Raw genomic sequence first — 50,415 nt, forward strand, 5'->3', positions numbered from 1 at the left:
TCCTGGACCAGGACGTCGAGCCTTTCACTTGCCTGATCGAAGGTATCTCAGGAACTCGGCACCAATACCGAGAATCAATGCACCAAGGCTCAAGAGTAAGCTGAAATTCCAATAAGGCTCGAACGCCATCCATTCGCGCTCCTTAGCCAACCGCAAGACCAGCCATATCAAAACAGCAAGCACTGCGCCAGCGACAATGAACCCTGATCTGGAACGCCCTTTCGCATTCGGCATTAATGCTTCGGCATATTCCTCCGGCTCGCCAAACTCCTCAACTAGCTGATCGTAGTCAGTACCGTGGGCCTTTAAATCCAGGATCGCGCCTTGAATTATCTCCTCAGAAGCTCCGTAGGAGCGCAATGCCGCTTTCAAACGAGTTCCATAGTCGAGCATATCTAACTCCTTTTGTTGATCATCGACAAACTTCGCGAAATATCTTGCCAGGCCTGTTCGGCGGCTAGAAGTTCATCCCGGCCTTCACCAGTGAGCCTCAGCATTTTCTTAGCTGGACCGTGCGATGTTGTATCCCAATAATGTTCAAGGGCTCCCTGCTCTTCAAAACGTCGAAGAAGCGGATACAGAACCCCGCCTTTCACATCACCAAAGCCATGCTCTCTCAAACGCACTATCAACTCGTAACCATGAATGTCTTCCTCGGCAATCACAGCTAGCGCCGCGTACTGAAGTGCGCTGCGCGCAAAATCGTTCCTCCACTGTCTGACGCTCATATCTATGATGATATCCGAAACTACGTATAAAATCTATCTAAATAATCATAGGGCTGCGGGAGCCTGCCCCGAAACAACTAAGCGAGTCCCACTATGCGCTGTGATCGGATAGATCTGCCATAATTCCATTGCTGGTCGGCATTCATTCCATAAGCTCAAGACAGCCGTGGGACGAAGCTCTAGCCGCTGATGATGGGGAATCTGTCACCCGCTGCCCTACCCGCCCGGGCCAATTCAATTTGCTTGTATCCCACAGGCTTACACTCCTTCGGGGCATACAATGCCAAGCGAATAACGATGCATCCTTCGTAGATAAAGCATCGGAGTGCTACCTGCATTAGGCCAGGGAACGCAACGGAAGACGGACAGAGCTGAATTTTCGGCAGTCCCACATACTAGTCAGCGGCTACTAGCTATAACTTGCACGAGGGCGTACTTCCAGCCTTAGCTTCGGCTTCGCCAATCGGGTACCGCTTCGTTGAGCGCCTCTAGTTTCCATAGCTCGAGCCGGTTCTCGGTACGTCGTTGATGCTGGTTATGAAGCCATACTCCCAGAGCATGCTCTTCTTCTGTGGCGTAGGACCTGTATCCGGGCATGCGCTGTTCAGCATCTACGAAAGCAATGAAGAGTGAGAGGTTCTTTTTCCACTGCATTTCACGTTCTCGCACCCGTGCGCTGACGTTCCAGTTTGGGAGAGATTCAAGCAGTACGATTTTTGCTTGTAGCAGGTCATTTCGCTCGAAGAGACGACGCTGCTCAGCGACCCACTCAGCCAGCGACCGCTCGGCAGGATCCCCGGTACTGCGCGGGAGACGCCCAAGCACTGCATAGAAGTATTGTGCTTCTTTCACTCGCCTTCGCCAATTTGTTGTGATGCGATGCGGCCCTCGAGCTTCTAGCGCTGCCGTGTGTTTGGTGAAGAAGTCAGGGTCGTTTTTTTGGCGGTTTTTCAGGTGCAGGTGCACGGTGGCGATGGTTTGTTTGCATAGGTCGGCGATTTCGCGCGCGGTAAGGCCCGCGGTAAACATCATGTCCCATTCCGGGTGCCTCGAGACGTCCCAACCGACCATGAACACAAAGCTACTGCACAACAGCCGCCTACTTGAAGAGCCGTACGGCGTTTGGCCCTGCAGCAGCTCGAAGACCGCCAGCTCGGGCGAGCTACGTACGCACCGGTCGAGGCTTCTCCTGCTCCATTCTCCCGAGATCCGACAGTCCTAGCTAGCAGTGTCTTCGAGTACCTGCCCTTTGCCCCTTATGACAAGCCTCCGCTTTTGTTCGGCTACCGCGAGTACACCTTCGTTAAGCATCCATCGGCCAGCACGATCGCCTGCCATAGCAGAGTCTTGGGCGCCGGTTTTCTGGTTGTCCGGTGTTTTGTGGCCGAATTGTGTCTTGTCCCCACCTCTAAACTGGGTTCAAAGGCACTGCTGACACGATAAATTAAGACAGGTTGGCAACAACACCGAGCCGCAGGGGCACGGTGTGAGCATGTTGTTGTGGTGTGAGTGAATGAGCGGTAAGTGAAGCTAGGGCGCGATGAAGTTCAAGCGTGGCTGGATGAGGTTTCTCCAGGCACCAGTTCCGTGCGCTTTGCTGCCCTCGCAGACCTGCCTCGGTTGCGGGTCAAGCAGCAGCTCGCTCGAGGCAACGTCGCCCCGGCAACAATCGCTGCCATCTCCCGCGGCCTGGGCCTGGATCCGCTCACCCAGCTCAGCCGCTTCGCTGTCTTCGCTGACCTTGTTCCTTCCTCCCCTGCCACCGGCGAGATGCCAGGTTTCATTTCATCGCCAGGGTTGTTCCGTGCCAGTGCTGGACGTTTGGAAAACCAGCCAGTGACCGAAACCCAACTCGGGCCTGAGAGCTATGATTTGGCGGCGTTGTATTGGTTCAACCTCGCCAACGACGGGGCGTTGCGTGCCAGGATTGCTGATGAGCTGGGAGTGAATCAGCCAACGCTATGGAAGATGCTGCGCACCAGGTTGCGTGAAGATGTGGCACTGGCGGTGTGTGAGCATGCTGGGTGGCCGGGCGTGTCGGCTTTAGTGATCTCTGAAGTGCTCACGGGGAAAGAAGCTGGTTGGGTTGAAAATTGCCGTGCGACTTGGGCTAATTCTGTTCCGGTCGGCCATTTGCTCAGTTGCACTGAGCAACGTTTGCAGCAGGTGGGCAAGCAGGAACGCGACCGGGAGAGCTTCGACCGTCATTTAGGATGAATGATGTGGCGGTTTCGAGCTGGGTGTCTGCAATCCTTGCCACCAGTTTCCTCGCAGCCCTCATCGCCCGCCTTCCTCGCCTGATCCAAGGGATCGGGAATCTCTGGTTGTGGCTCACCCATTTAGGCATGGCCCTCGTCTTGTCTTTGGCTGTTGATCCGGTCTATGAGTTCGTTGATTCCCTGGCGGGATCCCATAATTTTGCGAACCTCGTATCCCATATTGGTATTGCGCTGGTGTTCTTCTGTGGCGGCATACAGATTTCCCATGGCATCAACCGTCCCGAGATCGCCAGCAAGATCCTGAAACTCTCCACTGTCGCGTTGCCGGCTTCTGCCGCCCTGATGGGTGTCCTGTTCGTGTTCAGTGGGAGTTCCTATTCTGACGTTGGGTTGAATGCGTTCAGGGATAACCCGCTGGTGGTCTTATATAAGCTCGCGCTCTATATCTACCCGGCAATTGTTTCCTCGTTCCTGGTGGCCCCGCTGATGAGGGCAGCTACCGAGTCGGTATCCAGGATTCCGTACTACTCCAAGAAGCTCATGGGCTTCGGCTTCGGCCTGGTCATCGCCGCCCCGCTGGGGCATCTGGCCGAGTTGGCGAACCGGCAACTGGGCTGGATTACGGACTTGTTCATCTATCCTGCGATTTTCAGTGTCCTGGTAGGCATGACGTTGGGGCTGGTGGATGCGGTGCTGTGCCGGAGGCAGCAGCGGCGGGACTTTATCCAGGCATCGTGACTCCTTGCTGCTCGAGCAGCTCCATCGGGTTCGTGATCTGCCCGTCTTTCCATACTTCGAAGTGCAGATGGAATCCGGTGGAGTTGCCGTTGGTACCCACCTGGGCGATCTGCTCCCCTGCTTCAACTTCATCGCCGACGTGCGCGATCAGATCATCCGGGAACATGTGAACATACAAGGTCGTGATCTGGGCGCCGTCGTGCATGCCGTGGTCGATTTCGATCTGGCAGGGCGACCGGCCCACAACGAGGTCATCGCAGCTGGCGCGGATGACTTGCCCGGCGGCCGCCGCGTAAATCGGGGTGTCCTCAGGGGCGGCAAAGTCTTCGCCGGCGTGCGGGTAGGGGCCGCGGGATTCGCCGTAGTTGTGCCAGATCTTCGTCAACGTCTCCAAGGGGAAGACCCAGTCCGAGTCATTGTCCGCGGGAGTGTTTTTACTTTTCGGGTTGCGGCTCTCAGCCCCGTCATCACACGAGACATAGGCTTCATCTTGGTCGGCATCAGTGACTTCTGCGCCTTGCAACGCCGCATAGATCAGCTCTGCATCATCCCTGCGTTGCGCGTAGTTATCAGGCAGGCCGGAGGCTTGGACGGCTTCGGCGGCTTGCTCGTAGGGCAGCTCGTCCCACCCGTCAATGTTCTGGAGGCGGTCGAAGAAGGTCGCGGACGCGGTGGCGGGGTTCATGATCTGTCCGACAGTGCCCCAGTCGGCGCTGGGCCGTTGCTGGAAGGTGCCCATGGCATCCCAAGCGTGCCCGACGCCTTCATGCGGTTCATCCAAGGAAGCCACGGCCACCTCTTTGGCTTGTTCCCATTCGTTTTCGGTCATGATGCGGGTACCTTCCGGGTACTCCCAGCTCCCGTCGTTGGCCAGGATGGTCAGGCTGCTTTCCTGAATGGAGGTCATCAGTCCGATGATGGCCGCACGTTGGGGCAGGCCTGCGGTGCTAGCTTCGTTGATGATAATCGCGGCGTTCGCCAGTTGCTTCCCGGTGTAGTCGCCGACTGGGGTGGTTGGCAGGTGGGTGACGTCGATGCTTTCCCCGATGCTGCTGTTCGGGTCGCAGTCCATAGCCCGGGGATCCGCAGCGTCCCGGGGTCCGAGAATGGTCAGAGAGAGGAAAATGCCGCCGAAGAAGATCATCAGGGTGATGGCGAGGATTTTGATGAGTCTGAAGCGTCGCATCATTTGGTGCTGGTGATCTTTTCGACGACCCATTCACCATCAGCCCGGCTCAGCAGGAAGTCCAGGGAGCCGGTGTTGGTATTCACGGTGACGGTGGCGATTGCCGCAGACCGTCCTTTGACGGGCGTCTCGGTGCTGGTGACTTTGGTGGCGGTGATGTTCAGGTTCGAGACGTTCTGGAAGGTGCGTTGCGCGTCGTCCGAAAGGTAGGGCCGCAGCCCGGTAAACCATTGGGACTGTTCCAGGTCGGGGCGGGCGTAGGCTGTCGCGGCGTTGGTGGCCACGTCACTGGCTTCTTGGGCGATCCGGGGGCTCCATTCTTCGATGGCTGATTGTTCCGGGGAGGCGTGGATGTCGTGCATGATCCCGTTCTCCTCCCCCGGCGTGCCTTCTGGTTCGGTCGGTGTGCAACCCGCCAGCAGCGCACTGGCTAAGGCCAGAACGAGCCCTGTCGTGGCGGCACGGCGGCGAGAGTGTTCCCTAGTGTGGCGCGTGGTGCGGTGCATTCCCTGGTTCATGGCAACCCCCTTGAGTATTTTTTTATATTGAAGCTTATATTTTCAATACTAATTGATACTATGGGTTTGATGAACGAAAGGGGACCTGCATGAGCGGGGATTGGCCAGGCGAAGAACGCCGCCGCATGAAAACAGACCTTCTGGTGAAACCAACACCCACCGAACAGGGCACCAGCAAAGCAACCACCCAACAACCAGCCAGCGACGGACCAGCCCCTGGCTCGAGCACTGCCAGCCCAAGCGCTGCGGGACAAGATCCTGCTGACGCTCCTGGGAATCCGGATTCCGCACAGGCATCCCCGGCATCCGGGACGACTCAGGGATCAGGAACACTACTGGATTCAGGGACACCGCTCGTCTCAGGAACACCGCTGGTCTCAGGATCGCTCAGCAGTGCGATCACCGGCTCCGACGCCCTGGAAACACCGTTGCCAGCCGAAGAAGGATGGCAGAAGAAGATCCGGACTTGGACTGGCGGGCTGATCGCCCCGAAACCAGGACCCCAAGAACTGACACGCCGGGCCACGCTCGCCTCAATCCGCCGGGTCTACCCGCGGCCGGTCACCGTGACCATCGCCCAACCTGCCGGTGGAGCAGGGAAAACTTCTCTCACCGTCGCACTGGCCTCCACCATCGGCAACACCTCGGATCACAACGTGCTGGCCATGGACAACAACGAAACCATGGGCACCCTCGGGGTCCGCACCCGTTCCAACGGGTCGAACATGACCATCATCGACCTGCTCGATGCCCTCGAGCAGCTCAAAAGCGAACGGACCCGCAGCGGCGATGTCCAGTACTACACCCGCCCACAAGGAGACAACCGCTTCAGCGTACTGGCCTCCGATGAGGATCCAGACCGGATGCAAATGCTCACCCGCCCCACCTTCAACGAACTGCTCGAAGTCGTCCAGCGCTTCTGGAACATCGTCGTACTGGACACCGGCAACAACACCCGCGCCGAAAACTGGCTCGCCGGCATCGACGCCACCGACCAGCTCGTCTTCCCCGTCGAGCTCAACGACAAATCCGTCGTCTCTGTCCTGCGCACCGTCGAACAATTGCAGGCAATGTCCCAAGTCACCGGAAACCAGCACTATGCCAGCCTGTGTGAGCATGCGGTCCTGGTCATCACCCCAGGATCCCACCGTCGGGCCGTGGCCGCGGAGCGCCGCAAAGAACTGCGCCAGATGCTCGAACAAGCCCTCGGCGAGACCGCAACATTCCTAGCCATCCCCTATGAACCGGCCCTGGACACGAACGGGCTGATCGACTGGCAGCTAGCCACTGACGAGTCAGTGCGCGCCTTCGAGAAAGTCGCCGCTGCCGTCAGCGCCGGACTCTTCCGCTCAGCCTCTAACGACACGACCCCCCGAAACACCAAGGAGAACTAACCCGTGTTCGCACCAGTACACACCGCGCCCAGCATCGTCGCGGAACAAAAAGAATCCACGACCGTGAAAAACCCGTTCGAGGGCGTCTCCCCCGACATCTCGCCTTTGGGCGATGGATTCGACAGCGCACTGGGCATCATCCTCGGCGTCATCTGGGGCGTCGTGCTGATCTATGTGGCCGTGAAGCTGCTGACCAGTCTTGGCAAGTTCGCCGGTGCGAAAAAGCAAGGCCACTACGAAGAGCTCGGTGAGCATACCGATGAGATGAAACGCCGTGGCATTGCCCTGGTCGCGGTTGCCGCGTTCGGTGTCATCATCGGTGCGGTCCTGAAATTGGCGGGGATGCTCTAATGACCAGCCGTCGGAGAATTATTGTCCTCATCGTCGCTGTGGTGGCCATAGCCCTCGTCGTGGTAGCCAGCGTCCTCATGTCCCAAGATCAGGATCAACCCGATTCTTCGGCGGCCACCACCCCCACCACACCAGCCAAAGCCAGCGAGTACGGGTTCCCAATCTCCAGCATCCGCCTCGCTGAAGGCGGAACCAAGACCGCACCCGACGGCAAAACCCCTATCGGATACACGGCTTCGTGTGAAGACGCCGTCCGCGCTGCAGTGAACTATGTGGCGGCCGATTCCTACTCCCCTGAAAACTGGAAGAACCAGAAGGCAACGCTTCAGCAGATCACCACTTCGGGCGAGTACAACACGAAGTACATCAACGCCACAGCCTCACTGGTCTCCGATAATTCAGCTTCAGCAGAAAGCAGCCTGATCTCTCCGGCGATCTACAAGGTCGAGAACTGCGAACCAGGAAAATCAGCAAACATCGCCGTGGCACTCGAGATCGACGATCCAGGGCTCGAGCTGGATGGGAAAACTATCGGCCCCTCGATCGAATACCGCACTCAGAACCAAGCTTTGGTGTGGGAAGGCAATGATTGGAAGCTCGATCTCTCGCCGACGCCCGTCCGTGCAGAATCTCAATTGATCATTGCTGACGGCGAGAAAGCTCCAGAATCGCCGAACGATCTGCTGAACCAAATTTTCGTGGACTCCCAAGGCAATCCGCTAAGCCGTGATGGTTGGATGGAGCTTGCACGATGAGGCGGTTGCTCACCGCCATCTTCGCTGCCTTGCTCACCCTAGGTCTAGCAGTCCCGGCCCAAGCCACCGGAACAGATGAAAATGTCTCAGAAGTTCTGAGCCAAGACCAGGCCAAGAGGTACGAGAACTTATCGGATGACGATAAGAACACCTTGCTGCATGATATCATCACGGAGATCGGCGCCGATGAATGCAGCAATTTCACGTACTACCGCAAGATGGAATCTTTCCTCAACTTCGATGCCCGCAACTGCGAAGAACAGACACGCGATGCGTTGCACGCCATGTATCCGGACCCTGACGCGCTGATCATCAAGCAGGAACCAGCCATGGATTTGTGCGAGGCCCTGAGTTCCACGGGTGCGGGACAGCAAAGCGTTACTTTCTGCATCAGGAAACAAGCGAATGATTTCCTTATGGGGTGGGCTTCAGGCACTCTGAGAAATTGGATGGGCCAAAGCGAGATCGGCCGATCGGTTCTGAACGCCATGGATGCCATCGGCAACACCATCGACTTCGTTGCCGACCCCAAAAGCGGACTCGAAGAAGTCGCCAACAGCAGCAAAATAGAGTCCATCGCACTCACCTCAAAAGTCCTCGAAGAGCTCACCTCCACCACCGAATTCGACGCCTCCAGCCCAGAGTTCAAAGACCGTTGGGCGCTCTACGCAGGCATCGGCGTCGTCGGGCTCTCCATCATGCTGCTCACCTTATTCAAGCACCACAGCAACGGAGAGATCAGCGACGACGACTTCAGCAACTCCCTGCTCTACTACCTCCCGGTCAGCCTCTTCCTGGTGATCTACGGTCCGTGGGCCATGAACGAAATACAGCAGCGCATCGCCCCACTGACCTCCGGGGCCACTAACTGGTCCGCGGAAATGATCAGTAATTTCATCACCGTGATCTCCCGCTTCGCTTCCTTGGAATCCAGCAGCTGGTTCGGCCCGCTGGCGGCGATCATCTTCTTCGGGATGCTGTTCATCGGCTCGATCGCCCTGATGATTTACTTCCTGCTCATCCCGATCTTCCAGCAGCTCATGGGACTGGCCATCGCCGCCCTGATCGGCATGCTCATCTCGCCGAAAACCCGCCGCTACGTACTGAAGATCGCTTCTACCCTCGCCACCCTGCTGATCCTCAAGCCCGTGGTCTTCCTCGTCATGGGCGCCGTCTTCGGGGTCCTGGCCTCGCAGACCGCGTTCAAGGAAGGCACCGACGATGTGCTGGTCAATGTGGGCAACCTCGGAGCGACCGCATTCATCATGCTGCTGATCGTTCTTTCCCCCGCAGCGATCTTCCGGTGGATGCCCATCATCCAAAGCCGTGAAGCGAACTTCGGCGGGATCTCCCCTGAAATTTCTGCTGGTGTCGGCGCTGCGGCAGGTGGCATGGCCGGCTCACTCGCCGGTGCCGGCGCAGGAGCCGTGCGTCGCGCGATCTCCTCACGCCGCGGCAATGCTTCCAGCACACCTTCGCCTGCCCCCCGGGCCGGTAACGGTACATCGGGCGGCGGTACTGCAGCAGGTGCTGGAGCAGCAAGTACCGGTGCTGCCAGCCAGGGATCTTCAGCTGCGCGTGGCGGTGAGGATGGTTCAGCCCCACCTTCAGGGGCCGGCGCGTCCGGCGGCCCGGATGCTGGCCAGCCGCAGGGTTCTTCTGGTGGCCAGTCGTCGCCTGGCAGCCCTGGGCAGGGTACTCCGACCGAGGTCATGGAACGGCCAACCAGCCCCCGAACAGGCAGCACAGGAAATGCCAGTGGTTCCAGCGGCGCGGGTGCTCCAAGGACAACGGGTTCCTCAGGCCGCAATCCTGAAGGTGGCTCTGCTGGAGAACCGACCTTCGACAGTGCCGGTATTGGCACTTCTGGCCAGGCTGCTGGTGCTTCCGGCCGGCAAACCCAGCCCGCAGGCCCTAACTCTCCAACCAATGCCACCTCTAGCAAGGCGTATCGGCCGTTGCACACCGGCAAGGTCGGGATGCTCGCCAACGCCCGCTACGCCATGTCCAACGCGGCAGCCCAAGCCCGCATCGCCCAACAGGACTCCGACCCCGATACCTGGGATTCGTTTAAGGACTGATCAACCCTCATGACTCGTCACGTTGCCCTCGGCGGTGAGTTCAAGTCCCGCGGACTGCTCTCAGGCCGTTCCCTGCCCGAAAAGCTCCTCCTCTTCATTGGTCTCGCGCTCTCCGCGTTCCTGGTCATGTTGGGATCGTTCAGCTTCTTCTTCCTCGTCGCGGCGCTCTTCGTGGCCGTGGCCAGCATCCTGACTACGATGCCCACCGCCATCAATGAAGGCCGCAGCCTGGCAGCCATTTATGCCGAACGGGCCTACCGGATCTGGCAGAAAACCACCGGCACCGATGTCTTCGATCCCGTCCACGAACAGATCGCCGCAGAGCGCCTGAGAACCTACCAGCACGCCACCCAAAATAAGCAGAGAACACAGAACAAACAGAAAACTTCGAACCAGCCGAAAACTGCCCGCCCCAAAGGGTTCGCAGTGCGCAGGGCCCAACGCCGCAAAGCCACCGACCAGCCGGCCCCGTTGATGATCGGGAAGATGAGCGCCACCGAAGTCCCCTTCAACACCCGCGAACGCCTCACCGTGTTCAGGCATGCGAACACCAGCCCGGTATTCTATACCGCGATCTTCGAAGTGCGCGGCAGCACCGGCGGTGTCGTGGAAGAAGACATCGAAGACATCCCGTTCATCGGATTCGGCAAAGTCCTCGCCCGGGCAGCGCGGCGCACCAGCGCCATCTCCCACATCCAAAGCTTCACCCGCTCCGTCCCCTTGGACATCACCGACCACATTTCCTGGCTCTCTGACTACGTCCACCCCCAAGCCCATGACCACCTGGTCCGCTCCTACCAAGAGCTATGCCTGGATGTGGAGCAGAAGGCCGAACAGCACCGCTCCTACTGGGTGCTGCGCTTCGACAACCTCGCCGCACTGCAGCGCGCCATCACCGCCCAAACCCCTGGCCCGCGGGCGGTGCATGACGCGATCGTCAGCGAAGCCCACGCCCTGATGTCCCAAGCAGTCACCCATAAAGCGATCCGCAGTTTCCGGCCGGTGAACTCCAACATGGCCGCAGCACTCCTCTCCCACCTACAAGACCCGTACGAGGTCAGCATCGACGACCCAGACCAAAACCTCAGTTCGGTCTGGCAGCGTCTGGACGCCACAAAAACGTCCAAAGCAGTACTGGTGAACAACCATGCCTACACACGAGTGGCTTACATTCCCCGCCATGGGTTCATGGCCGGCTCCGCCCTTCCCGTCCAATCCATGCGGCAGCTGGTCAACGGGATCGTGCCCGCAGTGATCCATTCGGTGTCGTGGGTCAACGAAGTTGTCGATGCCCGCACCGCCCGTGCCCAAGCGGTCTCTGATCGCACCAGTGACAAGGCCAAGCGCAAATCCGATGCAGAGAAAGGCAAAGTCAGCGACGGCACCGAACACGTCATGTCCAGCTCCTCGGACCAGCGCGGCGCCGACCTCATGCCCGGCAGCGGGCATCACGGAGTGAAATGGGGTGCGTACCTGAGCTTCACTGTGCAGTCCGAAGAAGAACTGCTGGCTGTGTCCACACAGATTGAATCGGTGGCCACTGATTGCGGGATCGAGCGGCTGATCTGGCTCGATGACCGCCACCATATGGCGTTGGCTGCCGTGATGCCGCTAGGACGAGGGATCCGTTAATCATGAAATATTTCAAGAAAACCAGCACCACCACCAACCCCGCAGACGCCAGCACATCTGGGAAGACCGCATCCGGTCCCACCTCCCCTGCCAGCACAGTCGCCGGCCAAGGAGACACGAAGAAACATTCGAGGAAGGACCGGAGGGCCGCTAAGCAAGCCAGGAAACTAGCTCGAACACAAACGAGCAAACTAGCAAGCAATCAAAATGGCTACACCCAGGCACCCGCGGACATGTTCCGCCCGGACGTGTCCTGGGACGCTGGCCGCCGTTCCCGCACCGGATCCGCCTACGGCCTCTACGACCCGGCACCTGAAGGCGGAATCAGCACCACCCGGCAAACAGAGATCAGCAACCTCGCCGTCCCCTGGTCTCCCACCTCCTACAAAGGCCTACTCTTCGGCTTGGACCTGGAATCAGGGTGGGGTGTCATGCACGACCCGATCTTCGCCTACCCGAACACCGTGAACAACGCCAACGTCATTCTCATCGGCGACCTCGGCTCCGCCAAAAGCTCCGGCGGCAAAACCTGGGGCTGCCTGCGCCCGCTGATCTTGAACCGCAACGTCATCGTCGTCGACAAGAAACCCTCGGACTCCAACCCGGAAGAAGGCGAATACGCAGCCCTGTCCCGATTCTTCGGGCGCGAGCCGATCACCTTCAAAATCGGTGGAGGCGGCGCCTGCCTGAACATCTTCGACCCGGCCATCTCCCCTGAAGTCGAAGACACCCGAACCAACGGCTCCGAAGCCCCACCAAGCCAAGCTCAGCTATTGCGCGCGGTTGCCACCGAAGTCCTCGGCCGGCCTGTCTCCTCCCGCGAAGGCAAAGCCATGCGCACTGCCCACCACCGCGTGCTGAAAGAAACCCGCGCTGCTGGCCGTACCCCCACCATCGGCTTGGTCATCGCCCGCATGCTCGACCCCTCCCCGATTGACTGCGAGGAACTGCAGATCGAACGGACAGTCTTGCGCGAATGGGGGTACGATCTGGCATTCGAACTGGAACGGTTCGTCGATGAAGACCTCTCCGGCCTAATCGACGGCGAAACCTCAGAAAACGTCGTGTTGGCTGACGGGTTGACCGTCTTCGATGTCTCCCAGTTGCCAGAGACCGGGCCGGCGTTGGCGATCATCATGACCGTGATCAACACGTGGATGACCAACCGGCTCTTCCGGGCCAAGAACCGGCGCCAAACCCACTTCATCGTCGAAGAAGCCTGGCACGTCGTCCAAACCTCCGTCGCCAAAGTCATCCGCCGCAACCAGAAAGTCTCCCGCGCCATCGGCCTGTCGAACTGGTTCATGTTCCACCACGTCTCAGACATCCCGCCCGGCACCGAAGCTGAGGCGATCATCAAGGAATGCGACACCGTTTTGGTGTATCAGCAGAAGAAAGCCCCGGATGCGCGGGCTGCAGTGGAAATGTTCGACCTGCCCGCTTCCAGTTATGGCACGATCCTGAACTTGGCGACTGGCACGTGCCTGATGAAGATCGGCAACGAAGCTCCGTTCGAGGTCGAGCACCTGCGCAGCGACGTGGAGAAAATCCTCACCGACACCGACAAGGCCCTCACCGCCCAGAAAATGAACGAGGTGATCACCGATGAGCTCGAACCCCACGCAGCGTAACCGCGAAATCCCCGCCTGGCTGATCATCGCCGCCCTCGCCGGGCTGGCCTTGGTGGCGTTGAACTGGGGCGAACGACTCACCCCCACCGGCACCGGGATCTCGTGGAACCCCATGGAACTGGTCCAAGCCGCCATCGACAAGAACCTCGCCTGGCCGACCGCGTCCTGGTTCATCCTCGGCGGCTTCGCAGCCCTACTGATCGTGGCATATGTGCTGTTCACCGAAATCTGGGGAAGCTCGCGGGACGAGGCTGAGAAATTCACCCCACAAGGGGCCGCGATTACGTCAATGATGGGCTTCACCTCCGCCTGGCGCAAAGCCCGCCAAATCTATGGGGCGCAGGTCACGAAGAAGACCGCCGAAGCATTCATCGCCCTGGCCGTCTATGCCAATGCGTCGAAGAAAACCCCGCTGTATATCCAACTGGAAGACAGCATGTGGGTCTACGCCCCAGCCCGCGGCGGCAAAACCTCCAGCATCGTCATCCCCATGATCCTCAACGCCCCAGGCCCCGTCCTAGCCACCTCCACGAAACCCGATGTGGTCGCCTGGACCGCCATTGCCCGGGAAAAACAAGGGCACGTATTTGTGTGCGACTGGGAAAACATCACCGGCTGGCCGACCAGGGTGAACTGGACACCCATCTACGGGTGCGAAGACGAAGACGAAGCCCTCGAGCGCGGCAAAGCCTGGGCGAACGCCGCCCCGATGGAAGGCACCAAAAACGGGTCATGGTTCAGCGCCAAAGCCGGCACCGTCCTCGGCCGGCTCCTGCACGCCGCCGCACTGGAAGACTGCACCATGGATGACCTGCTCATGTGGATCTTCGACTCCCACAACCCCGAACCCATCACCATCCTCGAAGACCACCACAAATCCAGGGCCTTCATCCAACCCCTGCGTGAGCGCACCGAATCACGGGCCGGCGAAACCGAAGACTCCATCAAAGCCACCCTCCTCTCCCTAGCCGAACCCTTGGTCACCGAGAAAGTGCTCTCGCAATTCCGATTCCGCAAGGAGGAAGCCTTCGACATCAACACGTTCCTTGAAGGGCCGAACACCCTGCACATCGTGGTTGACGGGGAAAAATCCCCGCTGGGGACTTTGAGCACGATGTTCGCTGACCAGGTCTATCGGGCAGCTCGCCGCAAATCCAGCCAGTTCGCCTCCGGCCGGCTCTGGCCTGTCTTCCGCATGGTCCTGGACGAAGCACCAAACGTTGCCGCATTCAGCAACATGAGCGAACTGATCACTGATACCGGCGGACGGGGCATCCAAGTGATCGGCATCAGCCAATCCTTCATCCAGAACGAAGCACGCTGGGGCAAGGAAGAAGCGAAAACCATCGAATCCAACGCGAGCTTGAAGCTGATATTCCCCGGCATCAACAGCGAAGACCTGAAGACCTACGCCAACGACATGGGCGTCCGAAATAAGGCACGCATCAGCCATTCTTCTAGCAAGAGTGGAGGCTCGAGGACCACTAGTTCCGAGGAGAAAGCGATCGTGCGCGCTGAAGAGCTCAAGCATCTGCGCTTCGGGCAGGCCACCGCGGTGTATCGGAATCTGCCGCCGCATGTGGTGCATACCGAGATGGTGTGGCAGCGCAAAGACCACCAGGAGCTGAATGAGATGAAGGAGCAGACGTTGCGCAGGTGCGGCAAGATCTTCCACGAACCCACCCAAACCCTGGCAGGTAGCGATCCGGCAGAAACCCTTGGCGGTGCGCGATGAGCGATACGCAACCCACCGATGATGTCCTCGAGCTGATCGTTCCGCTGGTTGAGCCGCTGATCGAACGGCAAGAAAAAGTCGAGCAAGGCCTCGCCGCACAAGAAACAGTTCTTGTGGAACTCACGAACCAGCTGGAACGACTCACCAACATAAGACCCGAACAAGAGGTAGCACCTTGGAACCTCTATACGGCCAACCCGAAGCAAATCTCGGAGCTGCTCACTGAGATCAACCAGTGGCTGCCCTGGATGAACGCAACCTACGGAGCCGGGCAAAGCACGAACATGATCCCCACCTGCTGGTTCCTCCACCCGAACGTCGTCGCGCACGTGGTCGGGTTATATACGTCGTGGACGGCGGCGAACTACGGGTCCGAGACTCCGAATAGTGATCTGGTGTATTGGAACCTGCGCTGCCTGCCCGACGTCCTGGATATCGTGAACGCGCCAGCAGATAAGGGAGGGATGGCCGGCTGCCGACGTGAGCACCGCACACCTGAGCGAATGGATCCAGTCCCCGAAGCTCTCCAGGATGACTTCGCACAGTGGCTCGCCGAAGCGTATCCCCTGGAAAAGCCAGATGATTCAAAGGAACCCGACCTAGAACCTGGCCCCGTCGGGGAGCCACAGCAGTAAAACGATCATCCCAGAAGTTAGGGGCGAGACCCTGCTAGGAAGCTGGAACCCTGCGGGATAGCATCCGCAGGGTTTTGCTTTCATGAATTCCCGGTTGGTCGTTTTCTGAGGATCTGCACGACTTCGGCGGTAGCACCGACCCAGCTGCCGACCGCCGGGCTAATTCCGTGTAGCAGCCGGGTGGAGGTTCTGAAGTATGATTTCGCGTCGGTATTCAACAGTGGTTCGTGATGAGCAATGCGGTTTCGCAAGGCGTGCGCCCTCTGAAGGTAGTACTGAACCACGTAGACGTTGCTCAGGCCTGGGAAGGCTTTGGACAGGGCTTCAGACCAAAGTCGTCTAGCGGCCAGCTCTTTCGTCCGTTCCTGCTGGCTGAGCTGGGACAGCGGAGTGTGTCGATGCTTGGGGTTGGGCAATAAATGCAGCCAAAAACCAAAGGTGGTGTGTGCGATGATGTCATCGTGCGTGATGTGGGCTCCATGCCTGGGGTGGGCTGGGTCTCTTTCGTTGCTTCCGTCAATAGCCCGCCGCAAGGCACCCTCGTAGGTTGACAAGATTTTGCCCTTGCGCGTTCTCGTATTGACGAGTTTGAACAACAGCGGCGCCGGGTGCTTGAGCCACTCTTCGGAATTGCCGCCGTTGCGTTGACGAGCATCGTTAGAGTTCGGCTGCCCGAGGGTGAGAGGTTGGGCCGAATTCCAGATACGAAGTTGCAGATCCATCGCATGGCGGAGGACAACTTCAACGTGTCCCAGAACTCGTGAAAGTTCCGCCGCGAGCTTTGAGTTCCACGTGTAGGTAGCTAAAGCTAATTTGCGGTCGTCCTGGCAGCAATCCAAGTAGGTTTGAAACCGAGCGCCGGCCAGGAAGCTACCAAAATCCGCTAGTTGATTCGTTGGGGTCACCAAAGTAGAATATTAGACAGAAGCTGGACCGCCTAACTTGTATAAGTTGGGATTGTGATCCGTGCATATATCATTGGGAAGTCCTCGTACCGCCAAGCGGTATGGGGCTTCTTTTTATCTACAGACGCTTCATGGCCAAGTACGGCCCGCTTTGATCACATTAGACGGGGGTCCCTGAACTTTGCCCGCAGTCCGTAGCCAGGTTTGCTCGCAAGCAACCATATTCACGTACTAGGAGAGAATTCTTAGGTAGCCGAGAAAGGACGCTCGACGACCGCTAGAAAAGTTTTCCTAGCAGTCATCAAGCGTCCTAGATCCTGCGAATTATTTATTCGCAGAGTTCTTCCAATAGATAACAGTGCCGATGACAGCAAACCCTAAAGGTGCAATCCAAGCCTGAACCGAGAACCACGCCTGCATTGAAGAAAGATCATGTGAAATCGTCAGACCAGTAATGATTCGAGCAACTAGCAGAACCCATACAAAGGTCAGGACAGTTTTTAGCGCTCTACTTGAGCGAGCAGAATTTTCCATTTCAACTCCTTTATAGTTTGCCGCGGCAACTCCATGCGCCCCATCCCAGCGCCACGCCAATCCCCACAGGACCGCCCAAAGACTTTACGACAGCAGGGCCTAGGAACTTAGCAACTGCTTTTGCCGCAATTCCCCAGTTCCAAGAGCTGATTCCGAGTTTTATAGCTGAAATGATGCCCGGAGATCCACCTAGAGCGGGGATGCCCAAACCGTTCAAAATTACGCACTTTGCGAATTCTGTCGATCCGTAGGGCTGGAGTGTTTTCCCAGGAGTACGGCGCTCAATCTCGTTAGTTGCTTGCTCAGATTCTTTCTCAGCCATCAGGTTTAACGAGTCGCTCAACATACGTAACTCAGCTGTCCTGTCCTGAACCCCATCCTCAGCAAGATTCTTTGTGTTCACAAAGAACTGACCCGAAGAATCCATCTGGATATAGCGCGTGAACAGAGTCTCCACGTCTTTTTCCAGCTGTTCCATTTCCTTCTGGCTAATTTCACCTGACGAGTCAACAGCTACAGAAGCAGCAATAGTTCCAGTGCTTTGCTGAGAGGCAGCGAACGCACCGGACGGAACTCCTGCAAGCAAGGCACCGACCAGAGTTGCGGAGCACAACATAACCGTACTTTTCTTGAACATCGGGTACTCCTCATTGAGTGTAACAGTGATGATAATCGGCTGAAGCTTCCTACAACCGATGCTTTCTGCGAGAGTTCGAGAAAAGATCAATTGAGCGGACGACTATTTTTCTCTTACTAACCGATAAATTACACGGTAGTGAAGACGAATCTGCTTGTAAATCATACTTTAGTAGGAGGGGAAGCTTCCGTTTTAATTCCGAACGGTTCAGCGCGTGCGACTTTCTTGTGACGTCGCTAGGTACGTTTCTAACACTTGCGTTTGCCTGCTCGTGGTCGCGGAGTTTTCTTTTGAGGACGCTACTCTGGTGGGTCTTGTGCTGCGGGTGTGTGTTGCATAGATGCATTTGCCCTGACAGACAGGGCTCTAGGGCCATTGACAACGAACTCAGATTTTGGTGTGCCTATCGAGCATACGAAGAACCCTAAGGGACCACCATTGCGTCAATCGAGCGTTTCCATGAATCCCATTTCTGGGGTGAGAGGGGGGAAGTCTCCATGCAGGAGTGGTATCGCTCGCCCCTGTCAGGGACTTTTAAACTTTTCTCCTTCAGCATTTCTTATCCGTCTCCATTCAGGGCATCACATGGGTCGGTAGATCGTCAGAAAACAATCAAAACGGGGCCAGACGTCTCTTACGCGAACAGGTGGGCGCTGAAAAGACTGCAAAAGCAATGAAAGCAACTGAGCTGACAATCAGTGCTGATGGGAAGTCCTCGTATCGCCAAGCGGGGCGGGTTCTAACGGTCGTCGCAACACCCTGAACAATCAGGAGTTGCGACGACCGTGCCGCATTTAACCCAAAATTCAACACCCACCACCACTCCACGAACACCAAGAGCAAGACTCAGCGAAGACGAGAAACGACGTTTCAAAGAAGCTCTCGACCAAACTCAACGCGTCAAAGATGCAGCCCAAGCCATTGGCATTTCACTGCCAACCGCTTATCAACTCGCCAAAAAATACGGTTGGAAATCATCACGAACTGCGCCTTCTGCCGCGCTCGGGAAGCCTAAAGCGAGATACACCCAAGAACAGAAAGACGCGTTCTTCACTGCTTTCGACAGGCACCAAAACGTCAGCAAAGCTGCCCGAGAAGTGAATATACCGATCCTGACTTGCTACCAATGGGCCGTGAAAGCGGGACTGAAAATCCGCAGACCACATGCGGGTAAGCGTGAAGAGTTCCTGCGTTTACGTGCCCAAGGCGTAAGCCGCAGGGAAGCCACTGAATTAGTCGGCGTTAATAGACGCACTGCCCTCGATTGGGATAATGGCATAAAGCGCGTTAAGAACACCCGTATCTATCCTGATGGTCGAGTCGTGGACTATAACAGTGGAATGACCACCCACACCACCAAGTCAGTCCAGCAGCAGGTAACCTCTCATTCACGACTTGACGCGATGGGACCTCAGATCGATGCGCGATTCTTATCCATTGGTGAACGAGAAGAGATCTATGCCTTGAACATTGCAGGACTTTCAATGCGTCAGATCGCTCTCAAGGTTCACCGCTCACCCTCTACCATCAGCAGGGAACTCAAGAGGAACCGCACTTCCCACGGGGATTACTACCCCCACACTGCTCACCGGCAAGCCATAGCCCGTAGGGCACGGCCTAAGACCGCAAAGCTTGCTTGTCCCGAACCATTACGTGATTACGTGACTTACGGTTTACGTCTAAGGTGGTCACCGGAACAAATCTGTTCCCGTATGGCGACTGATCACCCTGATGATTTGGAGATGCGAGTGACTCACGAAACCGTGTATCAAGCGATCTATGTGCAGGCTCGTGGCGGCTTAAAACGCGAAGTCGCCCAAACCCTACGCTCAGGCCGAGCACGCCGTAAGCCACAGAAGAAGGCTGATGAACGCCGGCCTCGATTCCATGACCCGATGATCAACATCAGTGAACGTCCTGCAGAGGTTGAAGACCGTGCCGTGCCAGGGCATTGGGAAGGTGACTTGATTATGGGTGCGGGGAATCAGTCAGCGATTGGCACGCTGGTGGAACGCAGCACCAGGTTTGTGATGCTAGTGCATTTGCCAGAAGACCATACGGCGGCGACCGTGCGTGACGGGCTGATCAAAACGATGGCGTCGTTGCCCGAGGCGTTGCGCGGTTCTTTGACCTGGGATCAGGGTAACGAGATGGCGTTGCATAAGTCGTTTAGCGAGGCGACGGATATGGATGTGTATTTCTGTGATCCGCATAGTCCTTGGCAGCGTGGCTCCAATGAGAACACTAATGGGCTGTTGCGTCAGTTCTTTCCGAAGGGTACTGATTTGAGCAAGTACGGTCCGGAGGATTTGGAGCAGGTCGCGGTGTTGCTTAATGGGCGTCCACGCAAAACGCTCGACTGGAAGACTCCAGCCGAGCGTATGCATGATTTATTGTTGGAAGCCTAACCCGTCGGTGTTGCGACGACCGTTAGAACCCGCCCGGTGTGGGGCTTCTTTTTTTATCTACGTACGTTTCCTGCGCTCAACGCTCTGGCTCCGCGTAAAAGGAAACTGCTGTGAAGCATCGGCGGTAAAGCGGTTCATTTCATGTCTGCTGTTATCCGAATCGCATGCATCCTCGTATAAATAGCAAGGGACGAGGGCTCCTGCTTTCTACGTCGAAGAAACCCACGGATTCCGTGGGTTTCTTACGTTCACACCAAAAGGCCGCTCAGCTGAGCTGAGGGCCCTCTGGTGTCGGCTTCGTTGCTCGATTGTGTTCAGCAGGCGGTGGCTGCCGCTCACTGGCTTGTTGTTGCTTGATCCGCTGCAGCTTGCTCATGATGTCTTCGATGGCGGCCGAGGCCGGTTCGCTGGTTTGAGCCGATCCTTTGATCCGTTCGATCAGCGCTTCGGTCCTCTTCCGCGGCCGAGTGCCGTCGGAGACCTGCTCACCGGCATACTGCTGCACCCCGTGGACAATCGTCTTTTCACTGCCGCGCGCGGTACCGGCAACCAGCCGGTCCTCAGATGTGGGCCGATAGGACCTGAGCCGGTCAGCTAGGGCGCTGGCCTTGGTCTCTGGACTGTTTGTGTTGCTACAGTGGGTGCCAACCTAATGCCTTGGGAGCTGCTGCAAAAGTTGGATATAAGTTAGTCAAGCGGTTCGGATCCGTCAAAAAAGGCGTGAATATTATATGGCGTGCGTACCACAGCAAAAAGGGCGCAACCGCAAAGCGAAATGCAGCTGTAGCTGTAGCTGGTGGCCTGTTCGCCGAGCTTATTGGCATTAACGACATCAAGCAAAACTGTTTCTCCTAATCCGGAAAGAAGTTCCCAATGGCTACTGAAGCTAACCCAACGTCGCAAAATAAACGTAAGCCGAAGGCTATTCTTAGCGACTACTTTTATCTCGTCCTCGCTCTCTTGGGCCTTTCGCAGCTTCCTGCTACCTTCCAGACCAACGGACTATGGATAGGTCTTCTTCAGCTCGGCGCAATTTTGTGCTTCACCTATCTCATCGCAGCTGGCAACAAAGGTCGTTTTGTTCCTTGGCTAGATCACGATAAGCACCGTAATTAAGTGCCCGGTGGCTATGAAAGAGAGCGCTTACCGCTATCTTTCATAGCCACCGTCCTTTGGACGTATAGCTTGCACCGGGACATATGGCGTCGCAATTTTCCGAGGTGGCATAGCAGGGCTTCGAGTAGTCGGCAGGGTCGGGAATCTGAAGGCACGTTATTTCGCGAGGCGCACTGCTCTTGCTGCCACGTTCTGAGCCTCTCGTTCCTTTTGCGCACGTTTCACGGCAGCCAACTGTGTTTTTAACCAGACGTTCTCGCGCTCCACCAGCTCCAGCTGTTTCATTTGTTTTCGAAGTCGCGGCGCAGCCTCCAGCCCATAAGCCTTTTCCAAACTGGCGCAGGCTTTTTGAGTTACCCAGAGATCGTTCTTGGCATGCCATAACGGACCTAGGCCATCCTGATAAGACGATGATATAGGCATGGTCTTCCTGTGACGGACCATCACCCACCGCTGATCCGCATGCCCCATCTCCTCTGCAAACAACTGCCATTGTCAGCATGCTGCTTATTGCTCAATGTCCGATTTCCTTCTGTCTTGCGAGGGGCAGGATGTTAGACCACGTCATTAACCCAAGCGTGCATTCAACACGATAAGTAGTTCAAACCCCTTATCTCAGTGTTGGGCCAGATGGTCCTCGGCGCTGCGCTTCATCGTCCTTGAGCTTACGCTGCTGATCAGCTGCTTGTTCCTGTGCCTCTTGGGTTTTGCGCAGGCGGACCAGCAGTTCGTTGGTCTCAGCAGCCCCGGACCCTTCCTGGCCGGCATGGTGTTCGCTCGTGCTCATGGCGTTCTCCTTCTCCTGTGGGGTCGTTTCGTTTCTGGCTTGGGCTCGTTGGCGTAGCGCCGCGATCTTCGCCGCAGCGTCTGACTGCCCCACTGTTGCGGCAGATTCATTCGTCTTCTGCTGTGCTAGTTGTTCCTTCGCATCGGCTGGCATTGGCTCGCGGTTCGTCAGTTCAGAGTGCTTATGCAGTGCCGCGGCGCGGTTGCGCAGATCCTGCGCCACCGGACTGTTCTTCACATGCTGTGCAGGCAGGAGGGCTGGTTCAGCATCGGGGATGTTGTAGGTGCGGCGGTAGGCTGCGATTTCCGCGGCCAGCCGGCGCCATTCTTCAGCCCGGTCAGCCCGGCCCGGTACTGGGCCCAGGTCTTCCAGCCATGCTGGTGGGTTTTGGGCGAGTTCTGCTCCGAGCCGCTGATGCTCGGCATCAACCACGGGACGGTATGCTTCGATCTGTTCCTTCCACGCCGCGGGCAGGCGCGGGTCAGCCAACGGCTCGCGCGGTGCGAACCACTCGCCCAACCTGTTCGGTTCACGGTGCTTATCGAACGGGGCCTGTTCCAGTTCGCGCAGTTTCAGCTCGGTGCTGATGCGGCGCAGGACGGTGCCGCTGGTGGCGGCCAGGTTCTTGTGGTCGCGGTCGCGGATCTCTGCTTGGGCCAGTGGTTCTGGCATGTCCTGGCGCAGCTGCTGTTCTGCGCGCAGTCGGCCCAGTGACCAGGATAGGTACTCTTCGTTGTTGTCCATGTCGGAGGGGATCTGGCGGATCAGTTCGTTATCGGTGCACTTGATCCGGGCTGCTAGTTCCTCCTCGGACAGGTGGCCATACAGCCGGCGGGGCAGCGGTGAGATCTTTTCAGCTTCGGCAAGCTCGACCGCGCTCTTGCGGTACGAGGTGCCGGCGTCTTCAGCCCGGTCCATAGCGCGTTCCTTCAATGCGACAAGGTGGTCCTGGTCGACCTCGCGCAGTGGGCGTTCGGCGGTGGCGAGGGTGGCTTCGCGGTTGTCGAGCAGGGTGCCCATACGCCAGGCCAGGATCGCGGCGATGCTGTCTGCTTCGGCGAAGTCGTGCTGGGAGTAGGCGTCCTCGATGAGGGTTTCGAGCTTTACCCCGGACTCTTCGGCCCGCTCCAGATGCCGGGCCACAGCTCCCCAGGCCGGGTCTTCAAGGATTGGCTGGGCGATCGGGTTGCTGAGGGTGGTGCGCAGGATCTGCTCGTATTTGGCAGTCTGGGCTTGGTCTACCAGGTCCCGATAGATCATTCCGAGGCTGTTGATGTCTCGGGCCTGCTCGAATTCGCGAGTCACGGTTTCGTGGGCGGTGAGGTTCAGGTCCGTCCGCTCGGCAATACCGTTCAGGACCGTGTCGGCTCGGTCCCCGTCGGCCAGGCCCACATAGATGCGGTTGTCATATTTGCCGCGACTGGTCGCCACATACGCGCCGGCACGATCAGTGCTGCTGGTCAGCAGTGCGTGGGCTGTGTCCACGGTGGCGCCCTGGGCACTATGCACGGTATCTGCATAACCGAGGATCACGCTTTCAGCGACGTAGTCGGCGGGGATGGCGGCCAGTCCGTGGTGTTGCTGGTGCCGGGCGAGCAGGTGCCCGGATTCGATGCCTTCGACCACCCAGGAATCGTTGTTCTTCACGAAGTCCTTGCCCTGGTGGACGCTGAGGCGGCGGTCGTTATTCTTGGTCAGGATGACATCGCCAACATAAATCTGGGTGTCGTTGCGGCCGGTGATCACCTGGGTTTCATCCAGTTCGCCGCGCCCGAGCCGGTAGACCTGGGCCTTTTGGTTCAGGGTGGCGACTTGTTCATTGGTGCCGGCCAGCATGAGCGAGGTGCGCTCCTCGTTGGTGTCTTTCTGCCAGGCAGCGAACACTTGATCAGCCATGTCACCGGTGATGCCAGCTTTGATCTTCCCTTCAGCACGGTAGTACGCCCACGGGTCATCCTTCCCGAGTGCGGGAGCTTCACGCAGGGCCAGGGATGCGGCGGCTTCGCTGAGATTCGGGCTGCCATCGGCGTTCCTGAACCGGTGGATTTCCTCCAGGTGAACCAGTTGCTCTTCCTGGTTGAGCAGGCGCAGGATGCCGCCAGAGCCCACAGCAGCCAGCTGCTTGTCATCACCAATCGCCCGCACCAGAGCGCCGTGCTCCTGGGCTTGTTCGATCAGGGCCAGAAATTGGGTGGTGCCGATCATGCCGGCTTCGTCGATGATCACCACGTCCCCCGGCGACAGCTTCTCCTCGCTGGCCAGGAGCCGGTCCACAGTCATCGCTTCCACCCCGACCTCATGGCCCAACAGGGTCGCTGCTTTGGCCGAGGGAGCCACAGCAATCACGTGGTGATCGGCTTGCTTCATGGCGTTTACGGCCAGTTTCATCGAGGTTGTTTTACCGGTACCAGCTGGTCCGATACCTGCGACGAGGAGTTTGGGGCTGCAGGAGAATTCGCGGGCCAACGCCACCTGCGCCTCGTTCAAGCGGCCCTCAAAACTATCAAGGACGCTCTGGAAATGATCAGTCGTGACCGTGGGAATAACGTCGGTGCGCGCGGCCTGCAAAACCTTGTGTTCGGCTTCTAACACCGTCTCTGAGGTATAGAGGGCGGCGTGGGGTTTCTGGTACTTGTGCACCGCCACCATAGCCCCCGCCACCGATGCAGGCACAGGAAAATCAGGGGTGACTTTCAAGCTCAGAGAGTCGATCGCGGTGGATCGGACTTGGGCGATAACCGCATCAGCGACGGGTTGGGCTTGATATTGGCTGGAAAGCTGGCGGCGCACTTCAGCTTCCACATGCGCCTGATTCCACGTCGCCCGCGACTGCTCCAGGCGGGTGATGGTGGACTGCGCCAACTCACGGATCTGTTCCTCTGGCAGCTGGCCGATCGGCGTGTAAACCGGTTCCTGGCCGACGGAATACTTGCGCGCCGCAGCGAATAATTCATCGCCCACCAAGGCTCCGGGGACGGTGGAGAATTTGTCTTGCCAGTGCTCGGTGAGCTCTGAAAGGGAGAGACCTTTCTTCTTCTCAGCACGGGTTTCCAAAGTGGCTTGCTGGGAGAGCTTGATCAGCTGCTTCGGACTCGGAGCCCGCCCATACTTGTCCTCGAACTCATCAACGAGGGTCTTCAGCTGGGCTTTGATATTGCTCCGGCGTGAGGACGCAGCCTCAATACTGGCCAGGGGGATGCCGCCAATTTCGGTGATCTGGCGTTTGCCTTCCACCGTTCGTTGGGTGGTGGCGAGTCCCAGGTCGCGGCAGATGTTCTGCATGACCCTTGCGTTGTAATGCTCCGAAGCAGATACCGCATACTTGTGCAGGACGGTCCCGTCGATGGCACTCCACTTGCCATCCATCCCCAGCACTTTGTTGGAAACGACAATGTGGTCATGCAGCTGCGGATCCCCATCACGGGAGTCATAATGCCGGAAGGTGGTGTAGATCAGGCCACCGTCCACGTCTTCCGAGCGGACCCCGTTCTTGCCGCGGCGGGTGAAGACCGCATTGTTCTCCAAGTACTTCATGGCGTCTTCGATGGCCTCGTGATGGGCTTTCTCGATGACTTCCTGGACCTTGCGGTCGCTGACTCCCCAGAGGTAGGAGATGCTCTTGGACGGGGAGAACACCATGTCATACCCGGCCACCGCGTTCGAGCCCCTATGGGTCTGCCGGGAAATGAACTGGGAGAGTTCTTCCTTGGTCTTCGGCTTGCGGCCGTGCAGTTTGTAGAAGTGTTCGCCACCGGCCTTGGTGCGGAGGACGCGTCGTTCATCAGCGGTCGGTTCGCGGTGCTTGAGCCTGGTGAAATCACCCAGGGCGGTGTTAATCTTCTTGGCCAGTTCGCCGTCGAACTGGTCGAAACGCTTGTAGCGTTGACCCAGCTGCGCGTGGATCTTCTCCCCCGACACCGGATCCATCTGGCCGGCTAATGGGTGTTGTCCTAGCCCGTAGAGCAGCTCCATTTGCTCTTCGGTGACTTCCCCGTTCACGCCGAGGTTCTTAGCACCCCGTCCTCCCCAGATGCCGGGCGGGTGGCCGGTGACGGTGTAGTAATCCCCGAGCTTCCGATCCGGTGAGCGCAGCTCATCAGCGGAGGCAACTTCGCGGGTGTAGTAGAGATAGCCGTCCCCTGCACTGAGCTTATGCAGGGTCATCACACGTTCGACTCTAGCAATTCCGGCCAAAGTTATCGAGGATGCAAGAGGTGTGACAGATCTGGTCTTGATGGATCGGGAGAAAATAGGGCCGGAGGACTTCGACGATGCGTGAGAGATCTTGGGACGTCCGAATGAGGTACGAGTGGAAACTGGCGGGCCAAGACTCTTGCGTGTCGGGGATGGAACTGGCCGGAGGGCTGCTACCGATTCATCATGTTGGTCGGCTCTGCATCCTTTGAGGAACGAAGAAGAAATAGTGCAGAGGCGGGCAAAGAGATCTGGCCATCAAAAGAAGGATGTTTTTGGTGCGGTTTTGCATATGCGATCTTCGCTGTGTGCAGGTGCGTCCAAGGTGGGTTTGATAGGGTCGCTGCTGTGCCCAGGGCAAGTCTCTTGTGTGAAACCGTGGCCCGATGTTTTCCACGTGTGGGCGGGTGGAGACGGCGCTTAATCTCAAAGCCGTCCACAGGTGGCAAACATCGGGCAGGACAGAGCCTGAGCGTCAGCGAAGCCCGTTAACGCGTTTTTGGGCCGGGGTGCGCGAGGGGTGTCCCCTCGCAAAATTTTGTTTTCGAGTTGGCGAAGGATGAAGTGTTTTGATGAGTAAGCCACGCAAGTCTGCTGCAGCGTTGGCCGCCCGGGAGAAGGCGCGTGCGAAGGCTGAGGAGATCACGCGCCGCAATGAGCAGTTGATCGAGTTGGCGGCGAAGTTCTTCATCCATGAGGACGAGATCGAACTGATCGATGAGGATGCCGCGAAGAAGATCGCCGAGCTGCATGCGACTGCCGAAGTGAAGAAGGATAAGGCGCGAGTTGCTGCGGCGTCGGTGGTGGAGCAGATGCTCGGTACGGGAGAGTCGAAGAAGTCGATCGGTGAGCGTCTGGGGCTCAGCTCCGCGGAGTTGAAGAGCTTCCTACCCCAGGCGGCTCCAGCGAAGGAACCCAAAGTGGTCGAAGAACAAAACGAAGAGACTGCCCAGGCCCCAGCGTCGACTGCCGAGGGACAAACTTCCGGAGTTGCGGCCAACGCCTAAGGCCGAATGCTGAGCGCGGTGCCGCTTCTGCCGATGCGTCGGGTTTGAGCTTATGTGTTCGGCCCACGTTTGGCCGTTGACTGCGGATCTTGAGGCGCGAACGTCTTCCCCTCAGACCGGCTCCTGCGCAATCCATGCAACACGGCAGCGCCGGTGCTTTTGTGCTAGAAAAACATCCTCAATCGAGCGGCGGAACATACAGCCCATTGCCACTGGCAGAATGCCCGTGACAGAGCTTTGGCTCTGAACGCGTGAGCACTCAGAGCCAAAGTGCTGGGTTAGTTCCCGAAGTCCGGAATGTATGGTTCACATAGCCCGTCGATCTGCTTGAACTCTTGCGGGTTCATCCCTTCCAGCGCTTCCGGTCCATCCGATTGCCCGCTCGCCCAGTACCAGAACGCCTCCTTGCTGATGGCAAGGTTGCGGGCTTCGCAGCTGCGGTACCAGCGCGCGGTCACATCGCCCTCCACGTACGTGGTGTATCCGAAGAGCATCCCGGTTTCATCGGTCGTCTTAGCTGCGGCGAAGATGATGTAGGGCCAGGATCCCAAGTCCCATCCATCGCGTCCCCACCCTGGAACTTCGTGCCATCCAGTGCCGGCCAGCGATTCCATCCAGTCATACCCTTCGCCATACATATCGCGTTCGACCGTCGCTGGGACGGTGACGGTTTCGCGGGTGTCCTTGGTTGTGGTCTGCATAGGTTTTTGTCCTTCGCTTTACGGAAGAGGGGCAGGTTGCCAGCCTCCCGCCGAAGCCCTCCCCCGGTTGTTTTTTGCCTGCTGGCGAAATGAAATGAAGCGGGGCCAGCCGGAAAACCCATCAACCCGTCAGGGGTGCGCAATCCAGGAAAATCTTGGGCCGAAAGAAGCGACGAAGGAGCGCGGCCCGAGAATTTCTGGGTGGAGCACGCCCGAAGCGCAGCGAGTGGCTTGTGGGTTTGTAGGTGGCCCGTACACTCCGAAGGACAGCAGCAAAAAACAGGAAAAGACCGGACGGAGTCCGGGCCAACAGCCGGCCGCGCCAGCGCACGCCCGATACACACTGGAGACGAGTTTGCGAGGGGCCAGGGTGCTCAGCGGGACGGGCACCTCACGGCATACCTAGACTGCGTCTAACGTCCACGACTAGCCTGAACGGGGAATGCTCGCATGTTCAGGACCACCAGCGGGAGTTGTCACAAAAGTTCGGGACATCGGGTTCACGCAGCCCTTGAAACACAGGAAACAATCAACTCTCTGCAAGTCGCCCATGATGCCCCACAGATCAACTACGAGCAGCACACGAAAGCGCAAAGTACTCGTTCATCGCGGTATGCTATCTGACTCAATTTGGAAGCGACAAGGGCGTAGGACCATGCGCGGTGAGTATCTTCCGGCCTACCGGCTCAGCGCGTGAGAACTGGTCCACCGGTAACTGGCTTAATGAAAAACCAGAAATCTTCAGGGCGTGGTGTGCCAGTAAGCATACAGCTGGTGGTTTAGCCTAGTTTCATGCGTGGTTCAGTCTCATGGCGACACCACGCACTGTTCGGATTGAGCGTTTCACCTCTCTCATCCGTGCGGGAACCCTGCATAATGGCTAGGTGCCCTATTGGGCACCTAGCCATTTGCATCTGCAAGCACTGAACAGGCTTAGATTGACGTTCTGTGGACCAGGGCAGCCACACTTCAACGGTCTAAAACCAGCGATGAACAACCACGAGCAAGCGACGTTTACTTCTTGTTCAGCGTCATCGCCACTGTGGCATATCCAGGCTTCGCGACAGTTAACCAGACCGTCGATTTCTTAGCAGCGTCCTTCTTGGTCACGGTCTAATTCGACTGGGTGGCCTCGCCGATAATCTTTCCCCGAGCGCAGCCACTGATACGAAACTTTCACGCCCTTCGCATTTCAGGTAGCAGCACTTACTTTGACCTCCCTGCCAGTGGCTTTCCTGCCAGTAGTCGCAGGCTCCTTTACTACTTTCAGCTTCGCTGGAACGACCTTGTCCGTAGACGCACTCGTGAACACGGGATTGGTCGGGTAGTCCACCCGCGATCACAGCATTCGATCCTTCCCAGATAGACGGTAAGACGCGCCCGTTGCCACTGGAATCGCTTTACCATTGCGAGTCCACTGCAGACTCGTAATAGGATAATTGCCCACATTTGAACAGCAGATACTTCGCTTATCCATCCATCTAATTGTTTGAGCGACACGACCACAGCCCTGACCTGGCATCGAAGCGCATCGTAAGATGAATCCAAACGCATAGAATCACTGCAATACATTGCACCCTCTGCGCATCACCCTGCGCCTCTTCAGTGCGGGATAAACGCGGCTCCTCCGCGAGAACGGATACTAGTTTTGCTGTCAAAGATCAAAGAAATCGCGAATCGAACCTTCCACGTGGAGATCCGGAATAAGAAACCCATTCCTGTCAAGATGGGCGGCCAAGAGGAACTGCCGGCACTGCTCAAGCAAGTGATCGCCGAACTGAAGAAAAATCGCAACGAGCTGACCGCGATTCGCACTGCCACCACTGGCCGGTACATGGATGAAGTGGCAGAAGTCTACGCGCACCAAGTCCTGCCCTTTAAGGAGTCTCTGGAGCTACTGGCCGCGTCTAACGCCTCCATCGCACGATTCGGAGATGGCGAATTCCGGCTCATGCTCCGCCCAGAGTTCAACCTAGGCTTCCAAAGCAACTCCAAGGAGCTCCAGTATCAGCTCCGGGAAGTCTTTGAAACTCAATCCGAAGACCTGCTCATCGGTTTCCCCTTCTTATTCCGAGATGCCCACTGGTCCAACGTGTATGCCGAGCTGTGGCCCAGCTTGAAGCCACTGGTTAACCCTCAGCAAAAATACATCAATGCCCATATCACCAGGCCCCGAGTGTTTGAAGTCCTGGGCCAGGAAGCAGTAGAGCTATGGCGCAAAGTCTGGGACCGGAAAGATGCCGTCATCATCACCGGCGAGGGCTCACGGTTTGATTTGGTCCCGGCACTTTTCGATAACCTGAAAACCGCAGACTTTATCCATTCAACTCCCAAAGACGCATTTACCGACCTGGAACGAGTTGTCTCCGAGACCCTGGAAAAGAATCCGGACCTTGCCATTATTTCCCTGGGCCCGGCCGGAACCGTCTTGGCCAAAAAACTCTCCGAACGCGGGATCCGAGCTCTTGATATTGGCCATTTGAGCAGCAGTTACCTCAACGTGGTGCAAGGCCAAGCACGTCCGGAACATACTCCCGCAACGCGGCAACTACGCAAATAGCCCGCACCTTTGCCCCAAATGCCGCCTCCGTGAAGCAGCGCGTTCCCCCTTGCACTTACTGGAACGCCATCCAATTCCGCGCATAAATCGAGCTGACTTGAGGACCATGGACCTCACTCGCGCTCTCTTACCGAAGCCTGCAGTCAAATGGGAGCCTGGAACGGCGAACCAACCTCTAAATGGTATGTTTTCAACAAATCATCTGAAATGAGAAAACACCATGAACAAAGCAGTACAAGCCGCTGAATATGCTCTTTGGTGGTCATTGTTGACCACCAGCCTCATGGCACTATGGTGCTTGGGCCGCAATACCTTCAAGCACGTCATGCCTTCTGAGAACATTCTTACTGGCTCCGCCAAAGCCCTGGTGGCCAGCTTGCCCGCTGCCGTCGTGGCTTTAGCCATCATCAGCACCCCGTCCATCCTCGTTTCTGCGATGTACCCACACGCACCGACGAATGCCTGGCTGTGGCTCTGGACTGCGCCCGCTGGCCTCGGAGCGCTATTTATCGGCTTCCTGGCCTTGGGCTTGCTGGTGAAGCTCGCACGCCGGTTGGAACCGATGCCATCACCTTCAACATAGCAAGCAGCGCGAACAGGGACCGCGCCGGGTAGGCGCGGTCCCTGTCTAGTGCCAGTTACTTAGAACCGGGTCGGTACCTCAACGATGCAATCATTTCCAAGGGCGTCAATAAAGCTGTAGTTCAGGGGCTGCCTGGTTCAACTCACCCTTAGCGAAGGATCTACCTTTTCGTGCTGCGGGTCCGAATACGTCGATGCAATAGGTATTCAAAAAATCCCGAGGAAACAGCAAAGGTCGCTACGACGATCAATCCCAGAATCGGTGACAGCATAACGCCTGATGCGTAGTCTCCCCGAGCAACATCACTTTGTCCTGCTGTCGAACTCCAGATGGGAAGACTGGCAATTACGCCAAACAGTGTTGCACCGAGGAAGACGCCGATCAGATCACGCACCACGGAACGAGTTTTCTTGATCAAGGTCGGTACGGTGGCAAAGATCAAAATGGCGGTAAAAGGAATAAGAATGCCAGCCCACAACGTCGTGTACCCTAGCGGTGTAGCTTCAGACATGTATGAGATCAGATCAACAGTGAATGCAATGAGAATAAATATCGGCAGCGATAGCATCTGTGAGCTAAGACGTTCTTTAACGCAATTTTCCAACTCGTAAGACCTTTCAAAATATTATTTTTAGCTGTAGTTCAATTGATCTTTAATTTCACAGTTCGGCCGTATGCATTATTTCCGCAAGGGATAGCTAAGCAAGCGAAAGATTTCCGCTTGAGCCTATGGATGTTGGTCCAGTTCCCACGGAGGTTGGTGCGTGCATACATTTCATGGTTCGGGACCTGAACTCGGTTGAAACTGACTTTCATCGTGCCGGACCGGTACATTTTCACAGCGCCCGTGTAGCGGATCGCTCCCGCCCCGGGGCATAAAGGGTTAGAAACTTGATGACGCATCCTCCAGTAGACGTAACTGGATGATCGCTGCATCTGTTCAGTCTTGATACCCTGCGCGCTTGCCTGCTTCTTTTTCTTGAGGTTTCCTGATTTGTCGTAACCCTTGGAAACGGAAACCTGCGCAACCTTATAGACCTTGCCACGAGACCAGTCGACTTTGATGCCAGCTACGGTTTTATAGGATTCGTAGGCTGCTCCGTTCTTCAGATTCTTCCATGACCTGTTGTTGCCGTTGTGCTTCGTAACGTTCCAGCTATTTGAAGTGACCTTGCATGCCGCAGGGACATCTACATACTTCTCAGGAATAAACGTCGTGTAGTAGAACTCGGTCCATTGATTCTTTTTCGCAGCCGCGGGAGTGGCAATAGGAATCGTCAGTTGGGTCGTTTCGTCTCCCTGTTCGGTCTCCACACCAAACATTGCAGCCGCTTCAGCGCGAGGAAGCGTGATGGAGCCGTTACTATTTTCAGTTTTGTTCGCTGGCATAGCCACCACGATGCCAGAGGAATCGTAAGAAATTACATCTTTTACTGCGGTTCCGGCTGGAGCTGCAATGGTCACAGTTGTGGCCGTACTAGCGATAGCAAGCACCGGTTTGAAGTCAGCCGCGGAGACAACTTTCGAGGTCGCCTCCACCTCATAGCCATCTGACTCGCCGGAAACTGGGACCTCATCAATCGGGTCAGCGGGGCTTCCAAGGGTCTCCGGATCTGCCAATGGTGCGGTCTGTGTTTCAGACAGCACTTGAACTTCTACTTTTTTGCCATTCTTCGTCAAGCCTTCATAGAAGTCTTCCCCTGAACCGTCTCCATCGATCTTTTTTAAAGCAATATTTTGACCAGCTGGATCTTTCAGACTGATGCTTGATTTAGTAACGGTCATTGCGCCGAGATCCGAAAAATTAAACGGAAGAGGAGCAGGAGTCCCCACTCCTATCCCTGGTATCGCACTGTTCAGAGCATTCTGATCTGAGTCGGTAGCAGTTGATGCCACTAGCCGCTCCGCCCCGAATGCCGGTCCTGCGATTGCCCCTAGCATTAGAGACATCGTCACACCCCAGACAACTGTTTTCGTTCGATGCACAGAGCTGTTCATAGGCCCTCCCCTTTTTGGCTTGACCTTATATCAAGAAGCATGAATTACTGCTTTATGACTTTGAAGGAAACAGCCGCCTAGCAGGTATCCAGTAGATGAGTTTCTTCATAAATTCAATGATTCCAGAGAGCTCGAAACTTGAAATCTTAATTGAAGTACATTCAATGGACTTGGATTATCTATAAACAGAATGATAATGAAGGTTCTGCCTACACCTATGAACATCTGAAGCTACCAGTAAGACGATAAATATTTTGGGGCAGTACCTAACAGGCACTGCCCCAAAAATTTTTTGCAAATCGTTTCTGTTCTCACCGATCCAGGCCCGCTCGTTGGACTTGGGTGCCATGACCGCGGGCCCTACGGGCCTTAGGGGTCTTGGCCTTCCCGGCGCCCTTGACGGCCTCGGTGGCAGGCTTGCCCTGACTGACGTCTGCCCGCATGCGCGTGGCCACCACCTCGCGGTCAATACCCTGAACTTCGAAGCTCTGGGCAGTGCCTGCACTGCGCTCGGCGCTGTCGTAAACGGTGCGCCCGTCCTCTCGGGCACGGTCCGCCTGTGCTTCGCGCTGCTCAGCTTCGGCAACGGCACGCACGCGCCCCTCGGGGACCGGCTCATGTTCGGCAGCAGCCCGGGATTCCTCGGCCCGACGCTCGTCCTGTTCTGCCATTGCCATCAGCCGTTAAGCTCGCCAGAGTCTCACAGATGTGCGCAATCAGACGGCCCGAGAACTTGTCGAGCTTCAAGCCTAAATTGCAAAGCGAGTTGGTGATGCTGAGCGCGAGGACGTCAAAGCTTTCAACGCTGCAAGAACGGCCGGTTGGTCAGTCGAGGAGTCGCGAAAAATCGACTACGCCGAGCCGGACAAAAAAGTTCGCGCCCGTCGCCGCTCCACACGTAAAACTGGGCCGAAGCCTGCCGCGCAGACCGATTCAGGTTCCAATGAAAAAGACGCCCCACAGGGCGTCGAAGAATCGTCGTCGGGTTCGTAATCTAGCCCCCTGACCACCTGTGGACGGCGGGACCCTGGCTGACCGCCCGCACCTCACCTTGCATCGATACGTTGCAGTGAGAATATCACGGCCCGTGCACGGCCTCGGTGGTGGCGGTTCCCCTCGTTATCGGAATCAGTTGAACCGCCATTATTAGCTGGGAGAAAACCGTCAAATCAAGCTAACAGTCACAAAAAACGATCGTTTGCGGTATACCGCAAGCGGAACCCTTCGCGGGACATTAAATAATGCCAAATATTGAGGTCTATTCAATACCTCGTTCCCAGGACGTTGTCCCGGAAGAATTCGAGCCGTGAAACAATCCGGATCACCACCGGCAACTCATGGAACACACCTCGGTAAATTTCGGAGAGAACTTTCCAGTTCTTCAGATGCGAATTGCCGCGTTCTACTGACGCACGATACTTGGATAGCTGCTTGTTGAACACCTTGTCATGCTCAATCAACTCACCAGCTCCAGGGCGATGACCTTTCTTGTAAGGGGTCATCGCGCCGGTTCCTTGATATCCCAGATCAGCTAGATACGGTGACCCGGCAAGCAATTTCTCAACTCCGGTGGAGCTGAAAGCATTCCGATCATGAATACGCCCAGGTACTGGCTCACTCACATGCAAGGCTCTGCCTCCCAGCGTGGTGATGACCTGGACAGAAACGCAATGACGCTTTTTCTTCCCGGAATAATGCGTCCTGATAGCAGGCTTATGTTTACGAACGGGCACGTCAGTACCATCCACGATCAACGATTCACCTTTAGCTAAGGCCGCGTGGATCTCGGGTGCTTCAAAGGACAACGCTTGGCTGATCAGTGGCATGAAGCGCCGATAGATCCGTGAGACAGTCGGTTGACTGACATCGTACTTCGCTGCAGCGTAGGCTTGGCGGAGATTGAACCGTAGGATCTCTAAGACGAGGCGAAGCTGTTCATGCAGACTCAGCTCCACGGGACGTCCACCGGCGGTTTCTGGGGTTCGGGGCCTGCCATCGAGGATCTGGGCGATCCTTTCTTGTAGTTCCATGAATTTGGGTAGGGGCAGTCCAGTTATATACTTGTAGTCCATCGGCTTGTTCGGTTTTGGGTTGTTTAGACGCTTCCATTATTAACCGTTCAAGCCGATTTTTCTATGTTTATTGTGGTCAAGTGGTGAATGTCATTAACTTGAGTTATGAATTAACCTCATTGATCTGTCATTCTCTTGAAAAGTTTAAGACGATCGCTAGGGCGTCTTCGTTAGTAGAGCAGCCTAGATTGTAGCCTCGTGATGGCGTATTCCCACGATCACTCGTCGGTAGCGTCTGCGTCGAGCCAGGATGCAAAAGGTACCGAACCGAGCTGTTCGACGGCGGGAAGCAGCCTATCTGGAGCGTCGAAGGTCATGTAGTCCACCGAGTGAAGGACCCCGTCTGGCGCCCAGAGATCCAGATGCCCCAGGAGAACTTCATCTTCGTAAACCTCGAGGCTCGCAAATGGCCCACCTGGATGCGGGGGAATCTTCTCCAGATTCAGATCTTCGGAAATTTCAATAAGGAAATCCTCGCAATCATCGAACTGGAGTCCGCCCCAATGCGCATGAACCGCCTGTTGGCGTGCTTGTTTTGCTCCAGGCCAGTCTCCTGAGCACAAGCGCTGCAGCAAGATGCGCTCGTGCGGACTAAGTGGGCTACCTGGTATCCGTCGCGTGTAGTGGTCCATTGGATCAGTATCCCAGCCTTGCCATCGGCTCGCCCCATGAGTTTCGAGTTGCATGAAGTAACGGGAGCTTTCGTCGTCCTAAACGAGGTCGCGCACTACTTTATTTGCGACTGAGCAAATGACGACCATTCCGCAAGACGGTCCGTCTACGGACTAATTGCGCGTCCGCAAGGGAACCCACTGCGGGACAATGCCTTGTTGCGGATTGGTTTACGTGCTAGGCGTAAATAGATCCTCAATGCTGCATTGAAAGGCAGCTGCGATTCTGAAAGCAACCGGCAATGAAGGATCGTAGTGCCCTTTTTCAATAGAAATGATGGTTTGACGGGACACCCCGAGTTCGTCGGCCAGGCGCTGTTGAGACCATCCCAAATCTTTACGGCGCTGAGGGAGTGTGTTCTGCACTATGAAGCCGACTTCTTCTGCCAGAGGTAACGTGCTGCGATGTCGAGCATGGCGAAAAGGACCATGGCGGAGAGGCACCAACTAACAGGAGCTTCGATCTTCATGAACGCGAACACTGCAGCGCCGAGCCCGCCAACAAGGAGAATGTCTCCGAAAGCGCCACTTGCAGCTTTTTCATACCAAGCGGATTCGATGGAGTCGTCTGGCCTTTTGACTACACCAGAAAGTGTTGATCGGTCAATAAGGAGTACCCATCCGAGCGCTGCACTTGCTGGCAGGGTACCAATGGCCATAAGGGCAAAAACGAGCACCGGGCGCTCCGCGTTACCGAGCAACGAGAAGCCCCAGCCTAGGCTTGCTGAGACAAAGATGCCTATCCCAAGCGAGACACCTATTAAGGCTGCAGAGCTGCCGCCAAAGCGCGCTTTCCCCCAGCGGGTCTGTGAAACCTCGTTGGCGTTCATTTCATCCACTCTCTCTAAAACAAGGCCCTGACGGAGCCACTACTGTAAAACATACTTTACTGACAAAGGAGCTTTACGTCAAAGGAGCTTGTCTCTATGCGGAAGATCGCTCCTTCCGATCCCCCGTCTCACCGACGGTCCCGTAAGCCAGTCCCCTAGAGAAACGACCGCAAGGGGAACCCTCTTCGGGGCAGAAATCAGGCGAGCACCTGTTTGAAAAGAGCTTGATACTCGTCGTTGGCCAGATCCAAACTGATTGCCTCATCCAAGGTGAACCACCCGAAATCGTCATGTTCCTCGGGTACAGCGTTGATGATCTCGCCGTCCCATTCAGAGACCCGCCAAATTTCTAGGAAGAGATTTTCTTCCTGACGAGTGGCAAGTAGGTCTTCCGTGTTTGGCGGGACTATTTCTACGTTTAACTCTTCGCGAAGTTCACGCACAATCGCTTGTCGACCGTTCGCGGACTCTTCAACATGGCCTCCTGGAAGATCCCAGACATCCGGATATTTGGCCTTTGAAGGGGAACGGTGCACAAGAAATACCCTCCCCGAGCGTACGAGCAATCCGCAGGACACATAGTGTTTCATAGGCTCTCCCATGAGATGAGTCTACAGATGTCGTTACGAATTGAATTACAAGGATACGACCGCTCTGAGAGGGATGAGTGAGGTAATTTTGGGAGCTGGTCACGTCTATCCCGTATGACGGTCGTTCACCGGTACAACTACAGACGACTTCGGACACTAATAAATTTGGCGAGTTTCAGCGATTGCTAGATTCCCGTATACCCCGCCCGATAAAATGCCCGGTGAAGGGGCGCTAAACGGTACACTCCAAATCATGACCGGACTCCTGATCGGATACGCGCGCGTATCCACTAACGACCAAGACCTCACAGCTCAAAAGAACGCGCTCATGGCCTCGGGCGTGCCTCCTGAGAAGATATTCACCGACCAAGGCCTCACCGGCACCAATAGAGCACGGCCAGGACTCAGCGAAGCATTGGCCGCCTGCCGCAATGGGGATACGCTGGTGGTCACTAAACTAGACCGGCTGGCACGCTCATTACGCGACGCAAAAGACATCGTTGACGAACTCACCCGCCGTGAGGTGAAGCTCAGCATCGGCGGATCTATCCATGACCCCACCGACCCTGTAGGCAAGTTACTCTTCAATGTCTTAGCCATGGTTGCCGAATTTGAGGCAGATCTAATCAGGGCGCGTACCCGCGAGGGCATGGCCGTTGCCAAAGCAAAGGGCAAACTGCGCGGCAAACAGCCCAAACTCTCCAAGAAACAAGAAACCCACTTAGTCGCGCTTCACCACGCGGGGACCCATACGACGGCAGAACTTGCCGAACTCTTCTCAGTGGCTAGATCCACTGTTTACCGCGCTATTAAACGCGCGGGTGAAACAGCCAGTTAGGGCCGCACATTCCCTCTGTGCAGGATAGTGCAGAGGACTATTGATCAAAAACCGACTCCGTGCAGTCGACTTCTGAAATTTTTATGTCCATAGTCGACTGCACAAGCCCGGAATTTCAACGGCTCATGTGCAGCCAACTTCGGAATCTGACAGTCATAGTCAGAGTGGGTGTTCGCATAAAAACACCCCCTAAAGAACTGTCCAAAACGCCATGCCGGACAGACCCCTACGGGACGGTGTGACTGTTGCAGGTGCGAAAGAAAAAGCTTGTAGGTTCGAATAAAGCGCGGGGCGCGCTTCAGCGATTAACATGATTCGGACTGTGCCATACTGGCGAAATGGACACGCCACGCATCCCCGTATCATCGATCATGGCGCGATGGAACTCCGCTGATCAAGCCGTGGACCTTGTCATCGACGGGACCGCGGTCATCGATATAGTCGATATTCAACGACATTGGGGGGTTTCTCCGTTTGCACGCCGTTTCTCGCGCGCAGCAGTACACCAATGGTTGACTGATTATCGCGGGGCGTACGGCGACCGCGATGAGAGGCTTTCGGGAGAAGAACTAGAAATCACAGTCTGCAGGGCGTGCGGCGATATGGATTGCGGCAATCTTGCGGTCGAGGTCGAGATGACAGCCGACACAGTCACCTGGAGACGACCTCACTGGGCCGGAGATGACGATGAAAACGACGACGAGCCCGATGCTAACGATCCAGAATCACTCTTCCCTCAGCTATTGGTATTCAACCGTGTCCAGTACGATACCGCGCTAATAGACGCGGAAAGGTTCATCGCGCGATCCAGGTGGCGTCGGCAGGAACCTGAGGCCGCAATATGGCTTGATCGACTACGCAACCGGTTCATGAGACTGTGGAATAAATAGGTACGTGCGCGCTGGTGGTAGAGGCCTGCTAACGCGATCCCAGTTAGGGTTCAGCTGGCGGTCATCGGATCTCAGTGGAGACGGCTTTGGAAAACGACAATTGCTCAGCCGGAAGTTGCATCAGCTTCTGCAACGGCAGCCAGAGCTGTACCTTCTACGCTCAACATCACAGTGCTGTCCCGACGGTTGAAGAAGTGTGTAATGATCGTCCGGCCGTTGGCCTCCCAAATCCAGGGTGGCGTCTCTTCGTTGTCCCACGGATGTTCTGGTTTTCCAAAGAGATCGGTGAGTTGGATACGTAGTTCGTTGAATCCGTTTTGAACTGCTGGTGCACCGGATTCTTGAGTGCTGTAGAGGTGGATTGTTACACCTAGGAACTTACGGTTATACGTGTCCCATGAACCAAGCACTTGTCCGCCGACACATATATCCAGCTCATTCATCTGGTGGGGTGATTCTTCGTTCTCTAGCTCGTACCGGCCCCCTGATATGAATCCAACACGCGCGAATAGATTTTCGCGTTCTTGATCAGACCGTGGCCAAGGCTCGTCGACCAATTTCTTGACGAGCTTCACGACGGTGCCAGGAGTGGGATTCAATTCCAACAAGAGGTCAGTCTCGGACATAGTGTGAGCTTACCTCGCAAGAATTGAGACATGGCCCTTAGAGGTTCCTCATTCGGGACACCAAAAACGGTCGTTTCTGACACATCCGTCTGTCAGGTTGGACGAAAATCCTCGACGGTCGAGAATTCAACAGATTTTCCAAGGTCGTTTCGTCGCAAAACCCAATGCCAGAAACTATGTATCGAAAGCGCAACCGATTCACGAGTATAGACATTCCTTCAGTCGGGAGCTGTCTCCACCAACTAGCTTTCGGCTAGCATTTAGCCTCGACCCACTGCCTGGGATAAGTTTGCATTCTGCAGCGTCCTGTCCAGCATCTACGCTATGTGCCCTTCAGCTCCGCAGCATCTGGCCCGTGGACAGCAAAGAAATGCCCTCGGTACATGCCAGAAGTTGCACTCCTCAAGTTCGCTAACCTGAATCGGCTTTCAGTCGTTCGCATCCCCTAATTTCTCATCATTTTAGAGTCCTCTCGCCTCCCTGGCTTCGATAATTGGCTGCAGTTGATCATCGTCAAGCTTGCTCTTCAAGGCAGCCACTAGGTCGTTCAGCGCATGGGTAATACCGTAAATATCCGTTCTTGTATGGCGAATTCGATGAGCATAGTGACCTACCAACTCATCCCCATATGCCGCGATAACGCCTTCAGGAAAATCCCATCGATGATGCCGGGTATCAAAACCGACATTGTGGCCCATATACATGTCGATCGCGTCGGGCACGCCATCCCCGAAGTAGGGAATCAAGTACCCCCATGAAGACACCTCTTCAGTCCCAGCGTCTCTAGGGATGCCTCTTAAACGCCGAGACATATAATCGCCCAACCAACGCTTCCAAACTTCCGTTCGGTCGACACCAGCACCTTCCAAAAAGATCCCTATTGTTTGAACAAAAGATGAAGCATATTTTCCATTCTCAGCAAGGATGCTTTGTTTGAGTAGCTTCTCACGTTCTTCTTCGGGAATACTCGAATACGAAATAATTGATATGACTAGGCTAAAGAATTGGTTCTGGAGATGACCTTCGAGCTTGCGTATGAGCCCCCAAGAAGTGATAAGACAATCCGTGAAACCTGCAGCTAGGAGCTGGTTGTCTACTCGTGGGTTGTGTAAGTATGCCCTCCAGGAGCCCAGACGGTATCTTTCATCTTCGAATAGCGGAAGTATATGGTCCACGGTGAACTGAGAATCAGCTGCTTGCATGAAGTACAGATTTCCCGCAAAAGCAGGACCAGCTGCATCGCATACATGTTCGGGACCATCTAAAAGCTGCCTTATCGCGGCTCGTTCTTCATCATTTAGTCCACCCCATTCATCCCGGTGTTTTCGCCATCTACGATCAACTTCAGAGATCCAGTAATGTGCGAGATCTCCTGGCCACGAGTTGAGCTCCAACACAGCAACCGAATTCTTAGCAGATTGCCCTGCGTGTCGATAGTCATCGCCATGTTTGACGAAAAGGTCTATGGCTAAATGACGCATCTTGCCCAAGAATTCAGAATCGTCATCATCTGTTCGTTTCTGAATCTGTTCCAGAAGAAAACGAGTAATCGCGCGAGACGCAAGATCAACAGGCACTAAACTCGCAACACGGTCAAGCATCGTTACTTCAACGCTATCTTTAGCGCCCTTGGCCCATCCTTCGACTATGGAGGCGTATAGGTCATCTTTTGATAGACCGATGACTGGGGTGGAGTTGATAATTGACCAAACTTCATTTCCAACGTCAGGCCGAGCTTCCGCGACTTGCTTTACAAGGGAGAGGCAGTCGGACCACTCAGGCTCCTCGAAGTTTCGGCTTGAATAGTCCTGGCCAAGGAGATCCTGGACCGTCTGTGACGGTTCGATGCCGAACTTAGAGATGAATTCGTCAACTTCCATAGGAAGTTTTCCGGCCCACGTTCCTCCTGTCATCCATGAATTCATGTCTGGATGCTCGCGCTCAAGAAATTCGGGATTAACTAACTTAAGTTCCGCAAGTTCTTTTGCAGCTTCGCCCCAGCCTGGATCACATTTGGCTAACCAACTCACGAGGTTGAAGACTGCGTATGCATTGTGGCGTGCATTGTTTGGCATATCTTCAGTCAGTTTGGGGCCGATTCGTGCTGCGTCCAGAAGAGATTTGCGGCTTTTCTTGGAAGACTCCGCTACTAAACTTTCCAGGGCAAGATAAACTTCGTGTTTCAGGTTGACCTCGAAGAGGACTGCCCGTTGAATTAGCCAGGAAATTTTCTCGTCTACTGTCCTGATTTTGTCCAGTCTAAGTAGGTGTAGAGAAAGCCGGCGAAATAGTGATAGATCTGTTGACCACCAGGTGTCAATTAACGTTGCATTGGTAGGAAGAGCCTTCTCCCCATACGCCCTAAGCCCGTCGATGATCGCATCAATCGGATTGCGAAACTGATCCTGCTCGTGGGGCTCAATTGCTTTACGACTGAAACTTAGAGGGTCCCATTCCCGTTTCCCATGATACGTATTGATCAATTCGTAGGCGCTTTGAAGAGCGAGCTCCAGCAAGTTTCCCAGCGCCCGGTCTCCGGGTTTTCTACGTGATACAGCCTTTGAGACATGACGGGTCAGGATTTCGGAATTCGCATCCCAATGCGCCTCCGCGTCGGGTAGCTGCATCGGATCTTGTGTTTCATTAAACGTCATCCGGGGCTTGAGCAACAGATATGGTTCGATAGCCACGCGAAGTACGGCCCCTGGTTCCTCTTCCTCATAAGGTTCATATGGGAGCAGTCCGTACTCAAGAGCAGAGGCAACGTTGCGCGACACAGAGGATGCTAGAAAAGATTTCCAGCGTCGTCCCGCAATCTTGTCTTCCTTATACAGTTCGTTCGCAGCCCTACAAGCTACCTCGATGATAGCCCCGTCGAATTTTTGACCTAGTCGCTGCACCGTTTGCAAAGCTACGCCATGGAGTTCAGATTTGGCGATAAAAGACCAGCAAAACCAGTGCGCCAGAATCGAAGAAATTGGACTTTGCAGCCCCTCCGAAAAAACACCCGCAAAAGAAGGTAAATCTTCAATCCACCGAAGCCATTCTGCTTGAAGGGCAGGTTCAACACTTTTGACCTGGTGCACAAATTCGTTTGCACCGTCTTCCGTTGACAAGCGACTGAGCAAATAATCGTGGTCAACTGGGGTAATTTGGGTCCCACCCTTAATGATTTCAGCGGTCATTGCGTTATGGTCAGTTCGGCCCATCCGAACCCGCAGATCCCACGCTTCAAGAGCAGCCACCAATGAACTATGGTCGTTATCCCTGACCGGATATTCAATCGTTTTAATACCTAGCCGCGACCACTTTTTTCGATCGCGATCTGCGCCGTTATTTGGAACCTCTGCTTCTTCCATCCCTATGAATGCATATCGAGCAGTTCCCGACGGCAGCCCCAGGGCGAGATAACGCATGATGGGATCGTCATGACTATAGCCCACGAAAAGAACAGTAAATGATTCGAACATTTGCAACAAGAACCTTGTTGCCCACGCGTCATTAAGATAAGCACGCCCGAAATCTCTGTCAGTAAGGACTAAATGCCGAGGGGGTCTCGCGGTCGAGCCATGCAAGTGAACAATGCCTGTAAAATCCCGTCCTAGCGGAACGGCGGGGCCAGCCCAAACATCGAGTTCTTCAATTTCGGATACAGTCGACAAATGTCTATCGAAGTTCGTCGTAACTAAGCGAGGCTGCCCCTTGGATAAGGCAATTCTCATCAGTGCGGTATGAGTTCTATTCGGCTTTGAGTCATCGCGTTCAATGAGATCACGTGTGTGTCGATGGATGTCGAAGCCGTCTGGCAAGGAGCCCAAGAAGTGATCTAGTTCGACCTCACTATTGAAAGGCTCTCCCGCTAGTCTTGCGAGTTCTTTAGCCAATTCTTCAAATGAAGGAAGGGACGAAGGTGCACTCATCGAAGCGCCCGCACCTACAAAGAGAACTAATTCACCGCTTGCGTGATCATCAATAACTTGCTGAGGGAGATCGACCTTACTCGTAATCCACATTGATTGCTGCTCCTACTAAAACGTTAGGACAAACACGCGCACATTAGATGCAAAATTCCGGCATGCTTTTGGATGATCGTAGCAACTGCTATTAGTAATCAGCACTAAAGTGGATCCATCGTCATATAGTCTTACAACCCATAGGTTGCAAGACGTCTCACCACCTACCACTCCCCTGATGAAAAATTCGCGGAAACTCAACGGTTCGAAATTCTCGCAACCATGTGTCGCAACCAATGACGTAAAATCAGGTCAACACCATTAGTTGCGAGACACTTTCGAAGGACCGATGACCAAACTGATCGGATACGCCCGCGTATCCACCAAAGCCCAAGACGCCGACCGGCAAATCCAAGATCTTCTGGCGGCCGGCGTCCGGCGCGATGACCTCTACACCGACCACGGCCTATCCGGCGCATTGGCGAAGCGGCCCGGACTCGGTAAGGCGCTCGAATCGCTGCACCCGAACGACACGCTCGTGATCACCACCTTGGACCGGCTTGGGCGCTCCACCCAAAAAATGCTCGAATTAGCCGAAGAACTGCGTGAGCGAAATATTGGTTTACGGGTGCTGAACTTAGGCGGCGGTGATGTGGATACCAAAACCCCAATGGGTGCCATGGTCTTCACCGTCATGGCAGCACTCGCCCAAATGGAGCTCGAGATCAAACGCGAACGCATCAACGACTCCGTCACCAAACGCCGTACCACCGGCGGCGACCTCGGCGGCCGACGCCCCACCTTCACCGAATCCCAAATCCGCACCGCATCCAAACTCATCCAAGCCGGCGAACCTGCAACCCAAGTTGCCAAGGATATGGGGATGTCCCGTGCGACGCTCTACCGACGGATCAATAAAATGGACAAGCTTCACACCAATTAGTTCATTCATAGAGATCGACGTCATCGAGTCTGGGCCATCCCCGTAAGTTTGCCGGCCATGAGACGCCCAAAGTCTTCCGCCGATTGAATACCCTCTTTTCCAAGTTAGGAGTATTCTCAGAAGATCACTCCACGAAGATTACCGAGCGTCAGAGGCGAAACCCGGGGAACGTAACTGAATAAAATTCAGTAAAGCTCGTGGTCGGCCAGCTTAAGGAAAGCTGCCCTCAATGGAGGAAGATATGAACACGCCCGAACTACATACCCCCGCCACCCAACGTCTCAACGAGCTGCTGCACTGCCCTATAACTCAAAGGCACCTCACCGCGTATGGATGGGTGGAAGGCATGCCAGTAGTCTTTGCCCACCGAGATGAGCTGGTGGAAGACGTCATGGGGTTTGTTTCCGTCCATGGGCGGGCTGTGCTTCTGGTGCTCACCAATGCTCAAACTGACGCCTTGCAACTGTGGCATGTCACCATCCCCAGCCCCTCTTCACCAGAGTTGTTCCTCTGCCATCGGGAACTACGCTCGCGGAACTCTGCATTAGGCACAGCGAGAATAGGCTTATGCCCTTTCGCGTCCATTTCTGGGCTCATAGCGCCGCGCTTCACCAGATCCCCCTCTACGTCAGCAACGACAACCACGCGGCGGATGCCCAGCTGTCATCTGATAATCGCTGAGCCTTGCGCCAATTCCCTAGTCAAACCTCTTAAATTTCTGAGAATCCTCACCGATCCCCAGTTTCGACGCTTCATATGCGCTCTGAGCAACGCGCGGCCCCCAGCCTTTGCCTGTCTGACTAGTCATTTTCGGCATCCTTCCGCCAATCCACATTTTCTTTCCACAGGCAATGCGGTTCCTTAAAAAACTGCCAATTGATGAGTTGACGTGAACTTTTATTAACGTTTACCTGAATCGGTAGCGTTGTTGCGCCGATCATCCTAGGGTGGAAACAACACACTAAGAACCGCAGCGACAGGCAGCCAGTCTGCGTTGTGTCTTGTTCCAAGCTGATGGGGATCACTCGGAAGACTCAAGAACACAGTGGAGGTAGTACCAATGCCAGGACGTCTCGTAAGAACGCAAACTGCCGAACGCGTCAGCGAACTGCTCGGATCACGTGAAGGACGCGCACACCTCGCCGCGCACGGCTGGGCTCAGGGAATGCCAGTGGTCATGGCTGATCCTGCCGAACTTCTCAACGACGTCATGGGCATGGTATCCATGCACGGGCGATCGGCGTTGGTCGCTATGCTCGACGCTGGCTCTGATGAACTTAAATTCCTCTATGTTTCCACGCCGAACCCCGTATTGAAGTCAGTCGATCCGGAGGAAGCTACAACTCACATCCCAGAGCTTTTTGCTCGCACAGAGAATCAAGGCGCGGTAACTTTCCGAGTAAAGTATTGGGATTCCTGCGCAGTGGCACTGCCCATCCCGGTATTCCACCCAGTGTCAGACACGAAAAGCTACGGGCAGCGCTTGAGCCTCTGACCCTTTCCGCACACTATCGGATGGCAGAGAAAGGAGCATTGCGGCTGAAGGCCAGTCATCGGCCATGCCGCACAGCTAAATCCGTAGCTCTCTACCAGTAAGTCTTTTATTGCGCCGCTCTATCACCGGTTTGATCAGCCTCGTTCAGCTTCGAAAGCTGAACAGGTTCAGGCTCCGCTTTCGCTTCATTAATCGAGCACGCCTGTGGTGCGTGCTACGAGTGCGGATGCTCATGTGAATCGTGGGAAAGGCGCTGCAGGTCTTGATTCACCGCGTCGGGGTTTTCTCCTGCCGCGAGACGATGCACAGCTTCGAGCAGTCCTTGGACTTCTGCAACGCGGTGAGACCAATAAGTGGTCTCTAAACCGAAACCTAAAGCCGACTCCTTGGCGAACTGGTGTAACCCGTTAAGGTGGGTCTCCAAAGCGCTGGTCAAGTCATCGTACTGGTCAGGTGAGAGAGACAGATGAATGTCTTTGCGGTGGGTGTTCAACATGAACTCCTGGGTTGTCCAATAGTTCTATGGCCTCTGACCTTACTGCCGGGTAACAGGTATAGATCAAGACCGGAGAAATTTACTCAGCAACCCCACAAGAACCGTGACCAGCCAAGAAACATCGGTCTTTGCTGAAGTACAGGACGCGGGCACCGAAGTAAAGCGAAATGGGATTGCCCCGGCCAAGCCTAAAGGAACACCGGCATGCTACGCCATGACGCAGGCCTCACCGGCAGTTCTTCACCCGGTTCCCGTGAACAGCCACTCGAGGCATCCGAATGGCCGTGTTTCTCCTCGCGGTCAATATCCTCTATTAACGGTGGACCGCAAGACGAAACCATTGGAGACACAACCTCTTTCGGGCACGACTCAAAAATCTAAAAATCAGCCAAAAAATCTGAAGTCAGCTGCATCCCGTAAACCACTGACCATGGATTGTGGGAAATACCGTTCCGGAATCAGGTTTCGGGAATCCGAAAAGACTGCGAATCCGCTCACTGACGGATAATGCGCGAGCAGTTGATCCTGCGTCCCATAAATGATCGTTTTCGGTGCAAGCATTCAGCGCCCTAAGGCAGGCATGATCGTTCCGTTTCACGCCCCGTCACCGATCACCTCACCGGATGGGGCTAACAGAACGGTTGACTTTCCTGTAAAGGATAAATAAGGGGATAGTCGTCACCCACACCATCACCTAATACAGGCACAGGTTATAGATTTCGAACAGGGCCTAGCTCCCGAGCCAGATGACGAACAGCGTCCCCAGACTCATCCCAACGCGTTTCATGCTCCGAAACTGGGCAATCCTCGCGTGAGGATGAATTTTTCTATGTCGTCGTCACTGCCTTTTGACCCCTCGCCGACGCTCTCATCAAAGCTGTCTGAAGGGGTTCAGGTCACGTTGCTGAACTGGTATCGTCGGCGGTAACCATCGAGGGTAAGGAACGAATCCATGAGTCATATCATTTCAATGCTTAAAACCCATCCTCATGACACCAGCGGTCTGGATCTGCAAAAGCTTGCCGATTGCATCGCCGCGTGCTTCGAATGTGCCCAGAGCTGTGCTGGGTGCGCCGATGCTTGCTTGGCCGAAGACATGGTCGCTGACCTGCGCAACTGCATTCGGCTGAATCTTGATTGCGCCGACATCTGCGCCGCCACGGGAAGTATTCTTACTCGCCGCACCGGCCAGAACCCCGTGACCGTCAAGGCCATACTGGAGACCTGTCGGATCGCCTGCCAGCAATGCGCCTCCGAATGCGAGGCACACGCCGGCATGCATGAGCACTGTAAGGTCTGTGCTGAAGCCTGCCGACGCTGCGAACAGGCCTGCGCCGACCTTCTGGCCGATCTCGGCTAATTTCCCCTGGCTCGGCGTTCAGCTTCCGCAGGGGCTGGACAGTCCCGGCTTTGGCGGCCAAGGACGCTGCCGCTGCCGCTGCCGCTGTTTCAGGTGTGATGCCGCAGGCACGCGACCATGGTTAGTCACCGGCACATGCCGCGTCCGGTGTGAGCAGGCGTAGCCACAGTCCTGCCGAGCCTGGATCTTCAGGTGAAGCCCCGGCGCATGCGCCTTAGTCGCGGGACGATAGGTGCCATAGCCGCGATCAGGGTTGCATATCCGGGCCACTGCGATTTCCCCACGGGTTCCCTTCCTGACCGCGCTCTTTTGCTGGACACCGAACGCATCGATATCCTTGATGAGGGAAACCTTCACCCCGGTGGAAAGGCAGGATGCGATGAACCAGGCCATGGCGCAGCTCCTTATCCTGCCGCTGTCATCGCTTGTCCGGGGAGCTCCTGCCGGGCGACATCCCGTGGCCCTGCTGCTGGGGCTGGCCTCGATCATTCTCGGGATTCTGGGAATGCACATTTTGGGCGTTTCCCACCAGATGCCAGCCGCCACACCGCACGTGGCCATGGTGCCTGATACTGCCGGCACGGCCGTGGCCTCCCCACGCCACGCCACCTCCCAGGACCATAGCCCCGCCGTGGCGGACGCCTTGTCATGGACCGGAGCCGATCAGATCCCGGCTGACGCGTGCGCCGGGCCGTGCGGCAGCGAGCAGCACCTCATGGCTGCCATGTGCGTGCTGATGGTCATCATCCTCGCCACCTTGTGGTTCATTCCCAAACTTCGGTTCCTCAAGGCCTTCCACGGGCTGCGTGCCCCGCCCGCCATGCCCGCCCCGGCAACCCGTTTACCCTGGACTCCTTCGCTCATCGAGCTCTCCATTAGCCGCACCTAAAACACCGGCATCCCTTCCTGTGCCACAGGAAGGGCCCGTGCCTGCGCGCCGACGCGTGCGGGCCGGGGCATTGATGGACACCCCGATTGAAAATGATTTCGAAGGAATACGCACATGAAACGCCTAACCGCCATTTCGGCAACCACCCTAGCCGCAACCCTCGCACTGTCCGGCTGTTCCGCTGGCACTGGCACCGGCACCGGCACCCCAGAACCTACAAGTACCATGTCGGCCACGGCCTCGGAAGCCGCCGCCGAGCACAACAGCGCCGATGCCATGTTCGCACAGATGATGACTCCCCACCACGAACAAGCCGTCCAGATGAGTGACATCATTCTGGACAAGGAAAACCTGGACCCCCGGGTCATCCAGCTTGCCCAGGACATCAAGGCCGCCCAGGGACCGGAAATCAAGAAGATGACCGTTTGGCTGCAGGTCTGGGGAGAGCCGATGGACATGTCCGTGAACCACCAGATGGACGGGATGATGAGCCCCGAAGATCTGGCCGAGCTAAAGGACGCCGAAGGCGTCGAAGCATCCCGGATGTTCCTGACCCAGATGATCGCCCACCACGAAGGGGCAATCACGATGGCCGAGGACGAGGTCTCCAACGGATCGAACCCCGAGGCCGTTGCCCTGGCCAAGGACGTCGTCTCCAGCCAGGGAGCCGAGATCCAGTTCATGAAGTCCCTGCTGGGCGACCTTTAGGACTTTTAGACCACGATTGCCGGGCGCGGGAATTCTCCCTGCGCCCGGCAGCAGGGCACCGGTGCTCTTGGAGGATCGGTGCCCGGCCTGTCCCGAACATCTCTGCTTGACCTAAGGAACCACCATGCCTTCAAAAATTCCCCTTTTCCGCGCCAGGCAACGGACCGTCTTGGCCGTCGCGTCACTGTCCCTTACGCTGCTGGCCACCGGCTGCGCCCAGCCGGCCGGCAACACCCCAGCGCAGGAACCTGCCGGCACCGCGGTGTTCAGCCACATCCACGGCATGAGCGTAGACCCCGACACCCAGCGCATCCTTCTGGCCACTCATGAGGGACTCTTCGATGCCACCTCGGAGATCCCCCGCAAGATCGGACCGACCATCGATCTGATGGGATTCGCCTCCGCCGGCAATGAGCACTACTATGCCTCCGGGCATCCCGCCCCAGAGACCGGCCTGCCGGACCCCGCGGGTCTGATCCACTCCATCGACGGCGGTGAAACCTGGGAACCGCTCTCCCGGCAGGGGGAATCGGACTTCCACGCTCTGACCGTCACGGGCGGAGGAATCATCGGGTACGACGGTGCACTGCGGGTGACCGGTGACATGGAATCATGGGCCACCATCGATACCGACCTCCAGCCCTACAACCTCGCGGGGACTCAGCTGGCTCCGGTGGTTCTGGCCACCACCGAACAAGGAGTCCACCGCTCCACGGACGGCGGGGAAACCTGGGCCCTGCCCACGGGTGCGCCAGTCCTGCTGCTGACCGCTTTCGCCAACGAGGCCACTGCTGTCGGCGTGGCACCAGATGGTGCGGTGCAGGTTAGCCATGATGCCGGAAGCACCTGGCAGGAAACCGGAGGCACCATCACCGGGCAGCCGGCCGCGATCACCGCCAGCGAGGACGGTGGGCAATTACGGATCTGGGTGGCCACCACCACCGGCATCGAACACTCGGCAGACAACGGAGCGACATTCACCCGGCGATAGCCACACGAGGTAGGCGCGGGGGGCCCAGGG

47 protein-coding genes are annotated in these 50,415 nt (G+C 56.3%); 23 read left to right on the top strand and 24 right to left on the bottom strand.

Annotated features, from left to right (window positions below; all coding sequences use genetic code 11):
- Nucleotides 1-24: 24 nt before the first annotated feature.
- The 3 genes from ACNPM8_RS00005 to ACNPM8_RS00015 all read right to left on the bottom strand — a co-directional run bounded on the left by ACNPM8_RS00005 (nucleotide 25) and on the right by ACNPM8_RS00015 (nucleotide 1,760).
- Entirely contained in the window at nucleotides 25-393 is a 369-nt protein-coding gene (locus ACNPM8_RS00005) for a hypothetical protein (protein WP_448938973.1), read from the bottom strand.
- A 2-nt stretch (nucleotides 394-395) separates the two neighbouring features.
- A complete protein-coding gene (locus tag ACNPM8_RS00010; RefSeq protein WP_448938974.1) occupies nucleotides 396-728 on the bottom strand; it encodes a PadR family transcriptional regulator in 333 nt (110 codons plus the stop codon).
- A gap of 444 nt (nucleotides 729-1,172) precedes the next feature.
- A complete protein-coding gene (locus ACNPM8_RS00015) occupies nucleotides 1,173-1,760 on the bottom strand; it encodes a helicase associated domain-containing protein (RefSeq protein WP_448938975.1) in 588 nt (195 codons plus the stop codon).
- Between the two features lie 492 nt (nucleotides 1,761-2,252).
- On the opposite strand from ACNPM8_RS00015, the gene ACNPM8_RS00020 reads away from it, so the two are divergent.
- Both ACNPM8_RS00020 and ACNPM8_RS00025 read left to right on the top strand, forming a co-directional pair.
- Nucleotides 2,253-2,945, top strand: coding sequence for a hypothetical protein (locus tag ACNPM8_RS00020; protein WP_448938976.1), 693 nt, complete (start codon nucleotides 2,253-2,255; stop codon nucleotides 2,943-2,945).
- A gap of 5 nt (nucleotides 2,946-2,950) precedes the next feature.
- Nucleotides 2,951-3,685 carry a hypothetical protein gene (locus ACNPM8_RS00025; protein ID WP_448938540.1) on the top strand — a complete coding sequence of 245 codons (735 nt, stop codon included), beginning with the start codon at nucleotides 2,951-2,953 and terminating at the stop codon, nucleotides 3,683-3,685.
- Here ACNPM8_RS00025 and ACNPM8_RS00030 read toward each other — a convergent pair.
- Nucleotides 3,669-4,871, bottom strand: coding sequence for a M23 family metallopeptidase (locus ACNPM8_RS00030; RefSeq protein WP_448938977.1), 1,203 nt, complete (start codon nucleotides 4,869-4,871; stop codon nucleotides 3,669-3,671). The two genes, ACNPM8_RS00025 and ACNPM8_RS00030, sit on opposite strands and share 17 nt — an antisense overlap.
- The gene (locus tag ACNPM8_RS00035; RefSeq protein ID WP_448938978.1) at nucleotides 4,871-5,389 is read right to left on the bottom strand and encodes a hypothetical protein; all 519 of its coding nucleotides are present in this window, start codon (nucleotides 5,387-5,389) and stop codon (nucleotides 4,871-4,873) included. Before ACNPM8_RS00035 ends, ACNPM8_RS00030 begins: the two co-directional genes overlap by 1 nt.
- 89 nt (nucleotides 5,390-5,478) lie before the next feature.
- Here ACNPM8_RS00035 and ACNPM8_RS00040 point away from each other — a divergent pair, with 89 nt between their 5' ends.
- The 8 genes from ACNPM8_RS00040 to ACNPM8_RS00075 all read left to right on the top strand — a co-directional run bounded on the left by ACNPM8_RS00040 (nucleotide 5,479) and on the right by ACNPM8_RS00075 (nucleotide 15,603).
- Nucleotides 5,479-6,783, top strand: a complete 1,305-nt coding sequence (locus tag ACNPM8_RS00040) for a MinD/ParA family ATP-binding protein (protein WP_448938979.1) — start codon at nucleotides 5,479-5,481, stop codon at nucleotides 6,781-6,783.
- A gap of 3 nt (nucleotides 6,784-6,786) precedes the next feature.
- The gene (locus ACNPM8_RS00045) at nucleotides 6,787-7,134 is read left to right on the top strand and encodes a hypothetical protein (RefSeq protein ID WP_402735327.1); all 348 of its coding nucleotides are present in this window, start codon (nucleotides 6,787-6,789) and stop codon (nucleotides 7,132-7,134) included.
- Entirely contained in the window at nucleotides 7,134-7,889 is a 756-nt protein-coding gene (locus tag ACNPM8_RS00050) for a hypothetical protein (RefSeq protein ID WP_402735326.1), read from the top strand. The genes ACNPM8_RS00045 and ACNPM8_RS00050 overlap by 1 nt, the downstream gene beginning before the upstream one ends.
- Nucleotides 7,886-9,970, top strand: a complete 2,085-nt coding sequence (locus ACNPM8_RS00055) for a hypothetical protein (RefSeq protein WP_402735325.1) — start codon at nucleotides 7,886-7,888, stop codon at nucleotides 9,968-9,970. The genes ACNPM8_RS00050 and ACNPM8_RS00055 overlap by 4 nt, the downstream gene beginning before the upstream one ends.
- Nucleotides 9,971-9,979: 9 nt before the next feature.
- On the top strand, nucleotides 9,980-11,602 hold the full coding sequence (locus ACNPM8_RS00060) for a hypothetical protein (RefSeq protein ID WP_402735324.1): 1,623 nt from the start codon (nucleotides 9,980-9,982) through the stop codon (nucleotides 11,600-11,602).
- 233 nt (nucleotides 11,603-11,835) lie between these two features.
- Nucleotides 11,836-13,233, top strand: coding sequence for an ATP/GTP-binding protein (locus ACNPM8_RS00065; RefSeq protein ID WP_448938980.1), 1,398 nt, complete (start codon nucleotides 11,836-11,838; stop codon nucleotides 13,231-13,233).
- Entirely contained in the window at nucleotides 13,208-14,968 is a 1,761-nt protein-coding gene (locus ACNPM8_RS00070; protein WP_402735322.1) for a type IV secretory system conjugative DNA transfer family protein, read from the top strand. Before ACNPM8_RS00065 ends, ACNPM8_RS00070 begins: the two co-directional genes overlap by 26 nt.
- A complete protein-coding gene (locus ACNPM8_RS00075) occupies nucleotides 14,965-15,603 on the top strand; it encodes a hypothetical protein (protein WP_402735321.1) in 639 nt (212 codons plus the stop codon). Before ACNPM8_RS00070 ends, ACNPM8_RS00075 begins: the two co-directional genes overlap by 4 nt.
- 80 nt (nucleotides 15,604-15,683) lie before the next feature.
- Here the strand turns inward: ACNPM8_RS00075 and ACNPM8_RS00080 are convergent, their stop codons facing one another.
- The 3 genes from ACNPM8_RS00080 to ACNPM8_RS00090 all read right to left on the bottom strand — a co-directional run bounded on the left by ACNPM8_RS00080 (nucleotide 15,684) and on the right by ACNPM8_RS00090 (nucleotide 17,679).
- The gene (locus tag ACNPM8_RS00080; protein WP_332731464.1) at nucleotides 15,684-16,508 is read right to left on the bottom strand and encodes a hypothetical protein; all 825 of its coding nucleotides are present in this window, start codon (nucleotides 16,506-16,508) and stop codon (nucleotides 15,684-15,686) included.
- A gap of 324 nt (nucleotides 16,509-16,832) precedes the next feature.
- Nucleotides 16,833-17,042, bottom strand: coding sequence for a hypothetical protein (locus ACNPM8_RS00085; RefSeq protein ID WP_332731465.1), 210 nt, complete (start codon nucleotides 17,040-17,042; stop codon nucleotides 16,833-16,835).
- A gap of 10 nt (nucleotides 17,043-17,052) precedes the next feature.
- Complete coding sequence (locus ACNPM8_RS00090; protein ID WP_448938981.1) at nucleotides 17,053-17,679, bottom strand: hypothetical protein; 627 nt, start codon at nucleotides 17,677-17,679, stop codon at nucleotides 17,053-17,055.
- A gap of 1,187 nt (nucleotides 17,680-18,866) precedes the next feature.
- Here ACNPM8_RS00090 and ACNPM8_RS00095 point away from each other — a divergent pair.
- On the top strand, nucleotides 18,867-20,087 hold the full coding sequence (locus tag ACNPM8_RS00095; protein ID WP_448939017.1) for an IS30 family transposase: 1,221 nt from the start codon (nucleotides 18,867-18,869) through the stop codon (nucleotides 20,085-20,087).
- A 265-nt stretch (nucleotides 20,088-20,352) separates the two neighbouring features.
- Here the strand turns inward: ACNPM8_RS00095 and ACNPM8_RS00100 are convergent, their stop codons facing one another.
- The gene (locus ACNPM8_RS00100; RefSeq protein WP_332595315.1) at nucleotides 20,353-20,592 is read right to left on the bottom strand and encodes a hypothetical protein; all 240 of its coding nucleotides are present in this window, start codon (nucleotides 20,590-20,592) and stop codon (nucleotides 20,353-20,355) included.
- 368 nt (nucleotides 20,593-20,960) lie between these two features.
- Between ACNPM8_RS00100 and ACNPM8_RS00105 the strand changes: the two genes are divergently transcribed.
- A complete protein-coding gene (locus ACNPM8_RS00105) occupies nucleotides 20,961-21,203 on the top strand; it encodes a hypothetical protein (protein WP_332595316.1) in 243 nt (80 codons plus the stop codon).
- A 156-nt stretch (nucleotides 21,204-21,359) separates the two neighbouring features.
- Here the strand turns inward: ACNPM8_RS00105 and ACNPM8_RS00110 are convergent, their stop codons facing one another.
- Complete coding sequence (locus ACNPM8_RS00110; protein WP_332595317.1) at nucleotides 21,360-21,626, bottom strand: hypothetical protein; 267 nt, start codon at nucleotides 21,624-21,626, stop codon at nucleotides 21,360-21,362.
- A 187-nt stretch (nucleotides 21,627-21,813) separates the two neighbouring features.
- Nucleotides 21,814-26,154, bottom strand: coding sequence for a MobF family relaxase (gene mobF, locus ACNPM8_RS00115; protein WP_448939018.1), 4,341 nt, complete (start codon nucleotides 26,152-26,154; stop codon nucleotides 21,814-21,816).
- A gap of 602 nt (nucleotides 26,155-26,756) precedes the next feature.
- On the opposite strand from mobF, the gene ACNPM8_RS00120 reads away from it, so the two are divergent.
- Nucleotides 26,757-27,191, top strand: a complete 435-nt coding sequence (locus tag ACNPM8_RS00120; RefSeq protein WP_332595318.1) for a hypothetical protein — start codon at nucleotides 26,757-26,759, stop codon at nucleotides 27,189-27,191.
- Nucleotides 27,192-27,469: 278 nt separating this feature from the next.
- Here ACNPM8_RS00120 and ACNPM8_RS00125 read toward each other — a convergent pair whose 3' ends face one another.
- Entirely contained in the window at nucleotides 27,470-27,892 is a 423-nt protein-coding gene (locus ACNPM8_RS00125; protein ID WP_332595319.1) for a hypothetical protein, read from the bottom strand.
- Between the two features lie 1,648 nt (nucleotides 27,893-29,540).
- On the opposite strand from ACNPM8_RS00125, the gene ACNPM8_RS00130 reads away from it, so the two are divergent.
- Nucleotides 29,541-30,452 carry a GT-D fold domain-containing glycosyltransferase gene (locus ACNPM8_RS00130; protein ID WP_448938982.1) on the top strand — a complete coding sequence of 304 codons (912 nt, stop codon included), beginning with the start codon at nucleotides 29,541-29,543 and terminating at the stop codon, nucleotides 30,450-30,452.
- 220 nt (nucleotides 30,453-30,672) lie between these two features.
- Entirely contained in the window at nucleotides 30,673-31,035 is a 363-nt protein-coding gene (locus ACNPM8_RS00135) for a hypothetical protein (RefSeq protein ID WP_448938983.1), read from the top strand.
- Between the two features lie 160 nt (nucleotides 31,036-31,195).
- Here ACNPM8_RS00135 and ACNPM8_RS00140 read toward each other — a convergent pair whose 3' ends face one another.
- The 8 genes from ACNPM8_RS00140 to ACNPM8_RS00175 all read right to left on the bottom strand — a co-directional run bounded on the left by ACNPM8_RS00140 (nucleotide 31,196) and on the right by ACNPM8_RS00175 (nucleotide 37,208).
- Complete coding sequence (locus tag ACNPM8_RS00140) at nucleotides 31,196-31,546, bottom strand: hypothetical protein (RefSeq protein WP_448938984.1); 351 nt, start codon at nucleotides 31,544-31,546, stop codon at nucleotides 31,196-31,198.
- A gap of 131 nt (nucleotides 31,547-31,677) precedes the next feature.
- Nucleotides 31,678-32,931 (bottom strand): DUF3238 domain-containing protein, encoded by a 1,254-nt coding sequence (locus ACNPM8_RS00145; RefSeq protein WP_448938985.1) that lies wholly within the window; start codon nucleotides 32,929-32,931, stop codon nucleotides 31,678-31,680.
- A gap of 413 nt (nucleotides 32,932-33,344) precedes the next feature.
- Nucleotides 33,345-33,704, bottom strand: coding sequence for a hypothetical protein (locus ACNPM8_RS00150; RefSeq protein ID WP_402735348.1), 360 nt, complete (start codon nucleotides 33,702-33,704; stop codon nucleotides 33,345-33,347).
- 591 nt (nucleotides 33,705-34,295) lie between these two features.
- Entirely contained in the window at nucleotides 34,296-35,063 is a 768-nt protein-coding gene (locus ACNPM8_RS00155; protein WP_448938986.1) for a transposase family protein, read from the bottom strand.
- A 260-nt stretch (nucleotides 35,064-35,323) separates the two neighbouring features.
- The gene (locus ACNPM8_RS00160; RefSeq protein WP_448938987.1) at nucleotides 35,324-35,737 is read right to left on the bottom strand and encodes a hypothetical protein; all 414 of its coding nucleotides are present in this window, start codon (nucleotides 35,735-35,737) and stop codon (nucleotides 35,324-35,326) included.
- Nucleotides 35,738-35,947: 210 nt separating this feature from the next.
- Nucleotides 35,948-36,142, bottom strand: coding sequence for a helix-turn-helix transcriptional regulator (locus ACNPM8_RS00165; RefSeq protein ID WP_448938500.1), 195 nt, complete (start codon nucleotides 36,140-36,142; stop codon nucleotides 35,948-35,950).
- Nucleotides 36,142-36,606, bottom strand: a complete 465-nt coding sequence (locus tag ACNPM8_RS00170) for a hypothetical protein (protein ID WP_448938501.1) — start codon at nucleotides 36,604-36,606, stop codon at nucleotides 36,142-36,144. Before ACNPM8_RS00170 ends, ACNPM8_RS00165 begins: the two co-directional genes overlap by 1 nt.
- A 197-nt stretch (nucleotides 36,607-36,803) precedes the next feature.
- Complete coding sequence (locus ACNPM8_RS00175) at nucleotides 36,804-37,208, bottom strand: NUDIX domain-containing protein (RefSeq protein ID WP_448938988.1); 405 nt, start codon at nucleotides 37,206-37,208, stop codon at nucleotides 36,804-36,806.
- A gap of 241 nt (nucleotides 37,209-37,449) precedes the next feature.
- Here ACNPM8_RS00175 and ACNPM8_RS00180 point away from each other — a divergent pair, with 241 nt between their 5' ends.
- The gene (locus ACNPM8_RS00180; RefSeq protein ID WP_402697775.1) at nucleotides 37,450-38,034 is read left to right on the top strand and encodes a recombinase family protein; all 585 of its coding nucleotides are present in this window, start codon (nucleotides 37,450-37,452) and stop codon (nucleotides 38,032-38,034) included.
- Between the two features lie 338 nt (nucleotides 38,035-38,372).
- Complete coding sequence (locus tag ACNPM8_RS00185; protein ID WP_133833159.1) at nucleotides 38,373-38,924, top strand: hypothetical protein; 552 nt, start codon at nucleotides 38,373-38,375, stop codon at nucleotides 38,922-38,924.
- 104 nt (nucleotides 38,925-39,028) lie between these two features.
- On the opposite strand, the gene ACNPM8_RS00190 is transcribed toward ACNPM8_RS00185, so the two are convergent.
- Both ACNPM8_RS00190 and ACNPM8_RS00195 read right to left on the bottom strand, forming a co-directional pair.
- Nucleotides 39,029-39,550: a hypothetical protein gene (locus tag ACNPM8_RS00190; RefSeq protein ID WP_448938504.1), complete on the bottom strand. Its 522-nt coding sequence runs from the start codon at nucleotides 39,548-39,550 to the stop codon at nucleotides 39,029-39,031.
- A gap of 461 nt (nucleotides 39,551-40,011) precedes the next feature.
- Nucleotides 40,012-43,563: an SIR2 family protein gene (locus ACNPM8_RS00195; RefSeq protein WP_448938989.1), complete on the bottom strand. Its 3,552-nt coding sequence runs from the start codon at nucleotides 43,561-43,563 to the stop codon at nucleotides 40,012-40,014.
- 289 nt (nucleotides 43,564-43,852) lie between these two features.
- On the opposite strand from ACNPM8_RS00195, the gene ACNPM8_RS00200 reads away from it, so the two are divergent.
- Nucleotides 43,853-44,446 (top strand): recombinase family protein, encoded by a 594-nt coding sequence (locus ACNPM8_RS00200; RefSeq protein WP_448938990.1) that lies wholly within the window; start codon nucleotides 43,853-43,855, stop codon nucleotides 44,444-44,446.
- A gap of 1,060 nt (nucleotides 44,447-45,506) precedes the next feature.
- Nucleotides 45,507-45,941, top strand: coding sequence for a hypothetical protein (locus ACNPM8_RS00205; RefSeq protein ID WP_448938991.1), 435 nt, complete (start codon nucleotides 45,507-45,509; stop codon nucleotides 45,939-45,941).
- A gap of 214 nt (nucleotides 45,942-46,155) precedes the next feature.
- On the opposite strand, the gene ACNPM8_RS00210 is transcribed toward ACNPM8_RS00205, so the two are convergent.
- A complete protein-coding gene (locus ACNPM8_RS00210) occupies nucleotides 46,156-46,437 on the bottom strand; it encodes a hypothetical protein (protein WP_443441816.1) in 282 nt (93 codons plus the stop codon).
- A gap of 952 nt (nucleotides 46,438-47,389) precedes the next feature.
- On the opposite strand from ACNPM8_RS00210, the gene ACNPM8_RS00215 reads away from it, so the two are divergent.
- On the top strand, nucleotides 47,390-47,797 hold the full coding sequence (locus tag ACNPM8_RS00215; protein ID WP_448938992.1) for a four-helix bundle copper-binding protein: 408 nt from the start codon (nucleotides 47,390-47,392) through the stop codon (nucleotides 47,795-47,797).
- An 18-nt stretch (nucleotides 47,798-47,815) separates the two neighbouring features.
- On the opposite strand, the gene ACNPM8_RS00220 is transcribed toward ACNPM8_RS00215, so the two are convergent.
- On the bottom strand, nucleotides 47,816-48,190 hold the full coding sequence (locus ACNPM8_RS00220; RefSeq protein ID WP_448938993.1) for a hypothetical protein: 375 nt from the start codon (nucleotides 48,188-48,190) through the stop codon (nucleotides 47,816-47,818).
- Between ACNPM8_RS00220 and ACNPM8_RS00225 the strand changes: the two genes are divergently transcribed.
- From ACNPM8_RS00225 to ACNPM8_RS00235, 3 genes are all read left to right on the top strand, one after another.
- Nucleotides 48,189-48,686 (top strand): DUF6153 family protein, encoded by a 498-nt coding sequence (locus ACNPM8_RS00225; RefSeq protein WP_448938994.1) that lies wholly within the window; start codon nucleotides 48,189-48,191, stop codon nucleotides 48,684-48,686. The two genes, ACNPM8_RS00220 and ACNPM8_RS00225, sit on opposite strands and share 2 nt — an antisense overlap.
- Before the next feature lie 114 nt (nucleotides 48,687-48,800).
- Nucleotides 48,801-49,394 carry a DUF305 domain-containing protein gene (locus ACNPM8_RS00230; protein ID WP_448938995.1) on the top strand — a complete coding sequence of 198 codons (594 nt, stop codon included), beginning with the start codon at nucleotides 48,801-48,803 and terminating at the stop codon, nucleotides 49,392-49,394.
- Between the two features lie 124 nt (nucleotides 49,395-49,518).
- Nucleotides 49,519-50,385 carry a F510_1955 family glycosylhydrolase gene (locus ACNPM8_RS00235; protein ID WP_448938996.1) on the top strand — a complete coding sequence of 289 codons (867 nt, stop codon included), beginning with the start codon at nucleotides 49,519-49,521 and terminating at the stop codon, nucleotides 50,383-50,385.
- The last annotated feature ends 30 nt before the right edge of the window (nucleotides 50,386-50,415 follow it).

The organism is Glutamicibacter sp. AGC46 (assembly GCF_053543715.1).

Excerpts from the sequence above, each read along its gene's own strand:
- ACNPM8_RS00010 (WP_448938974.1), bottom strand. The coding sequence starts at position 728 with ATGAGCGTCAGACAGTGGAGGAACGATTTTGCGCGCAGCGCACTTCAG.
- ACNPM8_RS00155 (WP_448938986.1), bottom strand. The coding sequence starts at position 35,063 with ATGGAACTACAAGAAAGGATCGCCCAGATCCTCGATGGCAGGCCCCGA.
- ACNPM8_RS00105 (WP_332595316.1), top strand. The coding sequence starts at position 20,961 with ATGGCTACTGAAGCTAACCCAACGTCGCAAAATAAACGTAAGCCGAAG.
- ACNPM8_RS00075 (WP_402735321.1), top strand. The coding sequence starts at position 14,965 with ATGAGCGATACGCAACCCACCGATGATGTCCTCGAGCTGATCGTTCCG.
- ACNPM8_RS00190 (WP_448938504.1), bottom strand. The coding sequence starts at position 39,550 with ATGTCCGAGACTGACCTCTTGTTGGAATTGAATCCCACTCCTGGCACC.
- ACNPM8_RS00140 (WP_448938984.1), bottom strand. The coding sequence starts at position 31,546 with ATGTCTGAAGCTACACCGCTAGGGTACACGACGTTGTGGGCTGGCATT.
- ACNPM8_RS00160 (WP_448938987.1), bottom strand. The coding sequence starts at position 35,737 with ATGGACCACTACACGCGACGGATACCAGGTAGCCCACTTAGTCCGCAC.
- ACNPM8_RS00200 (WP_448938990.1), top strand. The coding sequence starts at position 43,853 with ATGACCAAACTGATCGGATACGCCCGCGTATCCACCAAAGCCCAAGAC.
- ACNPM8_RS00120 (WP_332595318.1), top strand. The coding sequence starts at position 26,757 with ATGAGTAAGCCACGCAAGTCTGCTGCAGCGTTGGCCGCCCGGGAGAAG.
- ACNPM8_RS00225 (WP_448938994.1), top strand. The coding sequence starts at position 48,189 with ATGGCGCAGCTCCTTATCCTGCCGCTGTCATCGCTTGTCCGGGGAGCT.
- ACNPM8_RS00055 (WP_402735325.1), top strand. The coding sequence starts at position 7,886 with ATGAGGCGGTTGCTCACCGCCATCTTCGCTGCCTTGCTCACCCTAGGT.
- ACNPM8_RS00060 (WP_402735324.1), top strand. The coding sequence starts at position 9,980 with ATGACTCGTCACGTTGCCCTCGGCGGTGAGTTCAAGTCCCGCGGACTG.
- ACNPM8_RS00015 (WP_448938975.1), bottom strand. The coding sequence starts at position 1,760 with ATGATGTTTACCGCGGGCCTTACCGCGCGCGAAATCGCCGACCTATGC.
- ACNPM8_RS00205 (WP_448938991.1), top strand. The coding sequence starts at position 45,507 with ATGCCAGGACGTCTCGTAAGAACGCAAACTGCCGAACGCGTCAGCGAA.
- ACNPM8_RS00220 (WP_448938993.1), bottom strand. The coding sequence starts at position 48,190 with ATGGCCTGGTTCATCGCATCCTGCCTTTCCACCGGGGTGAAGGTTTCC.
- ACNPM8_RS00110 (WP_332595317.1), bottom strand. The coding sequence starts at position 21,626 with ATGCCTATATCATCGTCTTATCAGGATGGCCTAGGTCCGTTATGGCAT.
- ACNPM8_RS00230 (WP_448938995.1), top strand. The coding sequence starts at position 48,801 with ATGAAACGCCTAACCGCCATTTCGGCAACCACCCTAGCCGCAACCCTC.
- ACNPM8_RS00035 (WP_448938978.1), bottom strand. The coding sequence starts at position 5,389 with ATGAACCAGGGAATGCACCGCACCACGCGCCACACTAGGGAACACTCT.
- ACNPM8_RS00085 (WP_332731465.1), bottom strand. The coding sequence starts at position 17,042 with ATGGAAAATTCTGCTCGCTCAAGTAGAGCGCTAAAAACTGTCCTGACC.
- mobF (WP_448939018.1), bottom strand. The coding sequence starts at position 26,154 with ATGACCCTGCATAAGCTCAGTGCAGGGGACGGCTATCTCTACTACACC.
- ACNPM8_RS00050 (WP_402735326.1), top strand. The coding sequence starts at position 7,134 with ATGACCAGCCGTCGGAGAATTATTGTCCTCATCGTCGCTGTGGTGGCC.
- ACNPM8_RS00195 (WP_448938989.1), bottom strand. The coding sequence starts at position 43,563 with ATGTGGATTACGAGTAAGGTCGATCTCCCTCAGCAAGTTATTGATGAT.
- ACNPM8_RS00180 (WP_402697775.1), top strand. The coding sequence starts at position 37,450 with ATGACCGGACTCCTGATCGGATACGCGCGCGTATCCACTAACGACCAA.
- ACNPM8_RS00175 (WP_448938988.1), bottom strand. The coding sequence starts at position 37,208 with ATGGGAGAGCCTATGAAACACTATGTGTCCTGCGGATTGCTCGTACGC.
- ACNPM8_RS00135 (WP_448938983.1), top strand. The coding sequence starts at position 30,673 with ATGAACAAAGCAGTACAAGCCGCTGAATATGCTCTTTGGTGGTCATTG.
- ACNPM8_RS00090 (WP_448938981.1), bottom strand. The coding sequence starts at position 17,679 with ATGTTCAAGAAAAGTACGGTTATGTTGTGCTCCGCAACTCTGGTCGGT.
- ACNPM8_RS00210 (WP_443441816.1), bottom strand. The coding sequence starts at position 46,437 with ATGTTGAACACCCACCGCAAAGACATTCATCTGTCTCTCTCACCTGAC.
- ACNPM8_RS00005 (WP_448938973.1), bottom strand. The coding sequence starts at position 393 with ATGCTCGACTATGGAACTCGTTTGAAAGCGGCATTGCGCTCCTACGGA.
- ACNPM8_RS00065 (WP_448938980.1), top strand. The coding sequence starts at position 11,836 with ATGTTCCGCCCGGACGTGTCCTGGGACGCTGGCCGCCGTTCCCGCACC.
- ACNPM8_RS00215 (WP_448938992.1), top strand. The coding sequence starts at position 47,390 with ATGAGTCATATCATTTCAATGCTTAAAACCCATCCTCATGACACCAGC.
- ACNPM8_RS00150 (WP_402735348.1), bottom strand. The coding sequence starts at position 33,704 with ATGGCAGAACAGGACGAGCGTCGGGCCGAGGAATCCCGGGCTGCTGCC.
- ACNPM8_RS00235 (WP_448938996.1), top strand. The coding sequence starts at position 49,519 with ATGCCTTCAAAAATTCCCCTTTTCCGCGCCAGGCAACGGACCGTCTTG.
- ACNPM8_RS00125 (WP_332595319.1), bottom strand. The coding sequence starts at position 27,892 with ATGCAGACCACAACCAAGGACACCCGCGAAACCGTCACCGTCCCAGCG.
- ACNPM8_RS00070 (WP_402735322.1), top strand. The coding sequence starts at position 13,208 with ATGAGCTCGAACCCCACGCAGCGTAACCGCGAAATCCCCGCCTGGCTG.
- ACNPM8_RS00185 (WP_133833159.1), top strand. The coding sequence starts at position 38,373 with ATGGACACGCCACGCATCCCCGTATCATCGATCATGGCGCGATGGAAC.
- ACNPM8_RS00030 (WP_448938977.1), bottom strand. The coding sequence starts at position 4,871 with ATGCGACGCTTCAGACTCATCAAAATCCTCGCCATCACCCTGATGATC.
- ACNPM8_RS00170 (WP_448938501.1), bottom strand. The coding sequence starts at position 36,606 with ATGAACGCCAACGAGGTTTCACAGACCCGCTGGGGGAAAGCGCGCTTT.
- ACNPM8_RS00040 (WP_448938979.1), top strand. The coding sequence starts at position 5,479 with ATGAGCGGGGATTGGCCAGGCGAAGAACGCCGCCGCATGAAAACAGAC.